This is a genomic window from Kitasatospora sp. NPDC004272 (genome assembly GCF_053603035.1).
In genome coordinates this window covers 1-55,685 of record NZ_JBSGET010000039.1, presented here as the reverse complement: position 1 = coordinate 55,685, position 55,685 = coordinate 1, and the positions used below count along the sequence as shown (strand labels likewise).

50 protein-coding genes are annotated in these 55,685 nt (G+C 73.3%); 10 read left to right on the top strand and 40 right to left on the bottom strand.

Going from position 1 to position 55,685, the window contains the following annotated elements; translation table 11 throughout:
* Window positions 1-212: 212 nt before the first annotated feature.
* The 4 genes from ACWEO5_RS14935 to ACWEO5_RS14920 all read right to left on the bottom strand — a co-directional run bounded on the left by ACWEO5_RS14935 (window position 213) and on the right by ACWEO5_RS14920 (window position 4,933).
* Complete coding sequence (locus ACWEO5_RS14935; protein ID WP_344554521.1) at window positions 213-1,739, bottom strand: CoA-acylating methylmalonate-semialdehyde dehydrogenase; 1,527 nt, start codon at window positions 1,737-1,739, stop codon at window positions 213-215.
* Window positions 1,740-1,844: 105 nt separating this feature from the next.
* Complete coding sequence (locus tag ACWEO5_RS14930; protein WP_452162783.1) at window positions 1,845-2,786, bottom strand: hypothetical protein; 942 nt, start codon at window positions 2,784-2,786, stop codon at window positions 1,845-1,847.
* A gap of 28 nt (window positions 2,787-2,814) precedes the next feature.
* Window positions 2,815-3,267, bottom strand: a complete 453-nt coding sequence (locus ACWEO5_RS14925; protein WP_452162782.1) for a hypothetical protein — start codon at window positions 3,265-3,267, stop codon at window positions 2,815-2,817.
* Between the two features lie 151 nt (window positions 3,268-3,418).
* Window positions 3,419-4,933, bottom strand: a complete 1,515-nt coding sequence (locus ACWEO5_RS14920; protein ID WP_452162781.1) for a gamma-aminobutyraldehyde dehydrogenase — start codon at window positions 4,931-4,933, stop codon at window positions 3,419-3,421.
* 185 nt (window positions 4,934-5,118) lie between these two features.
* Here ACWEO5_RS14920 and ACWEO5_RS14915 point away from each other — a divergent pair, with 185 nt between their 5' ends.
* On the top strand, window positions 5,119-6,765 hold the full coding sequence (locus ACWEO5_RS14915; RefSeq protein ID WP_452162780.1) for a PucR family transcriptional regulator: 1,647 nt from the start codon (window positions 5,119-5,121) through the stop codon (window positions 6,763-6,765).
* 31 nt (window positions 6,766-6,796) lie between these two features.
* On the opposite strand, the gene ACWEO5_RS14910 is transcribed toward ACWEO5_RS14915, so the two are convergent.
* The 3 genes from ACWEO5_RS14910 to ACWEO5_RS14900 form a co-directional block, all read right to left on the bottom strand.
* Window positions 6,797-7,438 carry a hypothetical protein gene (locus tag ACWEO5_RS14910; RefSeq protein ID WP_452162779.1) on the bottom strand — a complete coding sequence of 214 codons (642 nt, stop codon included), beginning with the start codon at window positions 7,436-7,438 and terminating at the stop codon, window positions 6,797-6,799.
* Between the two features lie 209 nt (window positions 7,439-7,647).
* Window positions 7,648-9,006, bottom strand: coding sequence for an aminotransferase class III-fold pyridoxal phosphate-dependent enzyme (locus ACWEO5_RS14905; protein WP_452162778.1), 1,359 nt, complete (start codon window positions 9,004-9,006; stop codon window positions 7,648-7,650).
* Between the two features lie 174 nt (window positions 9,007-9,180).
* Window positions 9,181-10,626 (bottom strand): gamma-aminobutyraldehyde dehydrogenase, encoded by a 1,446-nt coding sequence (locus ACWEO5_RS14900; RefSeq protein ID WP_452162777.1) that lies wholly within the window; start codon window positions 10,624-10,626, stop codon window positions 9,181-9,183.
* 266 nt (window positions 10,627-10,892) lie between these two features.
* Here ACWEO5_RS14900 and ACWEO5_RS14895 point away from each other — a divergent pair, with 266 nt between their 5' ends.
* The 4 genes from ACWEO5_RS14895 (at window position 10,893) to ACWEO5_RS14880 (ending at window position 14,848) form a co-directional block, all read left to right on the top strand.
* Window positions 10,893-11,366 carry an Lrp/AsnC family transcriptional regulator gene (locus ACWEO5_RS14895; protein WP_033256304.1) on the top strand — a complete coding sequence of 158 codons (474 nt, stop codon included), beginning with the start codon at window positions 10,893-10,895 and terminating at the stop codon, window positions 11,364-11,366.
* Window positions 11,363-12,757: an aspartate aminotransferase family protein gene (locus ACWEO5_RS14890; protein WP_344554529.1), complete on the top strand. Its 1,395-nt coding sequence runs from the start codon at window positions 11,363-11,365 to the stop codon at window positions 12,755-12,757. The genes ACWEO5_RS14895 and ACWEO5_RS14890 overlap by 4 nt, the downstream gene beginning before the upstream one ends.
* A gap of 216 nt (window positions 12,758-12,973) precedes the next feature.
* Complete coding sequence (locus tag ACWEO5_RS14885; RefSeq protein WP_452162776.1) at window positions 12,974-13,699, top strand: ABC transporter ATP-binding protein; 726 nt, start codon at window positions 12,974-12,976, stop codon at window positions 13,697-13,699.
* A 9-nt stretch (window positions 13,700-13,708) separates the two neighbouring features.
* A complete protein-coding gene (locus tag ACWEO5_RS14880; protein WP_452162775.1) occupies window positions 13,709-14,848 on the top strand; it encodes a hypothetical protein in 1,140 nt (379 codons plus the stop codon).
* Between the two features lie 67 nt (window positions 14,849-14,915).
* On the opposite strand, the gene rlmN is transcribed toward ACWEO5_RS14880, so the two are convergent.
* Window positions 14,916-16,016: a 23S rRNA (adenine(2503)-C(2))-methyltransferase RlmN gene (gene rlmN / locus ACWEO5_RS14875; RefSeq protein WP_344554532.1), complete on the bottom strand. Its 1,101-nt coding sequence runs from the start codon at window positions 16,014-16,016 to the stop codon at window positions 14,916-14,918.
* 141 nt (window positions 16,017-16,157) lie between these two features.
* Here rlmN and ACWEO5_RS14870 point away from each other — a divergent pair, with 141 nt between their 5' ends.
* Window positions 16,158-16,619 (top strand): hypothetical protein, encoded by a 462-nt coding sequence (locus tag ACWEO5_RS14870; protein WP_452162774.1) that lies wholly within the window; start codon window positions 16,158-16,160, stop codon window positions 16,617-16,619.
* A gap of 61 nt (window positions 16,620-16,680) precedes the next feature.
* Here ACWEO5_RS14870 and ACWEO5_RS14865 read toward each other — a convergent pair whose 3' ends face one another.
* The 5 genes from ACWEO5_RS14865 to rpsB all read right to left on the bottom strand — a co-directional run bounded on the left by ACWEO5_RS14865 (window position 16,681) and on the right by rpsB (window position 21,273).
* A complete protein-coding gene (locus ACWEO5_RS14865) occupies window positions 16,681-17,523 on the bottom strand; it encodes a phosphatidate cytidylyltransferase (protein WP_452162773.1) in 843 nt (280 codons plus the stop codon).
* Window positions 17,524-17,731: 208 nt separating this feature from the next.
* The gene (frr, locus tag ACWEO5_RS14860; RefSeq protein ID WP_344554535.1) at window positions 17,732-18,289 is read right to left on the bottom strand and encodes a ribosome recycling factor; all 558 of its coding nucleotides are present in this window, start codon (window positions 18,287-18,289) and stop codon (window positions 17,732-17,734) included.
* An 80-nt stretch (window positions 18,290-18,369) separates the two neighbouring features.
* On the bottom strand, window positions 18,370-19,125 hold the full coding sequence (pyrH, locus tag ACWEO5_RS14855) for a UMP kinase (protein WP_344554536.1): 756 nt from the start codon (window positions 19,123-19,125) through the stop codon (window positions 18,370-18,372).
* A gap of 285 nt (window positions 19,126-19,410) precedes the next feature.
* Window positions 19,411-20,250 (bottom strand): translation elongation factor Ts, encoded by an 840-nt coding sequence (gene tsf / locus ACWEO5_RS14850; protein ID WP_452162772.1) that lies wholly within the window; start codon window positions 20,248-20,250, stop codon window positions 19,411-19,413.
* 132 nt (window positions 20,251-20,382) lie between these two features.
* Entirely contained in the window at window positions 20,383-21,273 is an 891-nt protein-coding gene (gene rpsB, locus ACWEO5_RS14845) for a 30S ribosomal protein S2 (protein ID WP_452162771.1), read from the bottom strand.
* A gap of 914 nt (window positions 21,274-22,187) precedes the next feature.
* Between rpsB and ACWEO5_RS14840 the strand changes: the two genes are divergently transcribed.
* Window positions 22,188-22,595, top strand: a complete 408-nt coding sequence (locus tag ACWEO5_RS14840; RefSeq protein ID WP_452162770.1) for a M23 family metallopeptidase — start codon at window positions 22,188-22,190, stop codon at window positions 22,593-22,595.
* Window positions 22,596-22,602: 7 nt separating this feature from the next.
* Here the strand turns inward: ACWEO5_RS14840 and ACWEO5_RS14835 are convergent, their stop codons facing one another.
* A complete protein-coding gene (locus ACWEO5_RS14835) occupies window positions 22,603-23,271 on the bottom strand; it encodes a TetR/AcrR family transcriptional regulator (RefSeq protein WP_452162785.1) in 669 nt (222 codons plus the stop codon).
* Window positions 23,272-23,413: 142 nt separating this feature from the next.
* Complete coding sequence (whiG, locus tag ACWEO5_RS14830) at window positions 23,414-24,256, bottom strand: RNA polymerase sigma factor WhiG (RefSeq protein WP_452162769.1); 843 nt, start codon at window positions 24,254-24,256, stop codon at window positions 23,414-23,416.
* A 22-nt stretch (window positions 24,257-24,278) separates the two neighbouring features.
* Here whiG and ACWEO5_RS14825 point away from each other — a divergent pair, with 22 nt between their 5' ends.
* The gene (locus tag ACWEO5_RS14825; protein ID WP_452162768.1) at window positions 24,279-24,686 is read left to right on the top strand and encodes a hypothetical protein; all 408 of its coding nucleotides are present in this window, start codon (window positions 24,279-24,281) and stop codon (window positions 24,684-24,686) included.
* 867 nt (window positions 24,687-25,553) lie between these two features.
* On the opposite strand, the gene dprA is transcribed toward ACWEO5_RS14825, so the two are convergent.
* The 16 genes from dprA to proS all read right to left on the bottom strand — a co-directional run bounded on the left by dprA (window position 25,554) and on the right by proS (window position 40,260).
* Entirely contained in the window at window positions 25,554-26,951 is a 1,398-nt protein-coding gene (gene dprA / locus ACWEO5_RS14820; protein WP_452162767.1) for a DNA-processing protein DprA, read from the bottom strand.
* Between the two features lie 145 nt (window positions 26,952-27,096).
* Complete coding sequence (locus ACWEO5_RS14815) at window positions 27,097-28,770, bottom strand: YifB family Mg chelatase-like AAA ATPase (RefSeq protein ID WP_452162766.1); 1,674 nt, start codon at window positions 28,768-28,770, stop codon at window positions 27,097-27,099.
* 1 nt (window position 28,771) lies between these two features.
* Window positions 28,772-29,242 carry a YraN family protein gene (locus tag ACWEO5_RS14810; RefSeq protein ID WP_452162765.1) on the bottom strand — a complete coding sequence of 157 codons (471 nt, stop codon included), beginning with the start codon at window positions 29,240-29,242 and terminating at the stop codon, window positions 28,772-28,774.
* A gap of 326 nt (window positions 29,243-29,568) precedes the next feature.
* Window positions 29,569-29,895, bottom strand: a complete 327-nt coding sequence (locus ACWEO5_RS14805; RefSeq protein ID WP_030458804.1) for a DUF2469 domain-containing protein — start codon at window positions 29,893-29,895, stop codon at window positions 29,569-29,571.
* A gap of 56 nt (window positions 29,896-29,951) precedes the next feature.
* The gene (locus ACWEO5_RS14800) at window positions 29,952-30,419 is read right to left on the bottom strand and encodes an NUDIX hydrolase (RefSeq protein ID WP_452162764.1); all 468 of its coding nucleotides are present in this window, start codon (window positions 30,417-30,419) and stop codon (window positions 29,952-29,954) included.
* A gap of 85 nt (window positions 30,420-30,504) precedes the next feature.
* The gene (gene lepB / locus ACWEO5_RS14795; RefSeq protein ID WP_452162763.1) at window positions 30,505-31,248 is read right to left on the bottom strand and encodes a signal peptidase I; all 744 of its coding nucleotides are present in this window, start codon (window positions 31,246-31,248) and stop codon (window positions 30,505-30,507) included.
* A 167-nt stretch (window positions 31,249-31,415) separates the two neighbouring features.
* Window positions 31,416-32,330: a signal peptidase I gene (gene lepB, locus ACWEO5_RS14790; RefSeq protein WP_344554547.1), complete on the bottom strand. Its 915-nt coding sequence runs from the start codon at window positions 32,328-32,330 to the stop codon at window positions 31,416-31,418.
* 204 nt (window positions 32,331-32,534) lie between these two features.
* Window positions 32,535-33,557 (bottom strand): signal peptidase I, encoded by a 1,023-nt coding sequence (gene lepB, locus ACWEO5_RS14785; protein WP_452162762.1) that lies wholly within the window; start codon window positions 33,555-33,557, stop codon window positions 32,535-32,537.
* Window positions 33,558-33,684: 127 nt separating this feature from the next.
* The gene (gene lepB / locus ACWEO5_RS14780; RefSeq protein ID WP_452162761.1) at window positions 33,685-34,548 is read right to left on the bottom strand and encodes a signal peptidase I; all 864 of its coding nucleotides are present in this window, start codon (window positions 34,546-34,548) and stop codon (window positions 33,685-33,687) included.
* A 65-nt stretch (window positions 34,549-34,613) separates the two neighbouring features.
* Window positions 34,614-34,964, bottom strand: coding sequence for a 50S ribosomal protein L19 (gene rplS, locus ACWEO5_RS14775; RefSeq protein WP_030458810.1), 351 nt, complete (start codon window positions 34,962-34,964; stop codon window positions 34,614-34,616).
* Window positions 34,965-35,120: 156 nt separating this feature from the next.
* A complete protein-coding gene (gene trmD / locus ACWEO5_RS14770; protein WP_452162784.1) occupies window positions 35,121-35,939 on the bottom strand; it encodes a tRNA (guanosine(37)-N1)-methyltransferase TrmD in 819 nt (272 codons plus the stop codon).
* Between the two features lie 5 nt (window positions 35,940-35,944).
* Entirely contained in the window at window positions 35,945-36,643 is a 699-nt protein-coding gene (gene rimM, locus ACWEO5_RS14765; RefSeq protein WP_452162760.1) for a ribosome maturation factor RimM, read from the bottom strand.
* Window positions 36,644-36,837: 194 nt separating this feature from the next.
* Entirely contained in the window at window positions 36,838-37,077 is a 240-nt protein-coding gene (locus tag ACWEO5_RS14760) for an RNA-binding protein (protein ID WP_014138265.1), read from the bottom strand.
* Window positions 37,078-37,079: 2 nt separating this feature from the next.
* A complete protein-coding gene (gene rpsP / locus ACWEO5_RS14755) occupies window positions 37,080-37,508 on the bottom strand; it encodes a 30S ribosomal protein S16 (RefSeq protein WP_014138264.1) in 429 nt (142 codons plus the stop codon).
* Window positions 37,509-37,915: 407 nt separating this feature from the next.
* On the bottom strand, window positions 37,916-38,494 hold the full coding sequence (locus ACWEO5_RS14750; RefSeq protein ID WP_033252683.1) for a hypothetical protein: 579 nt from the start codon (window positions 38,492-38,494) through the stop codon (window positions 37,916-37,918).
* Between the two features lie 353 nt (window positions 38,495-38,847).
* Window positions 38,848-40,260 (bottom strand): proline--tRNA ligase, encoded by a 1,413-nt coding sequence (proS, locus tag ACWEO5_RS14745; RefSeq protein ID WP_344554551.1) that lies wholly within the window; start codon window positions 40,258-40,260, stop codon window positions 38,848-38,850.
* A 272-nt stretch (window positions 40,261-40,532) separates the two neighbouring features.
* Here proS and ACWEO5_RS14740 point away from each other — a divergent pair, with 272 nt between their 5' ends.
* A complete protein-coding gene (locus ACWEO5_RS14740) occupies window positions 40,533-41,348 on the top strand; it encodes a class I SAM-dependent methyltransferase (RefSeq protein WP_344554552.1) in 816 nt (271 codons plus the stop codon).
* Between the two features lie 161 nt (window positions 41,349-41,509).
* On the opposite strand, the gene ftsH is transcribed toward ACWEO5_RS14740, so the two are convergent.
* The 7 genes from ftsH to nsdA all read right to left on the bottom strand — a co-directional run bounded on the left by ftsH (window position 41,510) and on the right by nsdA (window position 51,794).
* Window positions 41,510-43,414 (bottom strand): ATP-dependent zinc metalloprotease FtsH, encoded by a 1,905-nt coding sequence (gene ftsH, locus ACWEO5_RS14735; RefSeq protein WP_344554553.1) that lies wholly within the window; start codon window positions 43,412-43,414, stop codon window positions 41,510-41,512.
* 126 nt (window positions 43,415-43,540) lie between these two features.
* Entirely contained in the window at window positions 43,541-44,065 is a 525-nt protein-coding gene (locus tag ACWEO5_RS14730) for a GNAT family N-acetyltransferase (RefSeq protein WP_344554554.1), read from the bottom strand.
* A 137-nt stretch (window positions 44,066-44,202) separates the two neighbouring features.
* The gene (gene ffh, locus ACWEO5_RS14725; RefSeq protein ID WP_344554555.1) at window positions 44,203-45,762 is read right to left on the bottom strand and encodes a signal recognition particle protein; all 1,560 of its coding nucleotides are present in this window, start codon (window positions 45,760-45,762) and stop codon (window positions 44,203-44,205) included.
* Window positions 45,763-45,864: 102 nt separating this feature from the next.
* Window positions 45,865-48,297 (bottom strand): [protein-PII] uridylyltransferase, encoded by a 2,433-nt coding sequence (locus ACWEO5_RS14720; protein WP_452162759.1) that lies wholly within the window; start codon window positions 48,295-48,297, stop codon window positions 45,865-45,867.
* A gap of 119 nt (window positions 48,298-48,416) precedes the next feature.
* A complete protein-coding gene (locus ACWEO5_RS14715; protein ID WP_014138256.1) occupies window positions 48,417-48,755 on the bottom strand; it encodes a P-II family nitrogen regulator in 339 nt (112 codons plus the stop codon).
* A complete protein-coding gene (locus ACWEO5_RS14710) occupies window positions 48,752-50,077 on the bottom strand; it encodes an ammonium transporter (protein ID WP_452162758.1) in 1,326 nt (441 codons plus the stop codon). Before ACWEO5_RS14710 ends, ACWEO5_RS14715 begins: the two co-directional genes overlap by 4 nt.
* A gap of 259 nt (window positions 50,078-50,336) precedes the next feature.
* Window positions 50,337-51,794, bottom strand: coding sequence for a transcriptional repressor NsdA (nsdA, locus tag ACWEO5_RS14705; protein WP_344554558.1), 1,458 nt, complete (start codon window positions 51,792-51,794; stop codon window positions 50,337-50,339).
* Window positions 51,795-52,234: 440 nt separating this feature from the next.
* Between nsdA and ACWEO5_RS14700 the strand changes: the two genes are divergently transcribed.
* Window positions 52,235-52,900: a bifunctional DNA primase/polymerase gene (locus ACWEO5_RS14700; protein WP_452162757.1), complete on the top strand. Its 666-nt coding sequence runs from the start codon at window positions 52,235-52,237 to the stop codon at window positions 52,898-52,900.
* Window positions 52,901-52,992: 92 nt separating this feature from the next.
* Here the strand turns inward: ACWEO5_RS14700 and ftsY are convergent, their stop codons facing one another.
* Both ftsY and ACWEO5_RS14690 read right to left on the bottom strand, forming a co-directional pair.
* Window positions 52,993-54,228 carry a signal recognition particle-docking protein FtsY gene (gene ftsY, locus ACWEO5_RS14695; protein WP_452162756.1) on the bottom strand — a complete coding sequence of 412 codons (1,236 nt, stop codon included), beginning with the start codon at window positions 54,226-54,228 and terminating at the stop codon, window positions 52,993-52,995.
* 24 nt (window positions 54,229-54,252) lie between these two features.
* The coding region (locus ACWEO5_RS14690) for an AAA family ATPase (RefSeq protein ID WP_452162755.1) at window positions 54,253-55,685 on the bottom strand (1,433 nt) is incomplete at its 5' end.

The following is a 55,685-nucleotide window of genomic DNA, read 5'->3' as shown; positions in this document are numbered from 1 at the left end:
AGGAACGCGACCCGTCACGGATCATCGAACTGGTTTCTCAGGGGATTGGCCGCCCCGGGACCGTCCACGCAGACGCGTGCTCGGTGCTCCCTGTCGAGCGACCAGTGAACACTACGCCGGATCCGCGCCGGGTGCAAACAACGGCCGGACAGCCGGAAGGCCGGCCCCGGGTGGGGGCCGGCCTTCCGTCACGCCGGGGCGGGGCGGGCTGCTCAGCTGTTGGTGGGGAAGCCCAGGTTGATGCCGCCGTGCGAGGGGTCGAGCCAGCGCTGGGTGACGGCCTTGCCGCGGGTGAAGAACTGGACGCCGTCGGCGCCGTAGGCGTGGCTGTCGCCGAACAGCGAGGCCTTCCAGCCGCCGAAGGAGTAGTAGGCGACGGGGACGGGGATCGGCACGTTGATGCCGACCATGCCGACCTCCACCTCGTTCTGGAAGCGCCGGGCCGCGCCGCCGTCGTTGGTGAAGATGGCGGTGCCGTTGCCGTAGGGGTTGGCGTTGATGAGCTCCAGGCCCTCGTCGTAGGAGGGGACCCGGACGACGGACAGGATCGGGCCGAAGATCTCGTCGTTGTAGACGGACATGCCCGGCTTGACGTGGTCGAACAGGGTGGGGCCGAGCCAGAAACCGTCGGTGGTGGGGGCGCCGCTGGCGTCCTCGGCGGCGATGGCGTGCTTGCGGCCGTCGACGGCGAGTTCGGCACCGTCGGCGACGCCGGACTCGACGTAGGAGGTGACCTTGTCGCGGTGCTGGCCGGTGACCAGCGGGCCCATCTCGGAGTCGCCGTTGCAGCCGGGGCCGACCTTGAGGGTGGCCATCCGCTCCTTGATCTTGGCGACCAGCTCGTCGCCGATCGGGTCGACGGCGACCAGGACGGAGACGGCCATGCAGCGCTCGCCGGCCGCGCCGAAGCCGGCGTTGATGGCGGCGTCGGCGGCCAGGTCGAGGTCGGCGTCGGGGAGCACCAGCATGTGGTTCTTGGCACCGCCGAGGGCCTGCACGCGCTTGCCGTAACGGGTGCCGGTCTCGTACACGTAGCGGGCGATGGGGGTGGAGCCGACGAAGGAGACCGACTTGACGTCGGGGTGCTCCAGGAGGCGGTCGACGGAGACCTTGTCGCCGTGGACGACGTTGAAGACGCCGTCGGGGAGGCCGGCCTCCTTCCACAGTTCGGCGATGAAGTTGGCGGCGGACGGGTCCTTCTCCGACGGCTTGAGGATGACCGTGTTGCCGGCCGCGATCGCGATCGGGAAGAACCACATCGGCACCATGGCCGGGAAGTTGAACGGCGAGATGATGGCGACCGGGCCGAGCGGCTGGCGGATCGAGTAGACGTCGACGCCGGTGGACGCCTGCTCGGTGAAGCCGCCCTTGATCAGCTGCGGGATGCCGCAGGCGTACTCGACGACCTCCTGGCCGCGGGCCAGCTCGCCGAGGGCGTCGGAGTGCACCTTGCCGTGCTCGGAGACGATGATCGAGGCGAGCTCGTCCTTGCGGGCGTTGAACAGCTCGCGGAAGTTGAACAGCACCTGGGTGCGCTTGGCGATGGACGCCTTGCGCCAGCCGGTGAACGCCTGCGCGGCGGCGGCGACCGCCTGGTCGACCTCGGCGATCTCGGCGAAGTCGACCTGGCCGGTGACCTGGCCGGTGGCCGGGTCGTGGATGTCGCCGCGGCGGGGCGCGGTTCCGGCGGTGGCGACGTACTGGCCGCCGATCCAGTGGGTGATGTGCTTGCTGCTCAAGGTCTCTGCCTCCGATGTCCACGGATGTCCCGCGCTCGTTCTCCAGTCTGCGCGGGAGGACGGGCCCGCTCAACGAGCACCCTGACGGAGAAGCGCGATTCACCCTTACAGGTCGTCGGCGGGGTCCGATCCGCGTCCGGCCCCGGTCCCGGGTTCGACGCCGGACTCGAACCCGGACTCGAACCCGGGCTCCGACTCCGATTCGACGCGGTCCAGGTAGGGGTCGTGCAGGCCGTCGGCGAGTTCGGTGGTCTCCAGCAGGTCGAGGCGCAGGTCCTGGGCCCAGGACTCGGCCCACTGCCGGGTACCGGCGGCGTCGGTCTCGGGCTGCAGCAGGGCGGCGGCGCTCTCCAGCCGGTCGGCGAGCGTGCGGGTGGTGAAGTCCGCTTCGGAGTCGAACGCGCTCGTCAGGGCGAGGAGTTCGCCTTCGCTGCGGTGCGCGGTGAGGGCGTGCAGACCGCGCAGGTCGGCGGGCAGGGCGCGCTCGCAGAGGGTGAGGACGGCGAGCGCGGCGGTGTCGTCCAGCGCGGCGACGGGGACGGGGGCCCCGGGCGGGAGGGTCGGCAGGTGGTGCAGCGGTTCGCGGCGCAGTTCGACGCCGGGGTGCGCCGGGGCCGCCGCACCGTCGAGGGGCGGTTCGCTCGCGGTGGCGGTGAGCTGGCACCGGCGCGCGCTGCCGGGCGGTTCCTGGACGTGGTGTCCGGCGGCGCGCAGGGTTTCGGCGAGCCCGGCGGCGAGGTCGGCGAGCGGGGGGCCGCCGGCGCTGACCAGCAGCAGGTCGGTGCCGCGGACGGGAGCGGCCAGTCCGTACAGGCGCAGCGCGTCGGGGCCGGCCAGGGCGAGGGCGTGCGCCAGGCAGTACGACTGGGCGTCGGCGAGCAGTACGGCCCGGGCCCGGTCGGCCTCGCGGTCGACGTCCCGTTCCGCGTCCCGTTCAGCGTCCCGGTCGGCGGCACGATCGGCCTCCCGGTCGGCGGTGAGCCCGGCAGCGCGCCCGGCGGCGGGGTCGACGGCAGTGTCGGCGGTGGCGGTACTGGTGTCGTCCATGGCGACAGTCTGTCCCGTCCGCTCCCCTTCAGCCCTGGTGCGGCCTGCGCAGGTGCGCGGCGGCGTCGTGCAGGGCGAGTTCGAGGGCGCGCGGGTCGACGAGCCGTCCGCTGGGGTGCGGGGGGATCAGCCAGTGCGGGCCGCGGGTGGGGCGGGTGGGGTGCGGGACGGCGATCCAGGTGCCGTCGCCGGAGGCGCGGATGCCGGTGCCGGTCCAGCGTGCGGCGGTGCCGACGGGGACGAGGAAGCCGACGGTGTCGCCGTCGGGGTCCTCCAGGACGGGTCCGCCGCCGATCCGGTCGAGCAGGGCGGCGGCGGGGCGGCCGAGCGGGCCGGGGGCGTGCAGGACGTCCCAGCGGCGGCCGGCGGGGAGCAGGGCGAGGCCGAAGCGGGTGCGTTCCCAGGCGGTGCGGCAGGCGTCGGGGTCGGGGGCGGCGGCGGCCAGCCAGTGCAGGGCGCTGGGGTGGCGGGTGGTGCTCACGTGCGGTTCCTCGTCTCTCCCGGGTGGCGGGCGGCGGGCGGGTGCCTGCTGTCGTCATCCGGGAGAGCGGGGTACCGGGGTTCTCTTACACGGGATCGCGGGCGGGCCCGGGGGGTCCCCGCGGGGCCGCGGTCGCGGTCGGCGGCTGCGGTCAGCGGTCGCCGAAGATCGTGCGGTGCCAGTCCTTGCGGGCGACGGCGGTGGTGTCGAACATGACGTGCTTGACCTGGGTGTACTCGTCGAGCGAGTACTGCGACATGTCCTTGCCGTAGCCGGACGCCTTGTAACCGCCGTGCGGCATCTCGCTGATGATCGGGATGTGGTCGTTCACCCAGACGCAGCCGGCCGCGATCTCGCGGGTGGCGCGCAGCGAGCGGTGGACGTCGCGGGTCCAGGCGGAGGCGGCCAGGCCGTAGGGGGTGTCGTTGGCGAGGCGCAGGCCCTCCTCGTCGCCGTCGAAGGGCAGCACGACGAGCACGGGGCCGAAGATCTCGCCCTGGACGACCTCGCTGTCCTGGGTGGCGTCGGTGATCAGGGTGGGGCGGTGGTAGGCGCCGAGCGAGAGGTCGGTGCCGTCGTGGCCCTTGCCGGTGGCGGCGCCGCCGGTGACGACGGTGGCGTAGGAGCGGGCGCGCTCGACGAAGCCGGCGACGCGGTCGCGGTGGGTGAAGGAGACCAGCGGGCCCATGTCGGTCTGCGGGTTCAGCGGGTCGCCGAGCCGGATGCCCCGGTACAGCTCGGCGACGCCGGCCACGAAGGCGTCGTACAGCGGGCGCTGGACGTAGGCGCGGGTGGCGGCGGTGCAGTCCTGGCCGCTGTTGATCAGGGAGGCGGCGACGGCGCCGTGCACGGCGGCGTCGAGGTCGGCGTCGTCGAAGACCACGAAGGGGGCCTTGCCGCCGAGTTCGAGGTGGGTGCGCTTGACGGTGGCGGTGGCGATCTCGGCGACCCGCTTGCCGACGGCGGTGGAGCCGGTGAAGGACACCATCGCGACGTCGGGGTGGCCGATCAGGTGCTCGCCGGCGGTGCGTCCGGCGCCGGTGACGACGTTGACGACGCCGTCGGGGATGCCCGCGGCGGTGCAGGCGCGGGCGAACATCAGCGAGGTCAGCGGGGTGATCTCGGCGGGCTTGAGGACGATGGTGTTGCCCGCGGCGATCGCCGGGAGGATCTTCCAGGCGGCCATCTGCAGCGGGTAGTTCCAGGGCGCGATGCTGCCGACCACTCCGACGGCCTCGCGGCGCACGTACGAGGTGTGGTCGCCGCTGTACTCGCCGGCCGCCTTGCCCTCCAGGTTGCGGGCGGCGCCGGCGAAGAACGCGGTGTTGTCGACGGTGCCGGGGACGTCGAACTCGGTGGAGAGCTTGATCGGCTTGCCGGTCTGCGCGGTCTCCACCCGGGCGAAGTCCCCGGCGTGCTCGGCGAGGATGCCGGCGAGCCGGTTCAGCGCCTCGGAACGGGCGCCGGGGGTGGCGCCGGACCACTCGGGGAGGGCGGCGCGGGCGGCGGCGACGGCGGTGTCGACATCGGCGGTGGTGGCGAGCTCGACCTGCTGGACGGTGGCGCCGTTCGCGGGGTTGACCACGGCGAAGGGTTCACCGCCGGAGCCCCGGGTCGGGCGGCCCGCGATGTGCTGCGCGCCGTCGTTGAAGCTGGTCAGGTCCATGAGTTGCCTCCATTGCCTACTCGACCCGGCCGACGATGCCTCGGTTCGGGTGCCCGGGGCAAGCGTCACTCAGCAACGGGCCGACCGAAGGGCCTTACACGCTGCAAGGTCGCCCGTGGGTGACAGGGCGTCGCCGTCGAGCATGATTGACCTGACACCCTGAGAACCCCCCGGAGGTACCCGCGATGCTCCCCACCGTCGCCCGCGTGCTCGACCTCGACGTGATGCGGCGCGGTCTGCCCCAGGTGGTGGCCGGGGCGGGGGCGCTGGAGCGCCCGGTGCGCTGGGTGCACGTGAGCGAGCTGCCGGACGTGGCGGGGGTGCTGCGCGGCGGCGAGCTGGTGCTGTCGACCGGCATCGCGCTGCCGGAGGACCGGGACGGGCTGGCCCGGTACGTGCGGGAGCTGGCCGAGGTCGGGGTGGCGGGGCTGGTGATCGAGTTCGGCCGCCGGTACTTCGACTCGCTGCCGCGGGCGCTGGTGGCGGCGGCGGAGCGGCACGGCCTGCCGCTGGTGGTGCTGCGCCGGGAGCTGAGGTTCGTCGCGGTGACCGAGGCGGTGCACGCGCTGGTGGTGAACGCGCAGCTGGAGCAGTTGCGGGTGTCGGAGGCGGTGCACCAGGTGTTCAACGAGCTGGCGACGGAGGGGGCGGAGCCCGCCGAGGTGGTGCGGCAGGTGGCCCGGATGGCGGGCGCGCCGGTGGTGCTGGAGAACCTGGCGCACCAGGTGCTGGCGCACGACCCGGCGGGGCGCGGCGAGCAGGAGCTGCTGGAGAACTGGGAGCACCGTTCGCGCGGCGTCCACCCGCCGGGCCGCACCGGCTACGACCCGCGTTCGGGCTGGCTGGTGACCACGGTGGGCGCGCGCGGCCAGGACTGGGGGCGGCTGGTGCTGGTGGACGAGCCGGTGCCGCTCCCCCGGGACGTGCCGCACCCGCACGCGATGCTGCTGGAGCGCGGCGCGGCGACGCTGGCGCTGAACCGGCTGGTGGTGCGCGACCGGGAGTCGCTGGAGCGGCAGACCCACCGCACCCTGCTGTCGGGCATCCTGACGCACGCGCTGACGGTCTCCGAGGTGTCGCTGCGGGCGCAGGCGCTGGGCGTGCCGCTGGAGGGCCGCCGGCTGGTGGGCGTGGTGCTGCGGCAGCGGCAGGGTCCGCTGCCGGCGGCGCTGGAGGCGCAGGCCCGGCTGCGGGACTTCACCGAGCTGGCGGCGACCGCGATCCGCACCTCGCGGCTGTCGGCGCTGGTGGGCGCGCTGGACGACGAGGGGGTGGGCCTGCTGGTGGCGCTCGGTTCGCAGCAGGACGAGCACGCCTCGCTGGAGTCGTTCGCGGCGGCGCTGCGCCGGCTGTCGGCGGAGGCGGGCCGGGACGGTTCGGCGGACGGGCCGGTGGTGGCGGTGGGTTCCTCGGTGGGTTCGGTCCGGGACGCCCGGCGCACCCTGCTGGAGGCCACCCAGGTCGCGGACGCGGCGCTGCACGACGCGCCGGGCGGCCGGGCCGCGTACTACCGCCTGCCGGACGTCCGGCTGCGCGGCCTGCTGCACCTGCTGCGCGACGACGAACGCCTGCAGACTTACGTGGAGCGGGAGTTGGGGCCGCTGCTGGCGTACGACGCGGAGCACGGCGGGCAGTTGGTGCAGATGCTGCGGATCTACCTGGAGCAGGGCCGCAACAAGTCGGCGGCGGCGGACGCCGCGCACCTGTCGCGTCCGTCCTTCTACGACCGGCTGCACAAGGTGGAGCGGATCCTGGGCGTGGACCTCGACCAGGTGGAGTCCTGCCTGTCGCTGCACGTGGCGCTGCTGGCGCTGGACGCGGTGCGCCGCTGACCCGGGGTCGGCGGCGCGTCCGGGCGGCGGGTCAGCGCGGGCCGAGGGCGACCAGCGCGGCGAGCTCCTTCGGGTAGACCTCCAGCGCGGCCAGCGAGCCGTCCGCGAAGTGCAGGTCGACGCGCGAGGAGATCCAGGTGTGCCGGGGTTCGACCCGGACCAGGTGGGCGTGGGGCAGTTCGCCGAGCACCCGCGCGCCGCGGCGGTCGGCGAGGGTGCGGCCGGGGGTGTTGGTGCCGCTGCCGGCGAGCAGGATCCGCCGGTCGGTGAAGACCAGCAGCACGTCGTCGTTCTCGTGGTCGTTGTCGGCGGCGCGCACCGCGCGGGCGAACCCTCCGGCCTGGCTCTCCCAGCCGCGGGTGAGGCCGCGGCCGCGGAGGAGCCGGCGGAAGGTGCGGATCAGGCCCCAGGTGCAGTCCTCCAGCAGGTCGGAGACGAACTCGCCGAAGTCGAACACCAGGGAGAGGCAGCCGATCCCGGCGTCGGCGGTCCGGCCGAAGCGCTCCTTGCGGTAGCGGCGCGGGGGCCGGCGGATCAGGTCGGACAGGTCGGCGTCCACGATGCCGTGCACCCGTTCGCCGGGGACCGGCAGGTGGGCCACCTCGGGCAGGTGCTCGCCGCCGTGCGGGAGGGCGCCCTGGAACTGCGGTGCGCCGTACGGGGGGTGGCTCATCGGGTCGCCTCCCCGGCGCGGGCGCGGACCGCCGCGGGTCCCTCCCGCCGTCCTGACCGGACGTGAAAAACCCGTTCCCCCATGGCGTCCCCACCTTCGTACCAGGATTCAGCCGGTCATCGTACAGATCCCGGCCGGGTGGGCCGGCGGCTCCCGGGAACGCCGCAGGCCCCGGACGGCGGTCCGGGGCCTGCGCTGCCGACGCGGGGTCAGACGGTGTGGGCGTCGGTGAGGGTGAGCACCTCGTCCAGCACCGCCAGGCCGGCCTTGGCCTCCTCCGCGCTGACGTTGCACGGCGGCACCACGTGGAAGCGGTTCATGTTGGTGAACGGCCACAGGCCGCGCTGCTTGCAGGCCGCCGCGAGCTGCGCCATCGGCGCGTTGTCGGCGCCGGCCGCGTTGTACGGCACCAGCGGCTCGCGGGTCTCCCGGTCCTTCACCAGGTCCAGCGCCCAGAACACGCCCAGGCCGCGCACCTCGCCGATCGAGGGGTGGCGCTCGGCCAGCTCGCGCAGGCCGGGGCCGAGCACGCTCTCGCCGATCAGCTTGGCGTTCTCCACGATGCCCTCCTCGGCCATCGTGTTGATCGTCGCCACCGCGGAGGCGCAGGCCAGCGGGTGGCCCGAGTAGGTCAGGCCGCCCGGGAACGCCTTCTGCGCGAAGGTCTCCGCGATCGCGCCGGAGATCGCCACGCCGCCCAGCGGCAGGTAGCCGGAGTTGACGCCCTTGGCGAAGGTCAGCAGGTCGGGGGTGATCCCCCAGTGGTCGGCGGCGAACCACTCGCCGGTGCGGCCGAACCCGGCCATCACCTCGTCCAGGATGAACACGATCCCGTAGCGGTCGCAGATCTCCCGCACGCCCGCCAGGTACCCGGCCGGCGGCACCAGGATGCCCGCGGTGCCGACCACGGTCTCCAGGATGATCGCCGCGACGGTGCCCGGGCCCTCGAACGCGAGGGTCTGCTCCAGGTGCGCGAGCGCGCGCTCGCACTCCTGGGCCTCGTTCTCGGCGTGGAAGTTCGAGCGGTACGGGTACGGGCCCCAGAAGTGCACGATGCCCGAGACGCCCGCCTCGTTCGCCCAGCGGCGCGGGTCGCCGGTCAGGGCGATCGCGTTGGCGGTGGCGCCGTGGTACGAGCGGTAGGTGGAGAGCACCTTGTGCCGGCCGGTGTGCAGCCGGGCCATCCGGATCGCGTTCTCGTTCGCCTCGGCGCCGCCGTTGGTGAAGAAGATCTTGTCCAGGTCGCCCGGGGTGCGCTCGGCGATCAGCCGGGCGGCCTCGCTGCGCGACTCCTCGGCGAAGCCCGGGGCGATGGTGCACAGTTGCGCGGCCTTCGCCTGGATCGCGGCGACCACCTTCGGGTGCTGGTGGCCGATGTTGGTGTTCACCAGCTGCGAGGAGAAGTCCAGGTAGCGGTTGCCGTCGTAGTCCCAGAAGTAGGAGCCCTCGGCACCGGCCACCGCGAGGGGGTCGATCAGTGCCTGGGCGGACCACGAGTGGAAGACGTGCGCGCGGTCGGCGGCCTTGACGGCCCGCCCGGCTGCCGGGTCAGCGGTGGGAGTGCTCATGCGACCAGGGTAGGGAGAGCGCCCCGCACCGGGCAGCTTCATCCTGTCACGCGAGTCGCGCGCCGCCCTGACAGGGTGGAAGGCCGGGGCGCGGGGAGACCCTCCCCGCGCCCCGGCGGACGTGCACGACTCGGATCAGATCGCGGTCATGCTGCGCCCACCCGTCACGACCCGCTAGAACGCGGTCATGACGTGCTTGATCCGGGTGTAGTCCTCGAACCCGTAGGACGACAGGTCCTTGCCGTAACCGGACTTCTTGAAGCCGCCGTGCGGCATCTCGGCGACCAGCGGGATGTGGGTGTTGATCCACACGCAGCCGAAGTCCAGCCGGCGGGACATCCGCATCGCGCGGGCGTGGTCCTTGGTCCACACCGAGGAGGCGAGCGCGTACTCGACGCCGTTGGCGTACTCGACGGCCTGCTCCTCGTCGGTGAACTTCTGCACGGTGATGACCGGGCCGAAGACCTCGTTCTGGATGATCTCGTCGTCCTGCTTCAGGCCGGAGACCACGGTGGCCGCCCAGAAGTAGCCCTTGTCGCCGACCCGGTGGCCGCCGGCCTCGACCTTGGCGTGCGCGGGCAGGCGCTCGATGAAGCCGGCCACCTGCTGGAGCTGGTTGGCGTTGTTGAGCGGGCCGTAGAGCACGTCCTCGTCGTCGACGCCGCCGGTCCTGGTGTCGGCGGCGGCCTTGGCGAGGGCCTCGACGAAGGCGTCGTGGATCGACTCGTGCACCAGGACGCGGGTGGCGGCGGTGCAGTCCTGGCCCGCGTTGAAGTAGCCGGCCATGGCGATGCCCTCGACGGCCTCGGCGATGTCGGCGTCCTCGAAGACCACGACCGGGGCCTTGCCGCCGAGCTCCAGGTGGACCCGCTTGACGTCCTTCGCGGCGGACTCGGCGACCTGCATGCCGGCCCGGACCGAGCCGGTGATGGAGGCCATCGCCGGGGTGCGGTGCTCGACCATCAGGCGGCCGGTCTCCCGGTCGCCGCAGATCACGTTGAAGACGCCGGCCGGCAGGTCGAGGTCCTTCAGCACGCCGCCGATGATCTCGGCGAGCAGCACGGTGGAGGCGGGGGTGGTGTCGGAGGGCTTGAGCACCACGGCGTTGCCGGCGGCGATCGCCGGGGCGAACTTCCACACCGCCATCATCATCGGGTAGTTCCACGGGGCGACCTGCGCGCAGACGCCGACCGGCTCGCGGCGGACGATCGAGGTCATCCCGTCCATGTACTCGCCCGCGGCCTTGCCCTCCAGCAGGCGGGCGGCGCCGGCGAAGAAGCGCAGCTGGTCGACCATCGGGCCGATCTCCTCGGAGAGGGTCAGCGCGCGCGGCTTGCCGGTGTTGCGGACCTCGGCGTCGACGACCTCGTCGGCCCGGGCCTCGACCGCGTCGGCGACCTTGAGCAGCAGCTTCTGCCGGGTGGAGGGGGTGGAGTCCCGCCAGAGGGGGAACGCGGCGGCCGCGGCGGCCATCGCGGCGTCCACGTCGGCCGCGCCGGAGAGCGGGGAGGTCGCGTAGACCTCGCCCGTGGTCGGGTCGACGACGTCGAGCGTGCGGCCGTCCGCCGCGTCGACGAACTCGCCGTTGATGTAGTTGCGCAGCGTACGAAGCTCGCTCACGGTCTCTCCTCGGTCTGGGCCTGCGTCGTTGCAGCCCCGGGCGTCAGGTTACTCCCGGGTCCAGGTGGCCACGGCATGTCAGCGACAAGCCACGATCGGCGGCGTGCAGGCTCGCGCGTGTACGTAGCCAGGGTACCCACTCGGCTTTCGGTATCGACAGAGGCTTGCTTCAGACACCACGCTTTCCGCGCCCGATCTTCGGATCGGCGACGAAATCAGCAGCACGGCCGCTTGCGATTGCGCCGCCCGTCAGGCACAGTGGCGGCGTGGCCAACCGCGACCGGAACGCCAGCGTTCCCCTCGACGCCTCCTCCAAGGCGATCATCGAGCAGCTCCAGGAGGACGGGCGCCGTCCGTACGCCGCCATCGGCAAGGCCGTGGGCCTGTCCGAGGCGGCCGTCCGGCAGCGCGTCCAGAAGCTGCTCGACCAGGGCGTGATGCAGATCGTCGCCGTGACCGACCCCCTCACCGTCGGGTTCACCCGCCAGGCGATGGTGGGCATCCGCGTGGAGGGCGACATCGAACCGGTCGCCGACGCGCTGGCCGCCTTCGACGAGGTCGACTACGTGGTGTGCACCGCGGGTTCGTTCGACCTCCTCGCCGAGCTGGTGTGCGAGGACGACGAGCACCTTCTCGAACTGATCAACAAGCGCATCCGCTCGCTTCCCGGCGTGCGGAGCACCGAGAGCTTCGTTTACCTGAAGCTCCGGAAACAGACCTACACCTGGGGCACCCGATGACAGCCGACCCGGCCCAGAAGGACCTTTCCAAGACCGCCTACGACCACCTGTGGATGCACTTCACCCGCATGTCGTCGTACGAGAACTCCCCCGTGCCGACGATCGTCAGGGGCGAGGGCACCTACGTCTGGGACGACAAGGGCCGCAAGTACCTCGACGGCCTGGCCGGCCTGTTCGTGGTGCAGGCGGGCCACGGCCGCGAGGAGCTCGCCGAGGCCGCCGCCAAGCAGGCCAAGGAACTGGCCTTCTTCCCGGTGTGGAGCTACGCCCACCCCAAGGCCGTCGAGCTGGCGGAGCGCCTGGCGAACTACGCCCCGGGCGACCTGAACAAGGTGTTCTTCTCCACCGGTGGCGGCGAAGCCGTCGAGACCGCGTGGAAGCTGGCCAAGCAGTACTTCAAGCTGACCGGCAAGCCGACCAAGTACAAGGTCATCTCCCGCGCCGTCGCCTACCACGGCACCCCGCAGGGCGCGCTGTCGATCACCGGCCTGCCGGGCCTGAAGGCCCCGTTCGAGCCGCTGGTGCCGGGCACCCACAAGGCCCCGAACACCAACATCTACCGCGCCCCGGCGTTCCTGGCCGGTCCCGACGGCACCGTCGACCCGGAGGCGTACGGCCGCTGGGCCGCCGACGAGATCGAGCAGGCCATCCTCTTCGAGGGCCCCGAGACCGTCGCCGCCGTCTTCGTCGAGCCGGTGCAGAACGCCGGCGGCTGCTTCCCGCCGCCGCCCGGGTACTTCCAGCGCCTGCGCGAGATCTGCGACCGCCACGACGTGCTGCTGGTCTCGGACGAGGTCATCTGCGCCTTCGGCCGCCTCGGCACCATGTTCGGCGCCGACAAGTTCGGCTACGTGCCGGACATGATCACCTGCGCCAAGGGCATGACCTCGGGCTACTCCCCGATCGGCGCCACGATCATCTCGGACCGCATCGCCGAGCCGTTCTACAAGGGCGACAACACCTTCCTGCACGGCTACACCTTCGGCGGCCACCCGGTCTCCTCCGCGGTGGCGCTGGCCAACCTCGACATCTTCGAGCGCGAGGGCCTGAACCAGCACGTCCTCGACAACGAGTCGAAGTTCCTGGCCACCCTGAACAAGCTGCGCGACCTGCCGATCGTCGGCGACGTCCGCGGCAACGGGTACTTCTACGGCATCGAGCTCGTCAAGGACAAGGTCACCAAGGAGTCGTTCAACGACGACGAGGTCGAGCGCGTCCTGTACGGCTTCCTGTCCAAGGCCCTGTTCGACAACGGCCTGTACTGCCGCGCCGACGACCGCGGCGACCCGGTCGTCCAGCTGGCCCCGCCGCTGATCTCCGACCAGTCGACCTTCGACGAGATCGAGCAGATCCTGCGGACCAGCCTCTCCGACGCGTGGCAGAAGATCTGATCCTCCTTCCCCACCCTCCACCGAAGGGCGGCCCCGGCACCTCACCGCCGGGACCGCCCTTCGGCGCACCCGGCCGCCGGCGGGGTGAATCTGCCGTCCGACACGCCGTTTTCGCGGTGGTTCGTCCTGATCGGAGCAGTGCGGCGCGCCCGCGCCACCGCCCGATCGTTCTAATCTGACGACTGTCATATCCCCGTCGGCACCTGGATGGATCTCATGTCAGCGGCCCCGCCCGACAACGACGTGCTCTGGGCCCGAGGGATCGTCAAGTCCCACCACGGCACACCCGCCCTGCGCGGCGTCTCGCTGGGCGTCCGCGAGGGCGAGATGCTCGCCGTCACCGGCCCGCGCGGCTCCGGCAAGTCCACCCTGCTCGGCTGCCTGTCCGCGCAGCTCCCGGTCGACGAGGGCGAACTCCTGTTCCACGGCGCCCCCGTGCACACCCTGGGCCGGGCCGGGCGCGAGAAGCTCCGCCGCGAGCGCTTCGGCTACGTCGGCCCCGAACCGCACCTGGTGCCGGAGCTGACGGCCCGGGAGAACGTCGCCCTCCCGCTGCTGCTGGCCGGCGCCGGCCACCGGGCCGCGTACCGGGCCGCCGGCGAGTGGCTGGAGCGCCTCGACGTCGCCGAGTGCGCCAAGCTGCGGCCCGCCGACCTGCGGCAGGACCTCCGCCAGCGGATCGCGGTCGCCCGCGCCCTGGCCCCCCAGCCGCCGGTGGTCTTCGCCGACGACCCCACCGCCCCGCTGCACCACGACGCCCGCGAGCAGGTCATGCGGATACTGACCAGCGCCGCCCGCTCCCACCGGCTGACCCTCGTCCTGGCCACCCACGACCCGGCGCTCGCCCGGCACGCCGACCGCACCGTGCAGCTGGTCGACGGCCTGCTCGCGACCGGCGAGCCCGCCGAATCCGCCGAGCCCGTCGCCGCCACCGGGCACTGAGAGGCCGCCGTGTACTACCTCAGACTCGCCCGCGGCTACCGCGCCCTCGACCTCGCCCGCTGGCTGCTCACCGCGACCGCCGCCGCCGTGGTCGCCGCCCTCCTGCTGCGCGCCCTGGGCCGCGCGCTGAACGGCACCGGGGGCAACCTCGAACGGCTGCTCTGGTGCCTGCCGCCGCTGGCCGCCGTCGCCTGGTTCGCCGCCGCGGCGGCCCGCGCCGTCCCGGCCCAGCACCCCGAGCGGATCACCGGCCTCACCGCCGCCGGCGCCGGCCCGGCCCGGATCCGGCTGCTGGTGGCCGGTGAGATCGCGCTCGCCTGCGCGCTCGGCTCCGCGTTCACCCTGCTGCTGTTCCTGATCCTGCGCAACGACATCGCCGGGCCCTCGCTCGCCCCCGACATCGGCATGGGCGTCCCGCTGCCCCCCGCCGCCCCGGTCGCCCTGCTCGCGGTCCTCCCGCTGGTCGCCGGCGTCTCCGCGGCCTGCGCGATCCGCTTCCCGGAGAGCCTCCCGGGCCGGCCCGCCGAGCCCGCCCGCGCCCGGTACGCCCCGCTGCGGCTGCTGCTGCCCGTGCCGGTGCTGATCGCCGGGCTCGGCCTGGAGCTCTACGGGCTGCGCCCCGACGCGACCGACGCCGAACGCACCCTCGCCCTCCCCGGCGGGCTCCCCGCCACCAGCCCCGCGCTGCTCGTCGGCTGGGCGCTCACCGCCGTCGCCCTCGGCCTGTGGACCGGCCCGCTGCTGGCCCTCGCCGGACGGCTGCTCGCGCTGCGCCGGCCCGAACCGCTGCGCCTGCTGGCCGGTCGCGGCCTCACCGCCCGGGCCCGCGGCCTCGGCACCCCGCTGGCCGTCCTCACCGCACTCCTCGCACTGCTGCTGGTCGCCTGGCGGAACTGGGCCCGGACCGACACCGAGGTGCCCGTCCTCACCCTGGTCGAGGGCGCCCTCGTCCTCGCCTGCGCGGTCGCGGCCCTCGCCGCCCGGCTGCACGAACTGCGCGCCGACCGCCGCCCGGCCCTCGACGCGCTCGACCGCCTCGGCACCCCGCCCGGCCTGCTCGCCGGCACGGCCGCCCTGCGCGCGCTCGCCGCGGGCGGCGTGCTGCTGCTGACCGGCGGGCTGACCGTGCTGCTCTGCCCGCTGCTGTAACGGCGGGCGACGCGACGGGGCCCGGGGAGGACGCGTCCTCCCCGGGCCCCGGTCGTTCCCGCAGCACTCAGCCCGCGGCGGCCAGCTGCCCGCAGGCGCCGTCGATCTCCTGGCCGCGGGTGTCGCGGACGGTGGTGGGCACGCCGTGCGCCTGCAGGCGGCGGACGAACTCGCGCTCGTCCTCCGGGCGGGAGGCCGTCCACTTCGAGCCCGGTGTCGGGTTGAGCGGGATCAGGTTCACGTGCACCCGGCGGTTCTTGATCAGCCGGCCGAGCAGGTCCGCGCGCCACGCCTGGTCGTTGATGTCCTTGATCAGCGCGTACTCGATGGACACCCGGCGGCCGGACTTCTCCGCGTAGTTCCACGCGGCGTCCAGCACCTCGTCGACCTTCCAGCGGGTGTTGACCGGCACCAGCTCGTCGCGCAGTTCGTCGTCCGGCGCGTGCAGCGACAGCGCGAGGCGGCAGCTCAGGCCCTCGTCCGCGAAACGGTGCATGGCCGGGACCAGGCCGACGGTGGAGACGGTGATGCCGCGCTGGGAGAGGCCGAAGCCGTCCGGCGCCGGGTCGGTGAGGCGGCGGATCGCCGACAGCACCCGGTTGTAGTTGGCCAGCGGCTCGCCCATGCCCATGAACACCACGTTCGACAGCCGGGCCTCGCCGCCGGGGACGGCCCCGGACTTCAGGTCGCGCATGCCGGACGCGATCTGCTCGACGATCTCCCCGGTGGACAGGTTGCGGGTCAGCCCCGCCTGCCCGGTCGCGCAGAACGGGCAGTTCATGCCGCAGCCGGCCTGCGAGCTGATGCACATCGTGACGCGGTCCGGGTAGCGCATCAGCACCGACTCGACCAGCGTGCCGTCGAACAGCTTCCACAGCGTCTTGCGGGTGGCGTCGTCGTCGCAGGACACGTGCCGCACCACGGACATCAGCTCGGGCAGCAGCGCCTCGGTCAGCTTCGTCCGGCTCGCCGCCGGAATGTCCGTCCAGGTCTCCGGGTCCGCGGACATCCGCCCGAAGTAGTGGTTCGACAGCTGCTTCGCGCGGAACGGCTGTTCGCCCAGCTCGGCGACGGCCTCCTTGCGCTCGGCAGGGCTGAGGTCGGCGAGGTGTCGCGGGGGCTTGGCGCCACGCGGCGCGACAAAGGTCAGTTCTCCGGGCTTAGGCATGGTCCGTCCAGTGTCTCAGATCCGGGGAACCGGTCCGCGTCCCCTGGGCGGCCCATGGAGTTGAACACGTTCAAATCATCTGGGACGATCATCTCCGGCGAGGGACGGGCGCTCCGTCCGCCGAAGAGGACAGGGGTCCCGATGTCGGACGACGAGGAGCAGGCGACCGGAGCGAGAGCGCGGGCGGGCCACCCGGCGCACCTCTGGCGGTGCTCCGTGGCCTGGGCCGTCTGCACGACGCTCACCCCCTGGCTCGCGGTCCTCGCTTTCGCCGGGTCCCCGCTCCTCTGGGGCGCGATCCTGCTGGGCGGCGGCGGCAGCCTCCTGTTCGGCGCCCACCTCGGGCACCGTGGGGCGTGGCTGCCCTCGCTCCTCGCGGTGGACGCCGCCGCGCTCCTCCTCATCGTGGAGGCGGTCTGCCTCACCGGGCCGATCGACGACATCGGCGTCGCGATCTCGAAGGGGGTGCCCGCCGGAATGGGGCTCGCGGCGTTCGCCGTGCTGCCGCTGGCCGCCGGTCTGCTCCTCGGGTGGGCCCCGTCCTGCCTCCAGGACCTGCGGAAGCGCTGCTCCCGGCCCCGTCGGCGGCCCGCCCCCCGGTGACGCGGACGGCCCCCGGACGCGGTGGCGTCACGGGGGCCGTCCGAACCGACTCGTCCGGTGCTCAGCTGCCGACGAAGACCGCGAGCAGCAGCCAGACCACCGGGGCGGTGGGCAGCAGGGAGTCCAGCCGGTCCATGATGCCGCCGTGGCCGGGGAGCAGGGTGCCCATGTCCTTGATGCCGAGGTCACGCTTGATCATCGACTCGGCGAGGTCGCCCAGGGTCGCGGTGACGGCGGCGCAGCCGCCCAGGATCAGGCCCTGCCACCAACTGCCGCCGTCGATCAGGTACTCCATCAGCAGCGCGCCCGCGATCATCGACAGGCCGATGCCGCCGGCCAGGCCCTCGCGGGTCTTGCCGGGGCTGATGGTCGGCGCGAGCTTGTTGCGGCCGAACTTGTAGCCCACGGCGTACGCGCCGGTGTCGGAGCAGACGGTGACCACCAGGAACAGCAGGATCCGCCAGGCGCCGTCGTGCGCGGCCAGGATCAGCGCGACGAAGGTGGCCAGGAACGGCACGTAGAAGGCGGTGAAGACGCCGGCCGTTATGTCGCGCAGGTAGTTTTCCGGCGGGGTCGCCATCCGGGCGACCATCATCGCCAGGCCGGTCACCGCGAGGATCGCGGCGGCCCACTGGCCGCCCTCGAAGTAGCCGGTGACCACCATGCCGACGCCGCCGATCAGCAGCGGGACCTGCGGGACGCGGACGTCCTTGCGCTCGGCCAGCCGGCTGGTGAGCTCCCAGATGCCGACGGCCACGGCGGCCGCGACGACCACCATGAAGACCGCCTTGACCACGAACAGCGAGGCCGCGATGACCGCCCCGAGTCCGACGCCCACGCCTATCGCGGCGGGCAGGTTGCGGCCGCCGCGCGGCTTGCGGGGCTGCTGGTCGGTCTGGGCCACGGGGCTCTCCTGGGCGGGGGGCATGAACTGAGTCTGTGCCGCGCCGCCCCCTCGCCATGCCGGGGGCCGCCGCGCGTGACCCGTTTGGTGTCGGCCGGGTCGGGCCGCCGGTGCCGTCCCGGTCGGAGCGGGTTCGGGCCCGGGTGGAACCGCGCCCCGGGCCGGGCGGTCGAACCGCCGGTCCGGGGCGCTGCGGGCTGGGTCCGGGTCAGACCTCCAGCAGCTCGGCTTCCTTGTGCTTGAGCAGCTCGTCGACCTGCGCCACGAACTTGGCGGTCAGGTCGTCGAGCTCCTTCTCGCCGCGGCGGCCGTCGTCCTCGCCGATCTCCTTGTCCTTGACCAGCTTGTCGATCGCGTCCTTGGCCTTGCGGCGGATCGAGCGGACCGAGACCTTGGCGTCCTCGCCCTTGCCGCGGGCCTGCTTGATGTACTCGCGGCGGCGCTCCTCGGTGAGCTGCGGGAGCACCACCCGGATGACGGAGCCGTCGTTCGACGGGTTGACGCCCAGGTCCGAGTCGCGGATCGCGGTCTCGATGGCCTTCAGCGCGGTCTTGTCGAACGGGGTGACCATGGCCATCCGCGGCTCCGGCACGGAGAACGAGGCCAGCTGGTTGATCGGCGTCAGGGCACCGTAGTACTCCGCGACGATCTTGGCGAACATCGCCGGGTGCGCGCGCCCGGTGCGGATGGCGGCGAGGTCGTCCTTGGCGACGCCCACGGCCTTCTCCATCTTCTCCTCGGCTTCGAGGAGGGTCTCATCGATCACTGTCTGCTCCCTGTCCGGTTCATCTGCTGTTGTCCCGTCCCGGTGCCCCGGACGGCTGTTGCTGCTCGGAGCCCCGACGCCTAGGCCCGGGCGGAATCCTCGCTGATGAGTGTGCCGATCTTCTCACCCTTGACCGCACGGGCGATATTGCCCTCGGCGAGCAGCTCGAAGACCAGGATCGGCAGCCCGTTGTCCTTGCACAGGGTGATCGCGGTGAGGTCGGCGACCTTGAGGTCGCGGGAGATCACCTCGGTGTAGTCCAGCGCGTCGAACCGGACCGCGGCGGGGTTGGTGCGCGGGTCGGCGTCGTAGACGCCGTCCACGCCGTTCTTGCCCATCAGCAGGACGTCGGCGTGGATCTCCAGGGCGCGCTGCACGGCGGTGGTGTCGGTGGAGAAGTACGGCATGCCCATCCCGGCACCGAAGATCACCACGCGGCCCTTCTCCAGGTGCCGGATGGCGCGCAGCGGCAGGTACGGCTCGGCGACCTGGCCCATGGTGATGGCGGTCTGCACCCGGGTCTCCATGCCCTCCTTGATCAGGAAGTCCTGGAGCGCGAGGCAGTTCATCACCGTGCCGAGCATGCCCATGTAGTCGGAGCGGGCCCGGTCCATGCCGCGCTGCTGGAGCTCGGCGCCGCGGAAGAAGTTGCCGCCGCCGATGACGATGGCGACCTCAGTCCCGGCCCGGACCACCGTGGCGATCTCGCGGGCGATGGCGTGCACCACGTCCGGGTCGACGCCGAGGCCGCCTCCGCCGGCGAACGCCTCGCCGGACAGCTTGAGCAGTACCCGGCGGCGTGCACCGCCCGGCGCGGTCTCCTGCGTCTCCTGCATGGACTTTCTCCTTCTCCGCCTGCTGGTCAGCAGATCTGCAAAGTGCTGGTCACGGTGCCGGGTGTGCGGACCCGGCGCCGTGTACACGAGAGGAGGCCACTGCCGCGGGAACCGGTACGGTCTCCTGCACGGCAATGGCCTCCTCGTCGTTCATGGTGCCGACACCGCCCCCGGGGTGCTGGGGGCTCGGCCGGCGCGCTCCTCCGTCCTCGCGGACGGGTGCGGTCCTCCTACTTTATGTCCGGCACGGGCCGGCAGGGGCGGGACGGACCGCGGGAACGGGTCTCAGGCGCCGACGCGGAAGCGGACGAAGCGCTTGAGGGTGACGCCGGCCTCGTCGAGGACCTTGGCGACGGACTTCTTGTTGTCCTTGGCGAACGCCTGCTCCAGGACGGCGTTCTCCTTGACGAAGCCGGTGACCCGACCCTCGACGATCTTCGGCAGGGCGGCCTCGGGCTTGCCCTCCTCGCGGGCGGTGGCCTCGGCGACGCGGCGCTCGTTCTCCAGCTCCTCGGCCGGGATCTCCTCGCGGGAGAGGTACTTCGGCGCGAAGGCGGCGATGTGCTGCGCGACGTCCTTGGCGGTCTCGGCGTTCTCCTGGTCGAGCTCGACGAGGACACCGATGGTCGGCGGCAGGTCCGGGTCCGACTTGTGCATGTAGACGCCGACGAAGCCGTCGTTGTCGAACTGCGCGAAGCGGCGGAACACGATCTTCTCGCCGAGGGTCGCGTTGGCCTCGTCCACGAACTGCTGGACGGTCTGGCCCGGGTTGATCTCGGAGGCCAGGGCGGCGTCCAGGTCGGCCGGGGAGGTGGCGGCCACGTGGGCGGCGATCGCGTCGGCGACCTCGACGAACTTGCCGCCCTTGGCGACGAAGTCGGTCTCGCAGTTCAGCTCGACCAGGACACCGGACTTCTTGTCCTCGGCGATCAGCGCGGCGACGGCGCCGTTGGAGGCGTCGCGGCCCTCGCGCTTGGCAACGCCCTTCTGGCCCTTGATGCGCAGGAGCTCGACGGCCTTCTGGACGTCGCCCTCGGCCTCGTCCAGGGCCTTCTTGCAGTCCATCATGCCGGCGCCGGTGAGCTCACGGAGCTTCTTGACGTCCGCGGCGGTGAAGTTCGCCATGGTTGTGATCTCTTCTCACGTCTCGCGTGTCTGCGTGGGAAAGTGCCGGGGTCCGGGGTGCGGACCCCCGGCACGGGAGAGAGGGGCACCCACCGGCTCAGCCCGGCCGGTGCCCCTCGCCCTGGTGGTGCGTCAGGCCTGCTCGGCCTCGGCGGCCGGAGCCTCGACAGCCTCGGCGGCGGCCTCGGCCGGAGCCTCGGTGGCGGCCTCGGCGGCGGGAACCTCGGCAGCGGGGGCCTCGGCGGCCTTCTCGCCTTCGAGGATCTCCTTCTCCCAGGCGGCCAGCGGCTGGTCGGCGCCCGGCTCGGCCTTGGCGTCGCCCTTGGCGACACCGGCGCGGGACTTCAGGCCCTCGGCGACGGCGTCGGCGATCACGCGGGTCAGCAGGGTGACGGAGCGGATGGCGTCGTCGTTGCCCGGGATCTTGTAGTCGACCTCGTCCGGGTCGCAGTTGGTGTCGAGGATCGCGACGACCGGGATGTTGAGCTTCCGGGCCTCACCGACCGCGATGTGCTCCTTCTTGGTGTCCACGATCCAGACGGCGCTGGGCACGCGCTGCATGTCGCGGATACCGCCGAGGGTCTTCTCCAGCTTGTCGTACTCGCGCTGGAGGACCAGGAGCTCCTTCTTGGTGAGGCCGGAGCCGGCCACGTCCGTGAAGTCGATCTCGCCGAGCTCCTTGAGGCGCTGCAGGCGCTTGTAGACGGTCGAGAAGTTGGTCAGCATGCCACCCAGCCAGCGCTGGTTGACGTACGGCATGCCCACGCGGGTCGCCTGCTCGGCGATGGCCTCCTGGGCCTGCTTCTTGGTGCCGACGAAGAGGACGCTGCCGCCGTGGGCAACGGTCTCCTTGACGAACTCGAAGGCGCGGTCGATGTAGTTCAGCGACTGCAGGAGGTCGATGATGTAGATGCCGTTGCGCTCCGTGAAGATGAAGCGCTTCATCTTCGGGTTCCAACGACGGGTCTGGTGACCGAAGTGGACGCCGCTCTCCAGCAGCTCCCGCATCGTGACGACGGCCATGTGCCGTACTCCTCGTGTGTTGCCCGGCGCGCCGTGAGGCAGTTGCATCCTGTGGGGTGCCGGGGTACTCGGTTTTGTCCGTGCCGGTCGGGCGACCGTCACGCCTGACGCCCCGACGTGCCAAGCCGCTCGGCCTGTACGAGGCTTGCGGCCTCGGCAGGCTCGGCGGACCGAGCGGCACTCGCACCGTGACGACCGCTCCCCCGAGGGGGCGGACCGCCGGTGGCGGGGCGTGCGAAGTCGACCCGGCAGACCGGGTCGCGTGTGAAGTGTACGGGAAGCCCCGAGCGACGGGCGACTCCCCGCGTCCCCGATGGCCTGTTCGGCACCGTCCCGGACGGCCTACCGCCGACCGTTCACCCCTGCGGGGGACGGCGGTTGTCCACAGCCCCCGGTCTGTCCACAGCCCGTGGAACCGACACGCGCGACGGCCGCCGCCGGCCCCACCCTGGCGGACGGCACCGGTGAACGCTTCCCGCCGGGGCCACCGGCTCCGCGGGGCGTCCGGGGGTGCGGGATCGGCCGGTTCCGGTCGGCCGGCTCCGGTCGGCCGGTTCGGGAGGCGGCCGGTTCGGGAGACTGCCGGTTCGGGAGGCGGTAGGGAGGTGCGCGGAGTGGGGCGGGTACGTCGGGGGCATCGGGTACGTCGGGGGTGGGCGGGGTGGTGCGGCGCGGCGCGGTGCCGTGCGGTGCGGCGCGCGGGGACCTGGGCCCGGCAGCGGGTGGCGCGTGCGCCGCTGCGGGCGGCGGTACTGCTGTCGGTGCTGGTGCCGGCGGCACTCGGCGGGGCCGTGCCGGCGGCGGGGGCGGCTGCGCTCCTGCGGCCGGTCGCGGCGCGCTCTCCCGCGACGGCGGCGGGGTTCCCGGCCGGACGGCCGCGCGCGGTCGGGCCCGGGCCGGGACGGGTGTGGCCGGTGGGCGACCGGTCGGGGCTGCTGCGACGCTTCGACCCGCCCCCGACCCGCTGGACCGCCGGGCACCGGGGGGTGGACCTGGTGGCCGCACCGGGCACGGTGGTGCGGGCGGCGGCGCCCGGAGTGGTGACCTTCGCCGGGCAGGTGGGCGGGCGCCCGGTGGTCGTGGTGACCCACCCCGGGGCGGGCGCTCCCCCGCTGCGGACCACCTACCTGCCGGTGGCGGCCTCCGTACCGGTCGGCACCGCCGTCGCGGCGGGCGACCCGGTCGGGGTGGTGACCGGCGACGCGGGCCACTGCCCGGTCGACTGCCTGCACTGGGGCCTGGTCCGCGGTGACCGCTACCTCGACCCGCTCGCCCTGCTCGGCTCCGGCCGGGCCCGGCTGCTACCGCTCTCCCCGCCCTGATCCGGTGTCAGCGCGCTTTCGCGCCGTCCGTCCCGTCGCCGCCGCCTGCTCCGTCCGTGCTGTCCACGCTGTCCACGGGGTTGTCCACCGGACGGTCCACCGGGCGCAGGCCGTCGAGGGCGAAGCGCACCGCGGTGTCGGCGATCTCCTCGACCGCACCGGCCCCGGGTGCGCCGTCCTCGCCGCGGATCCGCTCGACCTGGCGGACCGCCGCCTCCACCACGCCCTGGAGCAGTGAGGCCGCGACGCCGGGCCGGGCGTGGCCGAGGTCCTCCAGGGTGCGGACCACCATGGCGGTCAGCCCGGCGTGGGCCGCCCTGATCCTGGCCCGGGCGGCGTCGTCGAGTTCGTACTCGGCGACGGCCACCACGGCGCGGTGCACCGGGTCGGTGGCCAGCGAGACCTGGCCGCGGACGTATGCCTCGATCCGCTCGACCGCGCCGTCCCGGACCGCCATGCCCGCCTCGATCTCGGCGGCCCAGAGCGGGAGGTCGACCGTGCAGAGCGCTTCCACCAGTTCGGACTTGGAACGGAAGTATTCGTACACCGAGGACCTGGCGAGGCCGGTGCGCGCCGCGAGCGCGCCGAAACTCAGCGCCTCCCGGCCGCCCTCCGCCAACAGGACGCGTGCGGCGTCCAGCAGCGCTGTCTGCTGCAACTGTCGATGCTCGGCCACGGTGGCCGCCCGGATTTTCGGCACGGCCCAACTCTACGGACGCCGACGACCGGTGGGCACGAGATCGGCCTCCTACCGGCCACCGCGCCCCCGCCGCGCCCGGTCCGCCGGCCGGGCGCGGGGCCGACGGACGGACGGGGAGCTACCGGGCGTCGGACATCTTCGCCCGCAGTTGCAGCACCGACTTGGTGTGGATCTGGCTGACCCTGCTCTCCGTCACCCCGAGCACCTGGCCGATCTCCGCCAGGGTCAGGCCCTCGTAGTAGTAGAGCGTCACCACGGTCTTCTCCCGCTCGGGCAGGGTGTTGACCGCCGAGGCGAGCAGCCGCCGCAGTTCGCGGTCCTCGGCGATCTCGACCGGGTTGTCCGCACCGCTGTCCGGGAGCGTCTCCATCAGGGTCAGCCGGTCACCGCCCTCGCCCGCCGAGTGCAGCAGCTCGTCCAGCGCCACCACGTTGGCCAACGACAACTGGCTGAAGATGGTGTGCAGCTCGTCGAGCGAGATGCCCATCTCCGCCGCCACCTCGGGGTCGTGCGGCGTCCGCCGCAGCCGGGCCTCCAACGTGGCATAGGCCCGCTCGACCGCCTTGGCCTTCTGCCGAACCGACCGGGGAATCCAGTCCAGCGCCCGCAGTTCGTCGATGATCGCACCGCGGATCCGGCTGATCGCGTAGGTCTCGAACTTGATCGCCCGGTCGATGTCGAACTTCTCGATGGCGTCGATCAGCCCGAAGACCCCGGAGGACACGAAGTCCGCCTGCTCCACGTTGGCGGGCAGCCCGACCCCGACCCGGCCCGCCACGTACTTCACCAGCGGCGAGTAGTGCAGGATCAGCTGGTCCCGGAGCCCGTGGTCCCCGGTCTCCTTGTACGAACGCCACAGCGCCTGCAGCGCCGACTGGTCGGCGCCCTTCGCACGCTCCCCCGCCCTGCTCGCACCCTCCGCGCCGACGCCCGCCCCGGGCGCTGACGCCGGCGCGGGCACCGTCGCACCGGCGCGCCCCACCGTGCCCGCGCCCGCGCCACCGCCCGGGGTCCCGTCCGGCGCGCTGCCCGGCCCGCTGCTCGACGCCCCGTCCGGCGCGCCGCTGCGGCCGGTCGGCTTCGCGGGCGCACCCGCACCGGGGCGCGGCACCACCGCCGGCGCGGACTGCTCCGGTGCCGACTGCCCCGACCCGGAGACGGGGCTGGGCCCGGAGACGGGGCTGGGCCCGGGGACGGGGCAGGGCAGCGGCACCGGAAGCGGTGCGCTCTGCTGCACGACCGGGTCCCCGCCCACCTCCGGCCCCGACGAGCCTGACGCCTCCGACCGCTCCGGGGTGCGGGCGGGCGGGGGTCCGCCCGACTGCCTGCGGACCTGGGCGCTCCGGGCGGAAGGATCCTTCGCCTTCGACCGGGCGCCCCGCTTGGACTGACCGCGCACCGGCCGCGCACCGGCGGACGCCGTCGGGGGCTGGGGCACGGCACCGGTCGCTCCCGCCGGTCGGCCGTCGGCGTCCTGCTCGCCGGCGCCGCAACCGCCCGCCGGATCGGCGCCGCTCCGACCGCCCGGTCGGATGCCCGTGCCCGCACCGGCACCTTCCTCGTCGCGCGGCCGGGGCTTCGCCGCCCCGCCGGACGGTGTCGCCTGCGGGCAGGGCAGCACCTGGCCGGGCCGGTCGACCGGGATCGGCCGGGGGGCGGATCCCGACGGGGCGGGTGGACGGGGAAGGGGTGAGGCGGGGGCGGGGCGGGGCGGGGACTGCGGGGGCGCGGCCGGAGAGCCGCCCGGTCGCGTCATTCCCACGACTCCCCCGGATCTGGCCCGCAGTTCCGCGGCGTTGTGGGTCTCGGCCCCCGTCCCGCCCGGGGACCGACCGTCACCGGTCACCCTGTGTCCGGGAATGTGAGTGGGCATGCGTTGGTCTGCGCCGTTCTGCCGAGTCATGTGCTGATAGGGACGCCATGAGCGAGCGTAGCGTGACCGAGTCGCTGCACAGTGCTACCGCCGCTCGGGCGTCGCCCGATCCGGTGGCAGCAAAGGGCAGCGTCGGCGCGTCGCATCCGGGCGCCCGGACCGCCGGTCCGGGCGCCCGGACCGCCCCCGGGAGCTCGTGCCCGGCCGGCCCGCCGACCAGTGCGGACCCGCGAGCACTTCCGGGCGGTTCGACCCGGCCCCTCACCGCAGCGCCCCGGCCGAACCCACGGGCTGCCATCGTCCCTCAACTCGGCTGGCATCACCTCCTGTTGACTGGTTGACCCGCTCGGAACCCATCAGCCTGCCCGACTCTGCCCGAATATGATCACTTGCGACGCACCAACCTCCAGTGCGCTCCGTGGCGTTCGACGAAGCCGAGCGAACTCAGTTCGTGGAGGTGCTGGACCGTCGCGCTCTCGGAGAGCGCCGCGTAGTGGGCGAGTCGCCGGACCGGTGCGCCGTCCGCACTGGCGGGCACCGCCTCCAGGACCCTGGCCACCGGCGGCTCCAGCGCGTCCCTCGGCAGGATCGGGCCGACCCGCTCCGGCGCCAGGTCGGCCCCGATCGAGCCGATCAGCTCGCCCACCTCGGCGCCGCTGGTGACCATGCTGGCCGCGCCGGCCCTGATCAACGCGTGCACGCCCGCCGAGAGTTCGGAGGTGATCGGCCCGGGAATGCCCATGGTGTGCCGGTTGAGGTCCCGCGCCCGCCGCGCGGTGCTGAGCGCGCCGCTGCGGGACGCGGCCTCGACCACCACCGTGCCGCGGGTGAGTGCGGCTATCACCCGGTTCCGCAGCACGAACCTGAACCTGGTCGGGTTCATCCCCAGCGCCAGCTCGCTCACCAGCAGCCCGTCGCGCCCGATCCTCTCCATCAGGGCCTCGTTCCCGCGCGGGTAGCAGATGTCGACTCCACTGGCGAGCACCGCGATCGTCATTCCGTTGACCGCCAGTGCTCCGAGGTGCGCGGCGGTGTCCACCCCGTACGCCGCGCCGGACACCACCACCCAGCCCCGCTCGGCCAATTCGGACCCGAGCTGCCCTGCGACGTGCCGTCCGTACGCGGTGCAGGCCCGCGAGCCGACGACGGCCACCGAGCGCAGGGCGAGCAGGCGCAGCGACGGCAGCCGTTGCGACGGGAGGCCGCGGATCCACAGCCCGATCGGGCGGCTGTCACCGAGGTCGTCGAGCTGGGAGGGCCACTCGCTGTCGCCCGGAATGATGAACTTCCCACCGAGCTTGGCGATCCGTTCCAGGTCGGCGGCCGGGTTGAACTTTCGCAGTCTCTCCTGGTACGCGGCGATCCGGTCGGCTCCGAGCCCCAGATGGCCGGCGGGTGCTCCCTCGTAGAACCCCTGCAGCAGCCGGACCACGCCGAGCCGTTGGACCGCCCGGCCGATCGCGGCGTCGCCCGGTTCGATCAGCCTGGTGAGCGCCGCCCGGGAGATCCGTTCGGGCTCGGGCGGATCCGGTGGGACGGTCGGCGCGGCCCACGCGGTGGGGCGGATGACGCGCTGCTCGCCCGGAGCGGTCCGGGCCGGCCCCGCCGGCCCGTGGCGTGAGCGGTGCACGGCCGGTGGCCCGGCGCCGCGGCCCGGGTGGCGGAGCCGTTCGCCGTCGCACGCCGCGGGGGTGTCGTCCGGCTCGGGAGTGCCGGGCGGGAGCGGTGGGCGCGAGCTGCCGGACAGGTCGGCGTGCGCGCGGGGTACGGGGTGCGTGGTCATCGGCGCTCCTTCTGCTGCCTGTTCCTGCGGTGCGGTCGGTGGCCGCGGTCGGCCACGAGTGGCGGTGGACGGCGGTGGTGGACGGGGGCCGGAGGTACGACGGGGGCGGCCCGTCGGCTTCCTGTCGCCGCGAGAGGTGGGGCGCTCAGAACTCGCTGTCCTGCGCGGGGCCCGGCTCGACGCCGATGTCGTCGTAGGGGTAGGGCGGGTCGTTCCTGCGGTCCGTCGGGCGGGCGGCCCGTTGGACGCCGGTGCGGAGGGTGAGTGCGCTCTGGACGTCGGTCCGGTGCGGGCGGTCCCGGCCCGCGAGGTCGGCCACCGTCCAGGCGACCCGCAGGACGCGGTCGAGGCCGCGTGCGGTGAGCAGCCCCCGGTCGAGGTCACGTTCGGCGTCGGCCAGCGCACCGGGTGCGAGTTGCCAGCGCGTGCGCAGTTCGTGCCCGGGCACTTCGGCGTTGGTCCGCCACGGGGTGTCGACGAGGCGAGCGGCGGCCCGCGCCCGGGCCTCCCGCACGCGTGCGGCGACCGTCGCCGTGCTCTCGGCCTTTCCGCCCTGCTGCATCAGTTCGGCCTTGGTGACTCCGGCGACCTGCACCTGGAGGTCCACCCGGTCCAGCAGCGGCCCGGACAGTCGGGCCTGATAGCGGTTGACCATGACAGGTGTGCATTCGCACCCTTCTCCTCTCAGTGAGTAGCGGCCGCAGGGACAGGGATTGGCCGCCAGGCAGAGCAGGAAGCGGGCGGGCAGCCGCATCGAGCCCGCGGCTCTGGCGATCATCACCTCCCCCGATTCCAGGGGTTGGCGCAGCGCGTCGAGGACCCGGACCGGGAATTCGGGTGCCTCGTCGAGGAACAGCACGCCGCGGTGGGCGAGGGAGACGGCTCCGGGCCTGGGCAGTCCCGTGCCGCCGCCGACGATGGCGGGCATGGTCGTCGAGTGGTGCGGCGCGCAGTAGGGCGGGTTGTCGATCAGGGGCCGGTCGGGCGGGAGCAGGCCGGCCACGGAGTGGATCGCGGTCACTTCGAGGGCTTCGGTGGGTGTGAGCGGCGGGAGCAGGGCCGGCAGCCGTTCGGCCAGCATCGTCTTGCCGGCCCCGGGCGGGCCCTTCAGGTAGATGTGGTGGCCGCCCGCGGCGGCGATCTCCAGGGCTTTGCGGGCCTCGTACTGCCCGGCCACGTCGGCGAGGTCGGGTCGGACGGCCGGCTCGGAGCTGAGGTCGCGGACGCCGAGGCCGGGCAGCAGCAGTCCGGCGAACGAGGAGTCGGGGCGGCCGGTGGACGGGTCCGGTGGTTCGTCGGGGACGGGGGCGTTGGTGAGGATCGCGATGAGCTGGCGCAGGCTGCGCACGCCGAGGACGGAGACGCCGGGCACCAGTCTCGCTTCGGCGGCGGTCTGTTCGGCGACCACCACCTGCCGGTAGCCGGCGTCGGCCGCGGCCAGGACCGAGGGCAGGACCCCGCGCACCGGGCGCACCCGGCCGTCCAGCCCCAGCTCGCCGATGATCAGCAGGCCGTCGATCGACGCGGGGTCGAGCCGTTCCGCGGCCGCCAGGACGGCGCAGGCCACCGCCAGGTCGTAGCCGCTGCCGCTCTTGGGCACGGAGGCCGGGGTGAGGCCCACGGTGAGTTTGCGCAGCGGCCACTTCTCCCCGCTGTTGGAGACCGCGGCGCGCACCCGGTCGCGGGCTTCCAGGAGTGCCTTGTCGGCGAGGCCCACCAGGCTGAAGGCCGCGAGGCCGGGTTCGAGGTCGGCCTGGACCTCGACCACGACGCCGTCCACTCCGACCAGGGCCACCGAGCAGGTGCGGGCGAACGCCATCTCACACCGCCCCGCGCAGGTGCTCGACCGCGGCGGCGCCCTTGCGGGGGTTGACCACGGCGACCAGGTCGATGCGGACTCCGCCTGGGGGTGGCGGAGCCGGACCGCTGCCCGGCGCGTCGGGCTGCGGTTCGCCGCCCCAGGCCCGCTCGGCGGCGAGGACGAGCCGGGAGAAGTGCACCGGCCAGCGTTCGGCGAGCCAGCGCTCGGCGAGGCGGCGCAGCCGGTCCGCCTTGGTCTGGTCGATCGCCTCGGCCGGCTGTTGGAAGCCGTGTTCGGAGCGGGTCTTCACCTCGCAGATCGCGAGGACGTCCCCGTCGAGGGCGACGATGTCGAGCTCGCCCTCGGCGCAGCGCCAGTTGCGTTCCAGGATGCGCAGCCCGCGTTCGGCGAGCCGGCGGGCAGCGACCTCCTCGCCGTAGCGTCCGAGGCCGTTGGTGGTCGTCTTGTTGGGGTTCTGCACGGCAATCACCTCCGGCCGGAAGGTTGCCGTCACGCGCCGGGAGCGGGCCAGTGGAATGGTCCGGGCTGTGGATAACCCGGGCCTGTGGATAACTCAGCTCACCCGTTCGAGCGACAAATCGAAAAAGGCGCTGGACAGCGCCCGACCGGCGCGGTCAATCTCGGTGACCCGGGCACCGCCGCAGCTCACGGGGGCGTACGGGGGCCTGGCAGAAGGGCGCGGTCGGCCGCGCCGTCCTCACCGGGCTTCAGCTGAGCACCGGGCTTCAGCTGAGCACCGGGCTCCGGCCGGGCACCGGACTCCGGCCAGGCGCCGACCGCTCAGCCGCGGTGCGGTCAGTTCCCGAAGGCGGAGTCGTCCGAGGGCAGTTCAAGGTCGCTCTTGGCCAGCTCCTCGATGTTCACGTCCTTGAACGTCAACACACGGACCTTCCGGACGAATCGGGCCGGTCGGTACATGTCCCAGACCCATGCATCAGCCATCGACACTTCGAAGAACACCTCGCCCTGCACCGAGTGCACCTGGAGGTCGTAGTCATTCGTCAGGTAGAAGCGCCGCTCGGTCTCGATCACGTACTTGAACAGGCCGACGACATCCCGGTACTCCCGGTAGAGCTTGAGCTCCATCTCGGTCTCGTACTTCTCGAGGTCTTCGGCACTCATTCCAAGCGTCCCCTCACTCGTCACGTCCACCCCATTGTGGACCACCGAGCCCGTGCTCAGAGCCTTACTGGCGGTTCTGGCGGTCCTTCCGTCAGAACCCGTGCCACCAGTCCGGCCAGTCCGCGCGGGTGGACGGTCTCCCCGGTGGTCCTCAACTCGCCCAGCGTCCACCAGCGGAAGGCCAGCAGCAACGCGTGCTCGTCCGCCCCGCCGCGCGGCAGTGACACCTCGGTCCGCTCGGTGCGGGCCAGCCGGAACCACTGCTCCTGTCGGTACTCCCTGCCCCGGAAGGAGAACTCCGCCGTGCTGTACCCGACCAGCGGTCCCCAGTCCACGTCCGTCAGCCCGGTCTCCTCGGCCAGCTCGCGCCGGGCGGCCGCGTCCGGTCCCTCGCCCGGTTCGATGCCGCCGCCTGGTGTGATCCACCAGGTGGTACCGGGCTCCGCCGGGTCCGTTCCGCGCAGCAGCAGGACGCGGTCGTCCGGGTCCAGCAACAGCACCCGCACGGCCCTGCGGTGTTCCACCACCTGGCTCGGCTCCGTCCTGAGGCGCTGGGCGCACCTCCTCAGCGGGACCGGCACCGGCGCCGGTCCGTCGTCCCCGGCGGGCTCAGGCCTTGCCCCGCCCCCGTACCCGGCGGGTCAGCGAGACCGCCCAGCCCGCCGCGGAGGCGGCCACGATCAGCACCGCCCCGCCGGCCGACGTCCAGACGGCGGGCACCAGCGGGCCGGCCTGGTGGGCCCGGGGGCCGCCCAGTCCGTCGAAGGCCGTGGCGCGCGGTTCGAGCCCGAGCCGGGACAGCGGCCGGATCACCGCCTCCACCCGTGCCCTCACCCCGGAGACGGGCACCGAGCCGAACGCCACGTCGAGGTGGCTGCGCGAGTCCAGGGAGTTCCCCCGGAAGTCGCCGAGCAGGAACAGCCGCCCCTCCGGCACGGTGACCGAGAACGCGGTCCCGCCCGTCCCAAGGGCGGTCAGGTAGGGCTCGGACACCTGGTGCCCGTTGACGGTGATCCGCCCCTCCGCGTCACCGGAGACGGTGTCCCCGCCGACCGCGACCACGCGCTTGACCAGGGTCGCGGGGCCCCAGTCCTGGTCCTGGAAGACCACGATGTCACCGCGGCCGGCCGCTCCGCCGGTCCGGGCCAGGACGGTGTCGCCGGCCTCCAGGGTCGGGCTCATCGAACTGGTCGGGATCCGGTAGGGCCGGTACTGGAGGGCCAGCACCGCGAAGCCCCCGACCAGCATCACGAAGCCGAGCGCGATCGCCACGCCCTGCACGATCGACGCGGTGCTCCGGCGGCGGGCCGGCCCCGCCCCGGTGCGCGGTGTCCGCTCCGCGACGCTACTCATCGGCTCCGCCCTCTCCCGCCTCCCGGCGACTCCGCCCGCACGGCGGAGGCCGGTCCGCGGCTGGCCGTCCCGGTCCGGACAGCACTGCGGGCCGCGGCACGTGCGAGCAGATTACTCGCCAGTACCACGGCCCGCGCAAGAGGCGTTCCCGGCCGGTCGGTGCCCGGTCAGCGGCGGCGTCGGCGCACCCACCACACGGCAGGGACGGCCAGTGCCGCGCCGGCCGTCGTCGGAACGAGCGGTCCGGACGCGAGCCCCTTCTGGTCGAAGGTGTCCGGAACGGGCAGCGTCGCCCAGTCGCCGATCGGCCAGGCCACCACGAACGCGCGGCCGACCACGTTGTCGACCGGCACGGTGCCGCCACCGGGCTGGTCCATGTGGTACCGCGAGTCCAGGGAGTTGCCCCGGTGGTCGCCCATCACCCAGATCCGGCCCTTGGGCACGTTCACCGGCCCGAACGGCTTCTCCCCGCACGGGGTATTGCCGGGGAAGATGTACGGCTCGTCCAGCGCCACGCCGTTCACCTTGACCGGGCCGGAGCCCTGGCACTCCACGGTGTCACCGCCGACCGCGATGACGCGCTTGATCAGGTCCTTCTCGTCGCTGGACGGCATCAGTCCGATGAAGCTGAACACGTCCTGCACGCCGCGCACGAAGGAGTTGTCGCTGCGCTGGGTCGGCTCGTCGTTCAGCCAGCCGCCCGGGTCCTTGAAGACCACGACCTCGCCGCGCTCCGGCTCGGAACCGAACCAGGGGGTGAGCTTGTCGACCAGGACGCGGTCGCCGACCTGGAGCGTGTTCTCCATCGACCCCGAGGGGATCGAGAACGCCTGGACGAAGAAGGTCTTGATCACCAGGGCCAGGATCAGCGCGATGCCGATCAGGATCGGCAGTTCCTTCCAGAAGGAACGCTGCTTGGGCGCCTTCTTGGGCGGTGCGGCCGAACTTCCGTCCGCCTCCGCCCCGGCCTCGGCGTCCCGGAGCGCTTCGCCGTCCCCGGCGTGCGCCCCCTCCTGGTTGCCCACGGGTTCCCCGTCGGGCTCCGGAGCACCTGAGCGGGCACCGATCACCAGATCCCCCACGACTTCTCCTCCCTGCTGTGCGGACGCCTGCGCGTCCGCGCTCACCAGTGCCGCACAGCGGGCACCACACTCTGCAGTCGGTCGGGAACCCGTCTCTGGCTTGCCCTACGGGGGCAGACCCGACACCAGGCCGGAACCGAGCACTTCACACTTCTCTATCACTCCCGGTCGACGCGCCCGTGTTCCCACGCGCCGACCACCCTGTCAGTCGGCCACCGGCCCGTCCCTCCGACGCGTCCCGCGGTACCGGACGAGGAGCGGAAGCACGCCCAACACACCCATAACGAGTGGGGGTTCCGCAGGAACCGGCTCGACGGCCGCCGATCCGGCGGGCCGCCCCGGCAAGGAGGAGAGTGAATCGGGAACGTCCAGTTGACCGAAGTGGGAGAGCGGCCAGGCGACCACGAAGGCGCGCCCCACCACGTTCTCCACCGGGATCGTCCCGGAGCCCGGATTGCCCATGTGGTAGCGGGAGTCGGCGGACAGGTCGCGGTGGTCGCCCATCACCCAGAGCCGACCTCGGGGCACCGTCACCTTGAAGGTGATCCGCGAGGGCGAGTTCCCGGCCGCGATGTACGGCTCGTCCAGCGGCGTGCCGTTCACGCTGACCCGGCCGTGCTCGTCGCAGCACTCCACGGTGTCACCGCCGACACCGATCACCCGCTTGATCAAGTCCCGCTCGTCGTCGGAGGGAAGGAGCCCCACCGCGGAGAACAGCGACTTCACGTTCCGCAGCACGGGCCCGTCCGTGGACGGCTTGTGGTCGTTCTCCAGCCAGCCGCCCGGGTCCTTGAAGACCACCACCTCGCCGCGCTCCGGCTCGGCGCCGAACCACGGGGTGAACTTGTCCACGACGACCCGGTCACCGATCTGCAGGGTCTGTTCCATCGAACCGGAGGGGATCACGAACACCTGGAGCAGGAACGTCTTCATCACCAGCGCGATCACCAGGGCGACCAGCACGATCACCGGAAGCTCGCGCAGGAAGGAGCGCCGACTGCGGCGCGCGACGCGCTTGGCGGTGCGACGGCGCTCGGCGCGTCCCCGGACGGGGCGGGCCTCCGCATCGTCCCCGCCGCTCCAGCCCCCGTCCCCGTCATCGCCACCGGCCCCGCCACCGCTACCGGCGGCACCACCGCCACCGGCGGCACCGGCATCGGCGGCACCGGCATCGGCGCCGTCCCGGTCGCCCGGGTCCTCGGCCCCGCCGGTGGGGGCCAGGTACACGGACGCGGTTAGGGGATCGGGCTCGGCCCCGGGGCCGGACGCGGCGCCGGTGCGGGGGGCGCCGCCCGGGTGGGCGGGGCCGGCCGGGTGGGCGGGGCCGGCCGGGCCGTCGGCGGCGGTCCTGGGTCTACCTCTGCTCCCCATGGCCACCGGTCCCCTCAATCGCGGCGAACGCCGCCGGTCGGTCGAGGGAGGTGGCGCGGCCGAGGGGGAACATCACCCAGTCGGCGCGGCCGATCACCTTGTCCTCGGGCACGGCACCGCCGCCGGGCTCACCGAGGTGGTCGCGGGAGTCGCGGGAGGCACTGCGGTGATCGCCCATCACCCACAACTTGCCGTCGGGAACCACGATGTCGAACGGTGCCGCCGAGGGCGCGTCACCGGGGAACAGGTACGCGCCCTCGTCCAGCGCCACCCCGTTGACCTGCAGCCGGCCGTCCGTCCCGCAGCAGGTGATCCGGTCCCCGCCGACCCCGATGACCCGCTTCACGTAGACCGTGTCGCCCGCCGGGGCGAGGCCCGCCCCGACCAACAGCCGCTTCAACCCGGACGGTTCGTCCTGGTAGGGCAGGAAGGAGCCGATGCCGTCGAAGACCACCACGTCGCCCCGCTGGGGGTGCCCGCCGAAGGCGTACGCGAGCTGGTTGACCAGCACCCGGTCGCCCGGTTCCAGCGTCCCCTCCATCGAGCCGGACGGCACCGCGAACGGCCGCGCCACGAAGGCGTTCACCAGCAGCAGCACGACCACGCACACCGCGCCGATCCACAGCAGGTCCCGCGACCACCGCCGCCCGGTGCCGACCTCGTCGCCGCCGACACCGCCGGCACCGCCAGCACCGCCACCGTCGCCGGAGCCGTCACCACCGTCCGTCCCGCTGTCGGGGCCGGAGGAGGTTCCGGGGGCGGAAACGACGGCGGACCGCGCCGGCGAGTCCGCACCCGTGGGTGCGGGACTGCCGTCGCGGTCCGTCGGTGGCTCGTGCGTGCTCATCGGGGGTGAGCTTATCCCCCCGGTCTACACCGGTAGGAGGGCCGACCCCCGTTGAGCCTGCGCGATCACGCGTCGCGCTTCTCCTTGATCTTCGCGGCCTTGCCGCGGAGGTCACGCAGGTAGTACAGCTTGGCGCGGCGGACCGCACCGCGGGTCACGACCTCGATCTTCTCGACGACCGGGGTGTGCACCGGGAAGGTGCGCTCGACGCCGACGTTGAAGCTGACCTTGCGGACGGTGAAGGTCTCACCGATGCCCGCACCGTGGCGGCGGATGACGACGCCCTGGAAGACCTGGACGCGCGAGCGGTTGCCTTCGATGACTCGGACGTGCACCTTGAGGGTGTCGCCGGGGCGGAAGGCGGGGATGTCGGTGCGCAGCGAGGCCGCGTCGACAGCAGCGAGCTTGTTGCTCATCGTTGCTCTCCATCGCAGGCGCCACGGGCCGCCCACGGAAGTTCGATTCAACCGGGTGGTGTTGCGGGCCGCTTCGGCTGGCGGTGATCCCCCCGTGGCGGGGGCACCGGTCCACTGACTCCCCGCAGGGGGAGCCGGGCGGCAGACAACAGTCGCCTATTCTTCCACAGGGTCGGCCACGGACCGAAATCGGCCGTCGGCCTCGTCCCAGGCCAGGCCGAGCACGCTCAGCGCCTCGCGCTCCTTCTTGCTGAACGCCTCGCGCTGCCAGCGGGCCACCAGGTCGGGCCGGTTGGCGAGGGTGCGGGCGAACGCCTGCTCGCGCCGCCACTGGGCGATCTTGCCGTGGTGGCCGCTGAGCAGGATCTCCGGCACCTCCCGGCCGCGCCACTCGGCGGGCTTGGTGTACACCGGGCCCTCCAGCAGGTCGGCCATGGCACCGGGGGCGAAGGAGTCGTCGCGGTGTGACTCGGCGTTGCCCAGCACGCCGGGCAGCAGTCGGGCGACGGCCTCGACCATCACCAGCACGGCGACCTCGCCACCGGCCAGCACGTAGTCGCCGATCGACACCTCGACCACCGGCATCCGGGTCGCGGCCTCCTCGATGACCCGCCGGTCGATGCCCTCGTAGCGGGCGGGGGCGAAGGCCAGCCAGGGGCGGGCGGCGAGGTCCTGGGCGAGGTCCTGGGTGAAGGGGCGTCCGCTGGGGGTGGGCACCACCAGGGTGGGCACCTCGCCGTCGGGGCCGGCGGCCAGCACGGCGTCCAGCGCGGCGCCCCACGGCTCGGGCTTCATCACCATGCCGGGGCCGCCGCCGTAGGGGGTGTCGTCCACGGTCCGGTGGATGTCGGTGGTCCACGACCGCAGGTCGTGCAGGTGCACGTCCAGCTGCCCGCGGGCCCGCGCCTTGCCGACCAGTGAGACGTTCAGCGGCTCCAGGTACTCGGGGAAGATCGTGACGACGTCGATCCGCATCTCGCTCACGCGACGCCCCCGTTCTGGTCCGAACCGCTGCCCGGCTCGCCGTCCGGACCGTCGCCCGAACCCGAACCCGCACCCGCGCCCTCACCCTCGTCCACCACGGCCCCGGATCCGGCCTCAGACCCGGATCCGGCCTCAGACCCAGATCCAGAACCGGCACCAGCGGTCGAGCCCGAGCCCGGGCCGGCCTCGGAGTCGATCAGGCCGGGCGGCGGGGTGATGACGACGCGCTGCTCGTCCAGGTCGATGGTGGGGACGATCTGCTCGACGAACGGGACCAGCACCTCGGTGCCGTCGGGGCGCTGGACGGTGAGCAGGTCCTGGTACGGGAGGTGGAGCACCTCGGTGAGTTCGCCGACCGGGGTGCCGTCGGCCAGCACCACGTCCAGGCCGATGAGTTGGTGGTCGTAGTACTCGTCCGGGTCCTCGGGGGTCTCCTCCGGGTCGACCTCGGCGATCAGCATGGTGCCGCGCAGGGCCTCGGCGGCGGTGCGGTCCTTGACGCCGGCGAAGCGCAGCAGCAGGCGCCCGCTGTGCACCCGGCCGGTCTCGACGGTCAGCGGTCCGGTGGCGGCGGGGTCGGTGAGGAGGACCGCGCCGGGCCCGAGCCGCAGTTCCGGCTCGTCGGTGCGGACTTCCACGCTGACGTCCCCCCGGATTCCGTGGGCGCGGCCGATCCTGCCGACGACGAGCTGCACGGTGATCGTTCTCCTGAGAGGTGGTGGCACGGGGAAGGAACGGGGAGCCCGAGGCGGGCGCCCCGGGAAGCGGAGGGGCCGGGAACGGGAAAGGACCGGGAACGGGAAAGGACCGGCCGGGACGATGCGTCCCGGCCGGTCCTGAAACCCGGTGGCCGACCTGGTGGTCGGCGCCCTCGGCGGTCGAGCCGAGGTCAGCGGAGGCTGTCCACGTCGACCAGGTCGACCCGGACGTTGCGACCGCCCAGGGCGCCGACGACGGTGCGCAGTGCGCGCGCCGTGCGGCCGCCCCGGCCGATCACCTTGCCGAGGTCGTCGGGGTGCACTCGCACCTCGATGGTGTGGCCGCGGCGCAGGTTGCGCGAGCGGACCTGCACCTCGTCGGGGTGCTCGACGATGCCCTTCACCAGGTGGTCGAGGGCTTCCTCGATCATGCTCAGGCCTCGGTGGAAGCGGCCTCGGCCTCGTCAGCCTTGTCCGACTTCTTGGCCTTCGGGGTGATGGCGACACCGGTGGTGGCGTCCTCGAAGCCGGCGACGGCCTTGGCGAACAGGTGCGAGAAGTCCTCGACCTTGGGCTCGGCCACCTTCAGCGGCTCCGGAGCCGGCAGGCCCTTGAACTTCTGCCAGTCGCCGGTCAGCTTGAGGATGGCGAGCACCGGCTCGGTCGGCTGGGCGCCGACGGACAGCCAGTACTGGGCGCGCTCGCCGTCGACCTCGATCTTCGAGGGGTTGTAGGTCGGCTGGTAGATGCCGATCTCCTCGATGGCGCGGCCGTCACGCTTGGTGCGCGAGTCGGCGACGACGATGCGGTAGTGCGGGGAGCGGATCTTGCCCAGACGCTTCAGCTTGATCTTGACAGCCACGGGTGTGGATTCTCCTGGTTTTGACGTGGGTGAGCAGCGCTCCGCCGCGTGGGGCTGCGGCGCGAGGTGCCGTTCAGGGGACACGCCAGCCTTTAGGAGAGAGGGTCCTGCTCGGCTGCCGAGTACTCAGCCATCCATTCTGCCACAACGCCGAGGCCCCCCGGACCGCGCCCCCGCGCGGTACGGCAGGACCTCCTGGCGTCGTCGGGCCCCCGGCCCCGGCGACAGCGGCACTCCTGACGGGCCGCGGGCACCCCGCCCGCGGTCCGTTCCCGGCACCCGCTCCGAGCACCTGCGCCGAGCCCCGCGTCAAGCACCCGTTCCGGCCAAACGGCGTCCGCCGGCGGGCACCGTTCGGTCCGGCGTCGTACGGGGAGCTGCGGGGGGCGCTGGGGATCGCGGAGGGATCAGGCGATCTTGAACGGCTGCTGGCAGGCGCCGCAGACGATCGCGGCCTGGGCCAGCACGGACGGGACGACGCGGACGTTGCGACCGCAGCCGCACACCGCCTTGACCCGGACGCCGCCGCCGGAGGAACCGTGCCGCGCGGCCGGGCCGCGGAAGGCGCGGTGGTTGCCCTCGCCGGCCACGGCCAGCTGGTGCGCCCCGAGCGCGCGGTCGAGGCGCTCGATGGTCCCGGCGTAGCGGTCCCTGGTCTCGTGCCCCATCGTCACCTGGGAGAAGCCGCTGCTGGCGTGCGGCTCGACCGGGTGGGCCAGGCCCAGCTCGGAGGCGAGCAGCAGGAAGCGGCGGTTGTGGTAGCGGCCGGCCCGCGAGGTGTCGCGGATCTCCCGGGCGGCGGCCAGGCCGTGGGCGGCCTCGTGCAGCAGTCGCTCGAAGTTGAGCTGGGTGCCGCAGGCGGACGAGGACTCGCCGATCAGCGCCTCGGGCGACGCCAGGTCGGGCAGGTCGCGGTGGTGGGCCTGGATGTCACTCCAGGCGGCGGCCAGTTCGGCCGCGAGGACGAGGGGCTGTGTCGTGCTCACGCTGTACCAACGATGGGGAGAGAGCCGATGTTCCGGCGGGCACCCGTGTTCGGGAATTCCCAGCGGACTCTCAGGAATGCACTTTCGCGCGCGAATTGCGCGACTCCGGACTGACGCAAGACCAACCCCCTGCACGTGTGGACCCGGCGGGCTTCGCCGGGTTCTCGACACCCGCCGCAGAGCCCAACATCCCCACGACGGACGGCCCGCGTCCTGTCCGAAAATTGACAGGGCCACGGGCCGTACACCGTACCGCTTGTGGGGTACCTCGGGGAGTTGACTGGTCAGTAGTCTCAACTGCCAGCGCGCGGACCGGGGTTCCGGGATTCCCCGGCCCCGGCCCGCGGTGCGGATCAGTAGGCGCGGGCGACCAGGGCGAGGTTGCCGGGCTGGTCGTCGGCGGCCGGCACCGAGCCGTCCTCGGCGATCAGGCAGCGCACCGAGACGCCCTGCTCGGCCAGCTTGGCCTCGCCCTCGGGGCCGAGGTCGGCCCAGGAGATCCGGCCCCAGCCGGTGCCGGCGGCCTCGGCGGCCTCCTCGATGGTCTTGACGTCCACGGTGCGGGCCTCGCGGCGCTCGCGGGACTCGCGCAGCAGCTGCGCCTGGTCCTCCTCCAGGATGCCGGGGACGATCGCGGCCAGGGAGTCGACCGAGACCGGCTCCTTGCCGCCGGCGATCCGGCGGACCAGCATCGCGGTGCCGGCCTCCAGGTCGCGCGGGCCGACCTCGATGCGCAGCGGGACGCCCTTGAGCTCCCAGTCCACGGCGCGGCGGCCGAACGGGGTGTCGGTGCGGTCGTCGACGACCACCCGGACGCCCGCGGCCTCCAGCTGGGCGCCGATCTCGCGGACCTTCGCCAGCACCGCGTCCTCGCCCTTGATGGCGAGCACCACGGCCTGCACGGCGGCCAGCCGCGGCGGCACCCGCAGGCCGTTGTCGTCGCCGTGGGACATGATCAGGCCGCCGACCATGCGGGTGGAGACGCCCCAGGAGGTCTGCCAGACGTGCTCGCGCTCGGCGCCCTGCAGCTGGTAGGTGGTGTTGAACGCCTTGGCGAAGTTCTGGCCCAGCTCGTGGCTGGTGCCCATCTGCAGCGCCTTGCCGTCGCCCATCATGCCTTCGAGGGTGAGGGTGTTGATGGCGCCGGCGAAACGCTCCTTGGCGGTCTTCCGGCCGAGCACCACGTCGATGCCCAGCACGTTGGTCATGAAGTCGCCGTAGACGTCGGTGTGGATCCGCGAGGCGTACGCGCGGGCGTCCTCGTAGGTGGCGTGGGCGGTGTGGCCCTCCTGCCAGAGGAACTCGGTGGTGCGCAGGAAGACCCGCGGGCGCAGCTCCCAGCGGACCACGTTGGCCCACTGGTTGATCAGCAGCGGCAGGTCGCGGTGGCTCTGCACCCACTTGGAGAAGTACTCGTTGATGATGGTCTCGGAGGTGGGCCGGACGACGACCGGCTCCTCCAGCTCCTTGCCGCCGCCGTGGGTGACCACCGCGAGCTCGGGGGCGAAGCCCTCGACGTGCTCCGCCTCCTTGGTCAGGTAGGACTGCGGGATGAACATCGGGAAGTACGCGTTCTGCGCGCCGGCCCGCTTGATCCGCGCGTCCATCTCCTGCTGCATCCGCTCCCACAGGCCGTAGCCGTACGGTCGGATGACCATGGTGCCGCGCACCGGACCGTTGTCGGCCAGCTCGGCCTTGTTGATGAGGTCCTGGTACCAGCGGGGGAAGTCTTCCGCCTGGGGGGTGAGAACGGGTGCCTTAGCCATGCGCCGAATGGTACGGAAAACCGGGGCCGGACCGTGAATCCGGTTCACCGGACGACCGCCCGCGCCGGCGTCGCCGTCCGCAAACCTCCGGGGCCGGGGCGGCCGGACTGCGCCGCGCCCGCGCACACCCCGGGGCGCACACCCGCGGCGCACGGATACCTGCTCGCACCCCTCTGGACGGCGGGGGCCGCCCGCTGTTCGCTGGGAGGGGGGGCCGGGGGGCAGGGCTGCGGGGGCCGCAGCCGATTCTGAGGACCGATTGGGAGGCCGCGATGGCTTCAGCGCAGGTGACCGGCAGCACCGTGGACCGGGTCCGGACGGACTCTCCGGCGGGGCGCAGCGGTCGGGCGCGGGACTGGGCGGAGATCCAGGAGCGCATGCTCGTCCCCCTCTACCAGGACGTTTACCGGCGGCTTGAGGTCGGCGCGGCCACCAGCCTGCTGGGCGTCGGGTGCCGGTCGGGGCTGGCGCTGCTGCTCGCCGCCGGGCGCGGCGCGCAGGTCGCGGGGGTGGAGCCGGACGGCGGGCTGCGGGAGCTCGCGGCGGCCCGCGGGCTGCAGGTGTCGCCCGGCGGCCGGGCGGAGGGGGTCGCCCGTTCGGCGCACCCCGTCCCCCGCCCGGCGCACTCCCTGGTGACGGTTTTCGAGCAGCCGCCGGTGCCCGCGCTGGTCGCCCGGGCGGCGGAGCGCACGCTGCCCGGCGGGCAGCTGGTGGTGGCCTCGTGGGGTCCGGCGGAGCGCTGCGAGAGCGCCGCGGTGCTGGAGGTGGCCCGGCGGCACGCCCCGTCCGGTGCGCCGGACCCGTTCGCCGCGGCCGGTCCGGGCGCGCTGGAGTCGCTGCTCGCCGGGGCGGGGACCCGGCCGTCCGGGAGCGGCCGGGTGGGCTGCCCGTTCGCCTACGCGGGCCTGGACTCGGCGGTCCGGGGCCTGCTGTCGACCGGCCTGTTCGACCGGGCCGAGGAGGCCGCGGGCGCGGCGCTGGTGGCCAAGGAGCTGGAGGAGGCGCTGCACCCGTTCCTGCGCCCGGACGGTTCGGTGCGGATGGCGAACGAGTTCCGCTGGGCGGTCGGGACGAGGCCCCGCGGCTGACGACCGGGCCCGCGACCGCGGCGACCGGCCCGCGCACCGGACCGCCGGGACCGCCGGGAGCACCGGGAGCACCGGGAGCACCGGGAGCACCGGGAGCGACGGGCCCGCCGAGAACGACAAGAACGCCAGGAGCGCCAGGCGCGCCGGAAGCGCCGGGTACGTCAGGACCGGCCGAGTCCGGCGGCGGCGTACGCCGCGTCCTCGTCCAGGGTCTCGGCCTCCAGCAGGGCGGCGGCCAGCGCGTCGAGCCGGTCGCGGTGCCGGTGCAGCAGGGCGACGGCCTCCTCCCAGCACTCGGCGACGATCCGGCGGGCCTCCTCGTCGACGGCGTCCAGCGTGGTGGGGGCGGCGGCCAGGCCGTACGGGGACTGGCTGTCGTTGGGGACGGCGGTGACCCGGCCGACCCGGTCGCTCATGCCCCAGCGGCCGGCCATCGAGCGGGCGATGGTGGTGAGCTGTTCGAGGTCGCTCTCGGCGCCGGTGGTGACCACGCCGTAGACCACCTGCTCGGCGGCCATCCCGCCGAGCGCGCCGATGATCCGGCCGCGCAGGTAGGGCTCGGTGTAGGAGTAGCGGTCGGTGTCGGGGGTGGAGAGGGTGACGCCGAGGGCGCGGCCGCGCGGCACGATGGTGATCTTGCGGACCGGGTCGGCGCCGGGCTGCAGCATGCCGAGTAGGGCGTGGCCGGACTCGTGGAAGGCGGTCCGCTCGCGTTCCTCCTGGGGCATCACCAGCGGGCGGACGGCGCCGAGCTGGACCTTCTCCAGGGCTTCGGAGAGGTTCTCCTGGTCGACGGCGTCCTGCTTGCGCTTGACGGCGATCAGCGCGGCCTCGTTGACCAGGTTGGCCAGGTCGGCGCCGGTCATGCCGGGCGTGGTGCGGGCGACGGTGTCCAGGTCGGTGCCCTCGGCGAGCGGCACCCGGCGGGTGTGGATCTTCAGGATCTGCTCGCGGCCGGCCCGGTCGGGCGGGCTGACGGTGATCCGGCGGTCGAACCGGCCGGGGCGCAGCAGCGCCGGGTCGAGGACCTCGGCGCGGTTGGTCGCGGCGATCACGATGACGCCCTCGGAGCCGGAGAACCCGTCCATCTCGGTGAGGATCTGGTTGAGGGTCTGCTCGCGCTCGTCGTGGCCGCCCATGCCGCCACCGCCGCCGCGCTGCCGGCCGATGGTGTCGATTTCGTCGATGAACACGATCGCGGGGGCGACCTTGCGGGCCTCGGAGAACAGTTCGCGGACCCGGCTGGCGCCGACGCCGACGATCATCTCGATGAACTCGGAGGCCGAGGCGGAGAAGAACGGCACGTCGGCCTCGCCGGCGACGGCGCGGGCCAGCAGGGTCTTGCCGGTGCCGGGCGGGCCGGACAGCAGGACGCCGCGCGGCATCTTGGCGCCGAGCCTCCGGTACGCCTGCGGGTTCTTCAGGAAGTCGACCACCTCGCTGAGTTCGGCCTCGACCTCGTCGATGCCGGCCACGTCCTGGAAGGTGGTGCGCTCGCCCTGGCTGGTGTCCACCGGCTTCGGCGGGGCCTTGCGGCCGAACGCGCCGCCGCCCATCCCGCCGGCCATCCGGCGGGCGATCAGCACCCAGACGCCGATCAGCAGCAGCATCGGGGCCAGCGAGATCAGCAGGTTCGCCAGGAAGCTGCGCTGCTGCACCACCGGACGGGCCGTCACCTCGACGTTCTGCGACTGCAGGGTGCCCCAGAGGTTGTCGCTGGCGAACGCCGGGCGCTGGGTGGTGAACTCGGTGTAGTCGCCCTTGCCGCCGTCCGGCTTGGGCTGCTTGTCCTTGAGCGTGCCCTCGATGGCGTCGCCCTTGGAGTAGATCTTGGTGATGTTCCCGCTGTTGAGCTGCTTGGTGAACTCGGTGTACGAGATCGTGGTCGAGCCGCCGTTGCCGAAGAAGCTCAGCAGGACGTCCGACAGCAGGAACACCACCAGCGCGGTGAGGATCAGGCCCGTCCAGCCGCCCGGCATCTTCTTCTTCGGCGGCGGCGGGGGCGGGGCCCCCTCGGACCGCCAGGGCTGGTCGGGGGTCTGGCGCGGCGGCACGGGGTTGCTCACCCGTCGGACAATACGGACACCGTGCACGTCGGACGGCACGCAACGCCGCGACCCGCCCCGGTCAGCGCACCGCCGCCCACCGCCGCTCCGGCGCCGGCGCAACCGCCGCCCACCGCTCCCCCGCCGTCAGCGCACCGGCGTCGGCCACTCCTCCGCGGTCAGCGCGAACCGCTCGTGGTCGCGCCAGGCGTCCTGCAGGAACAGCATCCGCGGCGTGAAGCCCTCGTGCCGGAAGCCCAGTCGGCGGGCCAGCGCGATCGACCGCTCGTTGTCCGGCTGCACGTTGATCTCCAGCCGGTGCAGTCCGAGCCCGCCCAGCTCCGGCGAGGTGAGGCAGCGCTCCACCACCAGCCGCATGCCCTCGGTCATCCGGCCGGTCCCGACGAACGGCAGGTACGAGTCGTAGCCCAGCACGCCGTTGCAGAACCGCGCCATCACGATGTTGGCCACGTTGCACTTGCCGACCAGGCCGCCGGTCTCGACGTCGACGATCATGAACGTCCGCAGGCCCGCGCCCTGGCGGCTCAACAGGTCCGGCATGGCGTCCGGCTCCACCGGGTTCCACCGGCCGATGTGCGCGGCGGAGCGGCGCACCGCCTCGGCGTAGGGGACGACGTCATCGGGGCGGGGGGCTCGGATCGTCACGCGCATACCGGACATCATCGCGCACCCGCCCGCGGGAACGGGGCGCCGGAGCAGCGGGAGCGACGGGGCGCGGCCGGAACGGCGACGGGGGCGGGGGGAGCCGCTGCGCGCGACCCGCCCCGCCCCCGTCGGCAGGCTCGCGCTTACATCAGGTCCTTGAACTCCTTGGGGAGTTCGAAGTCCGCCGGGCCCTTGCCCGGCTGGAGGCCGAACGCGCCGCCCGGCTGGGCCGACTGGCCCGGGCCGAGGGCCTTGCGCTCGGCGGCGGCGGCCTCCTCCTGGGCCCGCTTGAGCGGGTTGCCGCTCTTGCGCTTGCCCTTGGCGACCGGGGCCTTCTTGCCGGAGCGCTTGGCGCCGCCGCCCATCCCGGGGATGCCGGGCATGCCGGGGATGCCCTTGCCGGAGGCCATCGCGGACATCATCTTGCGGGCCTCGAAGAACCGCTCGACCAGGCTGGAGACCTCGCCGACCTGGACGCCGGAGCCCTTGGCGATGCGCAGCCGGCGCGAGCCGTTGATGAGCTTGGGGTCGGAACGCTCGGCCGGGGTCATCGACTTGATGATCGCGCCGACCCGGTTGACGTCCTTGTCGTCCAGGTTGTTGATCTGCTCCCGGATCTGGCCCATGCCGGGGAGCATGCCGAGCAGCTTGGAGATCGAGCCCATCTTCTGGACCTGCTCCAGCTGCGACAGGAAGTCGTCGAGCGTGAAGTCCTTGCCGCCGCCCTGGAGCTTGGCGGCCATCTTCTCGGCCTCGGCCTGGGAGAAGGTCTGCTCGGCCTTCTCGATCAGCGAGAGGACATCGCCCATGCCGAGGATGCGCGAGGCCATCCGGTCCGGGTGGAAGGCGTCGAAGTCGTCGACCTTCTCGCCGTTGGAGGCGAACATGATCTGGCGGCCGGTCACGTGCGCGACCGAGAGCGCCGCGCCGCCGCGGGCGTCGCCGTCGAGCTTGGAGAGCACCACGCCGGTGAAGTCGACGCCTTCGAGGAAGGCCTGGGCGGTGGTGACCGCGTCCTGGCCGACCATGGCGTCGACCACGAACAGGACCTCGTTCGGGTTGACCGCGGCCCGGATGTCGGCGGCCTGCTGCATCAGTTCGGCGTCGATGCCGAGCCGGCCGGCGGTGTCGACGATGACGACGTCGTACTGCTTCTGCTTGGCGTACTCGATCGAGTCGCGGGCGACCTGCACCGGGTCGCCGACGCCGTTGCCGGGCTGCGGGCCGTAGAAGGCGACGCCGGCCCGTTCGGCGACCACGCCGAGCTGGGTGACGGCGTTGGGGCGCTGGAGGTCGCAGGCGACCAGCAGCGGGGTGTGCTTCTGGCTCTTGAGCCAGTGGCCGAGCTTTCCGGCCAGCGTGGTCTTGCCGGCGCCCTGGAGGCCGGCCAGCATGATCACGGTCGGGCCGGTCTTGGCGTACTGCAGGCGGCGGGTCTCGCCACCGAGGATGCTGATCAGCTCCTCGTTGACGATCTTGATGATCTGCTGGGCCGGGTTCAGCGCGCCGGAGACCTCGGAACCGAGGGCACGGTCCTTGACCTGCTTGATGAAGGCGCGGACCACGGGGAGCGCGACGTCCGCCTCCAGCAGGGCGATCCGGATCTCGCGCGCGGTGGCGTCGATGTCCGCCTCGCTGAGACGGCCCTTGCCCCGGAGGTTCTTGAACGTCGCTGCGAGGCGGTCGGAGAGAGTGTCGAACACGTCGGTCGCGGGTCCCTTGCGGCATCGAGTACGGGTACTGTCGTCGCCCCCAAGGGTAGCCGCACCCCGGCGGGCGGTCTGCGCCCCTGCGCGAACAGCCGGTCAGTGCGGCTCCAGGGCGGCCCGGACCGCCCGCGCGACCTCTTCGGCCCGGCCCGCCGCCAGCGGTCCGCCGTCGGCGGAGGTGAGGTAGAAGGCGTCCACGGCCTCCGCGCCGAGGGTGGAGACGTGCGCGGTGCGGACCCGCACGCCCGAGGCGTCCAGGGCCCGGCCGATCCGGTGCAGCAGGCCGGGCGCGTCGTGCGCGCGGACCTCCAGCACGGTGGCCGAGCGCGAGGCGTCGTGCGGGGCGACGGTGACCACCGGCGGCGGGGTGCTGATGCCGCGCCGGCGGGGCGCGGCGGCGTCGCGCTCGGCGAGCTTGCGGGTGACGTCCAGCGAGCCGTCCAGGGCGCGGCGCAGGTCGGCGCGGAGCCGGGCGGCGTCGGGCAGGTCGCCGTACTCGGCGGCGACCGTCCAGGACAGCAGCAGGACCGGGCCGGCCCCGACCGGGTCGAGCTCGCGCAGGCCGGCCTTGCGGACGGCGAGCCGGTGCACGGCGAGCACCCCGGCGACGGTGCCGAGCAGGCCGGGGCGGTCGGGGATGGCCAGGGTCAGCTCGACGCCCATCGGCTCGCCGCCGTCCGTGCCGGGCTCGGCGTGGGCGGTGAAGGCCAGCGCGGGGGCGCCGGTGCGGGCCGCCTCCACGGCGAGCCGCTCCTGGTCGGCGGTGACCTCGGGGTCGGCGGCGGGCGGCCGGGTGTCGCCGGCCAGCCGGGCGGCGGTGCGCTCGACCAGGGTGGCGACCAGCGAGGCCCGCCAACTCGACCAGGCGGCCGGGCCGGTGGCGGTGGCGTCGGCCTCGGTGAGGGCGTGCAGCAGTTCCAGGTGGGTCTGGGTGCCGACGGTCTTGGCGATCAGGTCGGCGGTGGCCGGGTCGTCGGGGTCGCGGCGGGTGGCGGTGTCGACCAGCGTCAGGTGGTGGCGCACCAGCAGCGCCAGGGTGTCGGTGTCGCGCTTGCCGAAGCCCATCCGGACGGCCACGTCGCGGACGATCACCTCGCCGGCCTCGGAGTGGTCGCCGGGCCAGCCCTTGCCGAGGTCGTGCAGCAGCGCGGCGACCAGCAGCAGGTCGGGGCGGGCGGTGCGGCGGGTCATCGCGGCGGCCCGGACGGCGGTCTCGATCAGGTGCCGGTCGACGGTCCAGCGGTGCACGGCGTTGCGCTGCGGCCGGCAGCGGACCCGCTCCCAGTCCGGCAGCATCCGGCTGATCAGCCCCTCGGCCTCCAGCGCCTCCCAGACCGGCAGGCACGCCTCGCCGGCGCCGAGCAGGGTGACCAGCTGCTCGCGGGCCTCGTCGGGCCAGGGCACCGGCAGCGGGGCGCTCTCGGCGGCCAGCCGGCGGACGGTGGCGTAGCCGACGGCGAGCCCGGCCTGGGCGGCCGCGGCGGCGGCCCGCAGCGGCAGCACCGGGTCGGTGGCGGGCCGGGCGGCCTGGGCGAGTACCGCCTCGCCGTCCTGCTCGACCACGCCCTCGGCGAGCGGGCGGCGCTCGGGCGCGGCCGGGCCGACCGGGGCGCGCCGGGCGCCGTTGAACGGGAAGCCGAACCGGACGGCGCGGCGCGGCACCGGGTGGCGGCGCTCGGCCAGCACCCGGTCGACGGCGCGCCAGGTGACGTCGCAGGCGTAGGCGACGGTGCGGGCGGCCCGGTAGACCTGCCGCAGCAGGGTGTCCGCGTCGAGCACGCCGAGGCGTTCGGCGACCTGGTCCTGGTCCTGCAGGGAGAGCCGTTCGGTGGCCCGCCCGGTGGTCAGGTGCAGGGCGTCGCGGACGTCGGCGAGGGTGCGGGCGGCCTCGTCCAGGCCGTCGCGGGGCGCGTCGGCGAGCCAGGTGGCGGCCACCGCGTTCAGCGCGACCAGGTCGCGCAGGCCGCCGCGGGCCTCCTTGAGGTCGGGTTCGAGCAGGAAGGACAGCTCGCCGTGGCGCTCGGCCCGGGCGCGGCCGAGCTCGCGGAGCTCGGGGAGCCGTTCGGGGGCGGCGGCGCGCCAGTCGGCGAGGACGGCGGAGCGCAGGTCGGCGGTGAGCTGCGGGTCGCCGGCCAGGTGGCGGGCGTCGAGCAGGCCGAGCTGGGCCTTGAGGTCGGCGGCGGCGACCTCGCGGGCGCCGGCCGGGGTGCGGACGGCGTGGTCGAGGGCGACGCCGCTGTCCCAGACCGGGTACCAGACGCGTTCGGCCAGGCCGTCGGCGAGCGGGCCCTCGTGCAGCAGCAGCACGTCCAGGTCGCTGCGCGGGGAGAGTTCGGCCCGGCCGTAGCCGCCGACCGCGACCAGCGCGGTGCGGGCGGGGGCGCCGGCGGCCCGGTAGAGGGCGGCCAGCCAGTCGTCGGTGAGCCGGGCGAGGGCGGCGCGGCGCTGCGGGCCGGCGGCGCCGGGGTCGGCCAGCAGGCGGGCCCGTTCGGCCGGGTAGCCGTACTCGGCGGGGTCGGTGCTGCTCACGTCTGCTCCCGGTGCGTGCTGGTGCCGGATACGCCTTCGGCGGACCTGCCGCACGGGCAGGTCCGCCAGGAGGGTTCACGGCGGTGGATCAGAGTGGATCGGGTGGGTCGGAGGAGGGGTCAGAGGGCGTCCGGGCCGCGTTCGCCGGTGCGGACCCGGACCGCGGTCTCGACCGGGACGGACCAGACCTTGCCGTCGCCGATCTTGCCGGTGCGGGCGGCCTTGACCACCACGTCGATCAGCTGCTCGGCGTCCTCGTCGTCGACCAGTATCTCGATCCGGACCTTCGGCACCAGGTCGACGGTGTACTCGGCGCCGCGGTAGACCTCGGTGTGGCCGCGCTGCCGGCCGTACCCGCTGGCCTCGGTGACGGTCAGGCCGTGCACCCCGAACGCCTGCAGGGCGTCCTTGACCTCGTCCAGGCGGTGCGGCTTGATGACGGCGGTGATCAGCTTCATCGGGCGTCGACCTCGGTCTTCTCGGCGGGGACGGCAGCGGCGGGGGCGGCGACGGAGCGGGCGAGGCTGGCGCCGACGGCGGTGAAGTCGTAGGCGGACTCGGCGTGCTCGGCCTGGTCGATGCCGGACACCTCGACGTCCTCGGCGACCCGGAAGCCGATGGTCTTCTGGATCGCCTGGCCCAGCAGCCAGGAGAGCACGAAGGAGTAGACCAGGACGACGACCACGCCGAGCGCCTGCTTGCCGAGCTGGCCCAGGCCGCCGCCGTAGAACAGGCCGGACGCGGTCTGGCCGACGTGGCCGGTGGCGAAGAAGCCGATCAGCAGCGAGCCGACGATGCCGCCGACCAGGTGGACGCCGACCACGTCGAGCGAGTCGTCGAAGCCGAACTTGTACTTCAGGCTGATCGCCGCGGCGCACAGCGCGCCGGCGATCAGGCCGATCGCGATCGAGCCGAGCGGGGAGACCGAGCCGCAGGCCGGGGTGATGGCGACCAGGCCGGCCACCGCGCCGGAGGCGGCGCCGAGGGTGGTGAACGCGCCGTGCCGGATCTTCTCGTAGGCGAGCCAGCCGAGGACGGCGGCGGCGGTGGCGACCTGGGTGTTGACGAAGGCCATGCCCGCGACGCCGTTGGCGGCCAGCGCCGAACCGGCATTGAAGCCGAACCAGCCGAACCACAGCAGGCCGGAGCCGAGCATCACCAGCGGCAGGCTGTGCGGGCGCATCGGGTCCTTCTTGAAGCCGATCCGCTTGCCGAGCACCAGCGCCAGGGCCAGGCCCGCCGCACCGGCGTTGATGTGCACCGCGGTGCCGCCGGCGAAGTCGATCACGCCGTTGCGGTCACCGAGCCAGCCGCCGTTGCCGCCATCGAAGAAGAACACCCAGTGCGCGACCGGGAAGTACACGATGGTCACCCAGAGCGCCACGAACAGGCTCCAGGCGGCGAACTTCGCCCGGTCCGCGATGGCGCCGCTGATCAGCGCCGGGGTGATGATCGCGAACATCAGCTGGAAGGCCGCGAAGCCGGTGACCGGGATCGTCCCGGTCAGCGCGTTCAGGTCGATGCCGCGCATGCCCAGGTAGTCGAGGTTGCCGATCAGACCCGCCCCGGCGTCCGGCCCGAAGGCCAGCGTGTAGCCGTACAGGACCCAGAGCACCGTGACGATGGCCAGTGAGATGAAGCTCATCACCAGCATGTTGAGGGTGCTCTTGACCCTGACCATGCCTCCGTAGAAGAAGGCCAGACCCGGGGTCATCAACATGACCAGGGCCGCACAGATGAACACAAAGGCGGTATCGCCCGCGCTGAAGCCGTCCGGCATCGGCGTCTCCTCCGAATGAGAGCCGCACCACGACCGGGATACCTGTCCCGTGCCATCCCGGCGTGTCGGCGATGAGAGGAGAGTGCCGAAGGCGGGTTTCGGCCGATGCGGCACGGTGTTTCGCCGCAGTGACGCGGTTGACGCGCCCGTTACGGGCACGTGAACCACAGCTGGTGACGCGTACTGGACAGCCCGTGTCATACTCCGACGGCCGTCCGGACGGGGGGCGGACGGCCGTCGGTGGCGGGATCGCGGCGGGTCAGACCACCGAGACGAACTCCGGGATGTCGTGCACCACCCGCTCGGCCAGCCGGTCCACCCCGGGGGCGCCGCGGAAGTCCCGGCTGGCGGCCTCGGAGGTCTTCCGGACCCGGGTGTTCAGCCGCTCGGAGCGCACCTTCTTGGCGATGTCGACCGCCTCCTCGCAGTACTTCGCCGCGTCCTCCGGCTCGTTCTGCAGCAGCCGCACCGAGGCCATCCCGACCAGGTTGAACGCGTAGGTGCGGACGTGGTCGGCGTCCTCCCGGAACCGGTCGACCGCCTCGGTGATCAGCTTCTCGGCGGGCTTGGCCATCGCCGCGCCGTGGTCCGAGGTGTAGGCCAGGTCCCGGTAGGAGTGCCCGTTCTCCGCGCACAGCTCGGCGTACGAGAAGAACTTGAGCCAGTTCGGCGTCTCCTCGTTGCTCTCCTTGATGTCGGTGAAGGTGTCCTCGGACAGCCGGACCGCCCGGGCGCACCGGTTGAGCTCGCCGATGGTGGAGTACGCCCGGGCCTCCATCGCGTACAGCAGCGACTGCTGGCGGGCGGTGGCGGTGTCCCGGCTGCCGTACTGGGCGAGGTGGATCAGCTCCAGCGCGTCCTCGCCGCGGTTGAGGTGGATCATCTGCCGGCTCATGTCGGTCAGCACGTGCGCCCCGAACGGGCGGTCACCGGCCTCCTTGGCCGCGTGCAGCGCCAGCACGTAGTACTTCTGCGCGCTCGGGTGCATGCCGACGTCGTACGACATGAAGCCCGCCAGGTGGGCGAGTTCGGCGGTGATCCGGAACAGCCGCTTGGTGATCGCCTCGGGGTAGGTCTCCTGCAACAGGTCGGTGACCTCGTGGAGCTGGCCGACCACCGCCTTGCGGCGCAGGCCGCCGCCGTTCTGCGCGTCCCACTTCCGGAACATCTCGGTGGTCTGCTCCAGCAGCTGCATCTCCGGCTCGGACAGCCGCCCGGAGAACTGCTGGCCGCCGTTGGCCGCCGCCAGGATCGGGGTCGGCGCCCCGTTCGGACCGGGCGTCAGCCAGCGCTGCATCGGCTCGATCAGCGCCGCGCCGGCCGTCAGCGCCAGCGAAGTGCCCAGGAAACCGCGGCGGTTGAGCATCAGGTCGCTGCGCGAGTACTCGCTGATCGCCTGCACGGTCTGCTGCGGGCTCCACGGCAGGTCCACCCCGCTGCCGACGGTGGTCACCTGGACCACCGCGCGCAGGCCGAGGTCCTCGACCGAGACCACCGAGCCGAAGCGCTCCGAGAACAGCTCGGACATGATCTTCGGGATCGGCTCGCGCGGCTGCTCGCCGTCCAACCAGCGGCGCACCCGCGAGGTGTCCGTGGAGACGTGGTGCGCGCCGATCTGCCGTGCCCTGCGGTTCACTTGGCGCGCCAGCTCGCCTTTCGACCAGCCGCTGCGCGCGAACCAGGAGCCAAGCTTCTCGTTCGGCTGCTTCTCACCCATGGGACCGTCCCCATCCCGCCCCGACCCGGGGCCCCGCATTCGCCCTGACCCTTTTCGTCGCCGCCCGCGTGACCGGTCGGCTGCGTTCCGTATGCCGAACGTAGCGTTCCTCCGCCATCCGGGGGAGCAACGTCGGAGAAACGCCACCTTTCGCCACCCCCAGGGGTGAACTACCGGACCGGCGGGCGCGCTTCACTATGAGTCAGCCCGGCATGACCCCGGCACATGCCCGGACCCGACGGCACCCGACGGAGGCACGCGTGCGGCAACGACGATCCAGCATCCGAGGCGCCGGTGCAAGGCGCTTGCTGGCCCGCGCCACCCGGATCGGCGTGCGCCGGTCCGCGCGCGCCTCCGGCGCACCACGCACCACGCGCCCGACCGGCGACGCGCCGTCACCCTCCCGTAACCAGCGGCGACCGGAAGCGGTTGGGGGTGGCATGGACAAGCTCTTCGGCACCCTGCGGCTCACCCCCCTCGGCGGCCGCCGCCGCACCCGGCCCACCGCGCTGCAGGCCGCCGCCGAGTACTCCGGGCGCTGGGGCTGGACGCTGGCCGTCGGCAACCCGACCGAGCGGGCCGGGACGGCCTGCGACTGCGGCGTCCCGCACTGCGCCGCGCCCAACCTGCACCGCCGGGTCGGCCCGGCGATCGCCCCCGGCGCCGCGCCCGCCGAGCTGGCCGCCCGATGTCCGGCCGACGCCCCGCTGCTGCTCCCCACCGGCCACCAGTTCGACGTCCTGGACGTCCCGGCGCAGCCCGGCCTGCAGGCCCTGGTCCGGCTGGAGCGGATGGGCACCCAGGTCGGCCCGGTGCTGGCCTCCCCGGCCGGTCGGCTGCTGCTCTTCGTCGCGCCCGGCACCGCCGAGCGGCTGCCCGACCTGCTCTACCGGATGGGCTGGGACGACGCCTCGCTCGACCTCGCCTGCCACGGCCTCGGCTCCTACCTGGCCGCCCCGCCCACCCCGCTGGGCCCGCTCGGCCCGATGCGCTGGCTGCGCCGCCCGACCGCCGACGGCACCCCGCCCGAGGCCCGGCTGCTGCTCGGCACCCTGGCCTACGCCTGCCACCGCACCCGGGACCGGCAGAGCGAGTTCGCCAGCTAGGTCCGCTCCGGCCGCTCCCGGGCCCTGACGCGCCGAGGGCCCGCCCGGGAGGGCGCTTCCCTCCTCGAACGGACCCTCGGGTGGTGCGGCGGTCAGCCGAGCAGCGCGTCCACGAAGGCGCCCGGCTCGAACGGCGCGAGGTCGTCCGCGCCCTCGCCGAGGCCGATCAGCTTGACCGGCACGCCGAGTTCGCGCTGCACCGAGATGACGATGCCGCCCTTCGCGGTGCCGTCGAGCTTGGTGAGCACGATGCCGGTGATGTCGACCACCTCGGCGAACACCCGGGCCTGGACCAGGCCGTTCTGTCCGGTGGTGGCGTCCAGCACGAGCAGCACCTCGTCGACCGGGCCGTGCTTCTCGACGACCCGCTTGACCTTGCCGAGCTCGTCCATCAGGCCGGTCTTGGTGTGCAGCCGGCCGGCGGTGTCGATCAGGACGGTGTCGACGCCGTCGGCGATGCCCTGCTTGACCGCGTCGAACGCGACCGAGGCCGGGTCGCCGCCCTCGGGGCCGCGCACGGTGTGCGCGCCGACCCGCTCGCCCCAGGTCTGCAGCTGGTCGGCGGCGGCGGCGCGGAAGGTGTCGGCGGCGCCGAGCACGACCTTCCGGCCGTCGGCGACCAGGACCCGGGCCAGCTTGCCGGTGGTGGTGGTCTTGCCGACGCCGTTGACGCCGACCACCAGCACCACGGCCGGGCCGTCGCCCGGCTTGACCGAGCGGACGGTGCGGTCGGCCTCGGTGCCGATCAGCTTGACGAGCTCCTCGCGGAGCAGGCCGCGCAGCTCGTCGGGGGTGCGGGTGCCGAGCACCTTGACCCGGGTGCGCAGGTTGTCGACCAGCTCCTGGGTGGCGGCGACGCCGACGTCGGCGGTGAGGAGGGTCTCCTCGATCTCCTCCCAGGTGTCCTCGTCGAGGCGGTCGCGGGAGAGCAGGGTGAGCAGTCCCTTGCCGAGGGTGGACTGCGAGCGGGAGAGCCGGGAGCGCAGCCGGACCAGGCGTCCGGCGGTGGGCTCGGGCACCTCGATCGCGGGCGCGGCCTCGGCCTCCTCGGCCCGCACCTCCTCGGCGGCCGGCTCCTCGACCGGAGCCCCGGGAGCCTCCGGCACCTCGGTGGCCTCGGTGGCCCCGGTCGCCGTGGGCGGCGCGGTGGGCTCGGCGGCCCCTTCCGCGGGCTTGGCCGGCGAGGGCTTGGCCGGGGCGGGCGCGGTGATGGTCGGCGCCTGGCCCGGCTTGTCCAGTTCTTTGCGTCGTCTGCCGGAGACGACGAGTCCGGTGATCGCGCCGATGGCGATCACCGCGATGACAACGGCAAGGATCACGTATTCCATAACCCGTCCAGTATCACTTAGCGCCTATGCCGGGCCCGGCTGTGCGGGTTCCAGCGCTGTCCTGTGCTCGTCCTGGCGTTCCTGCCCGGGTACCCGCAACCGCTGGCTGATCACCTGCGAGATGCCGTCGCCCTTCATGGTGACGCCGTACAGGGCGTCGGCGGACTCCATGGTGAGCTTCTGGTGGGTGATGACGATCAGTTGGGAGCTCGCCCGCAGCTCCTCCATGATCCCGACCAGCCGCCGCAGGTTGGTCTCGTCGAGCGCGGCCTCCACCTCGTCCATGACGTAGAACGGGCTGGGCCGGGCCTTGAAGATGGACACCAGCAGCGCGACGGCGGTGAGCGAGCGCTCGCCGCCGGAGAGCAGCGAGAGCCGCTTGACCTTCTTGCCGGGCGGCCGGGCCTCGACCTCGACGCCGGTGGTGAGCATGTTCTCCGGGTCGGTGAGCAGCAACCGGCCCTCGCCGCCGGGGAAGAGCCGGGCGAAGACGCCCTCGAACTGGGCGGCGGTGTCGTGGTAGGCGGCGGTGAACAGCTGCTCGACCCGGGTGTCGACGTCGCGGACGATGTCCATCAGGTCGCGGCGGCTCTTGCGCAGGTCGTCGAGCTGTTCGCCGAGGAACCGGTGCCGGGCCTCCAGCGCGGCGAACTCCTCCAGCGCGAGCGGGTTGACCTTGCCGAGCTGCTGGTGGGCGCGTTCGGCGGCCTTGAGCCGCTGCTCGACCTCGGCCCGGACGTAGGGGCGGGGCTGGCCGGCGGGTTCCCGGCCGTCCCCGGCGGGCGGGGCGTCCTCGGCGGGCGGCCCGTCCTCGGTGGGCGGGGCGGGGACGGGCCGGTCGGGGCCGTAGCCGGCGAGCAGTTCGCCGGCCTCGATGCCGAACTCCTCCAGCGCCCTGGACTCCAGCTGTTCGATCCGCAGCCGCTTCTCGGCGCGCAGCACCTCGTCGCGGTGCCCGGCGTCGACCAGGCGGTCGAGTTCGGCCTTGAGTTCGCGGCCGTGCTCGCGGAACTGCCGCAGTTCGGCCTCGCGGGCGGCGCGGTCGGCCTCGACGGCGGCGCGTTCGGTCTCGGCGGTGGCGAGCGTGTCCTCGATCCGGCCGAGCAGGTGGCGGGCGCCGGCGGCGACGGCGGTGGCGACGGCGCCCTCGTGCCGGGCGCGTTCGCGGCGTTCGGCGGCGCGGGCGCGGGCCTCGCGCTCGGCGCGGGCGGCGCGGTCGAGCCGGTCGGCGCGGCCGCTCAGGCCGCGGACCCGCTCCTCGTGGGTGCGAACGGCGAGCCGGGACTCCATCTCGGTCTGCCGGGCGGCGGAGGCGGCGGTGGCGAGCCGGTCGCGTTCGGCGGGGTCGGGTTCGTCCTCGCCGCCGTCGGCGAGTTCCTCGGCGGTGGCGAGCCGGGCGGCGAGTTCCTCGGCGGCGGCCCGGGCCCCGGCGAGGCCGCGGTCGGCCCCGGCGGCGG

Bases quoted from the DNA above. Each gene is read 5' to 3' on its own strand.
- ACWEO5_RS14930 (WP_452162783.1), bottom strand. From the start codon at position 2,786: ATGGACGACACCAGTACCGCCACCGCCGACACTGCCGTCGACCCCGCC.
- ACWEO5_RS14920 (WP_452162781.1), bottom strand. From the start codon at position 4,933: ATGGACCTGACCAGCTTCAACGACGGCGCGCAGCACATCGCGGGCCGC.
- ACWEO5_RS14915 (WP_452162780.1), top strand. From the start codon at position 5,119: ATGCTCCCCACCGTCGCCCGCGTGCTCGACCTCGACGTGATGCGGCGC.
- ACWEO5_RS14910 (WP_452162779.1), bottom strand. From the start codon at position 7,438: ATGAGCCACCCCCCGTACGGCGCACCGCAGTTCCAGGGCGCCCTCCCG.
- ACWEO5_RS14905 (WP_452162778.1), bottom strand. From the start codon at position 9,006: ATGAGCACTCCCACCGCTGACCCGGCAGCCGGGCGGGCCGTCAAGGCC.
- ACWEO5_RS14890 (WP_344554529.1), top strand. From the start codon at position 11,363: ATGACAGCCGACCCGGCCCAGAAGGACCTTTCCAAGACCGCCTACGAC.
- ACWEO5_RS14885 (WP_452162776.1), top strand. From the start codon at position 12,974: ATGTCAGCGGCCCCGCCCGACAACGACGTGCTCTGGGCCCGAGGGATC.
- rlmN (WP_344554532.1), bottom strand. From the start codon at position 16,016: ATGCCTAAGCCCGGAGAACTGACCTTTGTCGCGCCGCGTGGCGCCAAG.
- ACWEO5_RS14870 (WP_452162774.1), top strand. From the start codon at position 16,158: ATGTCGGACGACGAGGAGCAGGCGACCGGAGCGAGAGCGCGGGCGGGC.
- pyrH (WP_344554536.1), bottom strand. From the start codon at position 19,125: ATGCAGGAGACGCAGGAGACCGCGCCGGGCGGTGCACGCCGCCGGGTA.
- tsf (WP_452162772.1), bottom strand. From the start codon at position 20,250: ATGGCGAACTTCACCGCCGCGGACGTCAAGAAGCTCCGTGAGCTCACC.
- rpsB (WP_452162771.1), bottom strand. From the start codon at position 21,273: ATGGCCGTCGTCACGATGCGGGAGCTGCTGGAGAGCGGCGTCCACTTC.
- dprA (WP_452162767.1), bottom strand. From the start codon at position 26,951: ATGACCACGCACCCCGTACCCCGCGCGCACGCCGACCTGTCCGGCAGC.
- ACWEO5_RS14815 (WP_452162766.1), bottom strand. From the start codon at position 28,770: ATGGCGTTCGCCCGCACCTGCTCGGTGGCCCTGGTCGGAGTGGACGGC.
- ACWEO5_RS14805 (WP_030458804.1), bottom strand. From the start codon at position 29,895: ATGAGTGCCGAAGACCTCGAGAAGTACGAGACCGAGATGGAGCTCAAG.
- lepB (WP_452162763.1), bottom strand. From the start codon at position 31,248: ATGAGTAGCGTCGCGGAGCGGACACCGCGCACCGGGGCGGGGCCGGCC.
- lepB (WP_452162761.1), bottom strand. From the start codon at position 34,548: ATGAGCACGCACGAGCCACCGACGGACCGCGACGGCAGTCCCGCACCC.
- rplS (WP_030458810.1), bottom strand. From the start codon at position 34,964: ATGAGCAACAAGCTCGCTGCTGTCGACGCGGCCTCGCTGCGCACCGAC.
- trmD (WP_452162784.1), bottom strand. From the start codon at position 35,939: ATGCGGATCGACGTCGTCACGATCTTCCCCGAGTACCTGGAGCCGCTG.
- ACWEO5_RS14760 (WP_014138265.1), bottom strand. From the start codon at position 37,077: ATGATCGAGGAAGCCCTCGACCACCTGGTGAAGGGCATCGTCGAGCAC.
- proS (WP_344554551.1), bottom strand. From the start codon at position 40,260: ATGGCTAAGGCACCCGTTCTCACCCCCCAGGCGGAAGACTTCCCCCGC.
- ACWEO5_RS14740 (WP_344554552.1), top strand. From the start codon at position 40,533: ATGGCTTCAGCGCAGGTGACCGGCAGCACCGTGGACCGGGTCCGGACG.
- ACWEO5_RS14730 (WP_344554554.1), bottom strand. From the start codon at position 44,065: ATGCGCGTGACGATCCGAGCCCCCCGCCCCGATGACGTCGTCCCCTAC.
- ACWEO5_RS14715 (WP_014138256.1), bottom strand. From the start codon at position 48,755: ATGAAGCTGATCACCGCCGTCATCAAGCCGCACCGCCTGGACGAGGTC.
- ACWEO5_RS14710 (WP_452162758.1), bottom strand. From the start codon at position 50,077: ATGCCGGACGGCTTCAGCGCGGGCGATACCGCCTTTGTGTTCATCTGT.
- nsdA (WP_344554558.1), bottom strand. From the start codon at position 51,794: ATGGGTGAGAAGCAGCCGAACGAGAAGCTTGGCTCCTGGTTCGCGCGC.
- ACWEO5_RS14700 (WP_452162757.1), top strand. From the start codon at position 52,235: ATGGACAAGCTCTTCGGCACCCTGCGGCTCACCCCCCTCGGCGGCCGC.
- ftsY (WP_452162756.1), bottom strand. From the start codon at position 54,228: ATGGAATACGTGATCCTTGCCGTTGTCATCGCGGTGATCGCCATCGGC.